This is a genomic window from Acinetobacter halotolerans (assembly GCF_004208515.1).
Lineage (GTDB): Bacteria > Pseudomonadota > Gammaproteobacteria > Pseudomonadales > Moraxellaceae > Acinetobacter > Acinetobacter halotolerans.
Genome location: NZ_SGIM01000001.1, coordinates 1 through 57,671, shown reverse-complemented (window position 1 = coordinate 57,671; position 57,671 = coordinate 1). Strand labels below are relative to the sequence as shown.

At 42.6% G+C, this 57,671-nt stretch carries 56 protein-coding genes (1 of these 56 running past the window's edge); 30 read left to right on the top strand and 26 right to left on the bottom strand.

Annotation, left to right across the window (positions count from 1 at the left end):
* From EXE30_RS00275 to glmS, 8 genes are all read left to right on the top strand, one after another.
* Window positions 1–549: the 3' end of a hypothetical protein gene (locus EXE30_RS00275; RefSeq protein WP_171457304.1), read on the top strand. It extends 747 nt beyond the left edge of the window; only the last 549 of its 1,296 coding nucleotides appear in the window; the start codon falls outside the window, past its left edge; the stop codon is at window positions 547–549.
* Window positions 550–849: 300 nt separating this feature from the next.
* Entirely contained in the window at window positions 850–1,971 is a 1,122-nt protein-coding gene (gene ribBA, locus EXE30_RS00270) for a bifunctional 3,4-dihydroxy-2-butanone-4-phosphate synthase/GTP cyclohydrolase II (RefSeq protein WP_130160702.1), read from the top strand.
* 11 nt (window positions 1,972–1,982) lie between these two features.
* Window positions 1,983–2,453, top strand: coding sequence for a 6,7-dimethyl-8-ribityllumazine synthase (gene ribH / locus EXE30_RS00265; protein WP_004673571.1), 471 nt, complete (start codon window positions 1,983–1,985; stop codon window positions 2,451–2,453).
* A gap of 3 nt (window positions 2,454–2,456) precedes the next feature.
* On the top strand, window positions 2,457–2,906 hold the full coding sequence (gene nusB / locus EXE30_RS00260) for a transcription antitermination factor NusB (RefSeq protein ID WP_130160701.1): 450 nt from the start codon (window positions 2,457–2,459) through the stop codon (window positions 2,904–2,906).
* 15 nt (window positions 2,907–2,921) lie between these two features.
* Window positions 2,922–3,839, top strand: coding sequence for a thiamine-phosphate kinase (gene thiL, locus EXE30_RS00255; protein ID WP_130160700.1), 918 nt, complete (start codon window positions 2,922–2,924; stop codon window positions 3,837–3,839).
* A complete protein-coding gene (locus EXE30_RS00250) occupies window positions 3,817–4,338 on the top strand; it encodes a phosphatidylglycerophosphatase A family protein (RefSeq protein ID WP_130160699.1) in 522 nt (173 codons plus the stop codon). The genes thiL and EXE30_RS00250 overlap by 23 nt, the downstream gene beginning before the upstream one ends.
* Before the next feature lie 22 nt (window positions 4,339–4,360).
* The gene (gene glmU / locus EXE30_RS00245; protein WP_130160698.1) at window positions 4,361–5,725 is read left to right on the top strand and encodes a bifunctional UDP-N-acetylglucosamine diphosphorylase/glucosamine-1-phosphate N-acetyltransferase GlmU; all 1,365 of its coding nucleotides are present in this window, start codon (window positions 4,361–4,363) and stop codon (window positions 5,723–5,725) included.
* Window positions 5,726–5,737: 12 nt separating this feature from the next.
* Complete coding sequence (glmS, locus tag EXE30_RS00240) at window positions 5,738–7,576, top strand: glutamine--fructose-6-phosphate transaminase (isomerizing) (RefSeq protein WP_130160697.1); 1,839 nt, start codon at window positions 5,738–5,740, stop codon at window positions 7,574–7,576.
* 589 nt (window positions 7,577–8,165) lie between these two features.
* Here glmS and EXE30_RS00235 read toward each other — a convergent pair.
* From EXE30_RS00235 to pncA, 3 genes are all read right to left on the bottom strand, one after another.
* Window positions 8,166–8,804: a YitT family protein gene (locus tag EXE30_RS00235; protein ID WP_130160696.1), complete on the bottom strand. Its 639-nt coding sequence runs from the start codon at window positions 8,802–8,804 to the stop codon at window positions 8,166–8,168.
* Window positions 8,805–8,996: 192 nt separating this feature from the next.
* Complete coding sequence (locus tag EXE30_RS00230) at window positions 8,997–9,461, bottom strand: Lrp/AsnC family transcriptional regulator (protein WP_130160695.1); 465 nt, start codon at window positions 9,459–9,461, stop codon at window positions 8,997–8,999.
* Between the two features lie 92 nt (window positions 9,462–9,553).
* Window positions 9,554–10,186 (bottom strand): bifunctional nicotinamidase/pyrazinamidase, encoded by a 633-nt coding sequence (pncA, locus tag EXE30_RS00225; protein ID WP_130160694.1) that lies wholly within the window; start codon window positions 10,184–10,186, stop codon window positions 9,554–9,556.
* Window positions 10,187–10,480: 294 nt separating this feature from the next.
* On the opposite strand from pncA, the gene dapA reads away from it, so the two are divergent.
* The 3 genes from dapA to purC are packed head-to-tail and all read left to right on the top strand — an operon-like array spanning window position 10,481 to window position 12,749.
* Window positions 10,481–11,374 (top strand): 4-hydroxy-tetrahydrodipicolinate synthase, encoded by an 894-nt coding sequence (gene dapA, locus EXE30_RS00220; RefSeq protein ID WP_130160693.1) that lies wholly within the window; start codon window positions 10,481–10,483, stop codon window positions 11,372–11,374.
* Between the two features lie 15 nt (window positions 11,375–11,389).
* On the top strand, window positions 11,390–11,992 hold the full coding sequence (locus EXE30_RS00215) for a lipoprotein-34 precursor (NlpB) (protein ID WP_130160975.1): 603 nt from the start codon (window positions 11,390–11,392) through the stop codon (window positions 11,990–11,992).
* A 37-nt stretch (window positions 11,993–12,029) separates the two neighbouring features.
* On the top strand, window positions 12,030–12,749 hold the full coding sequence (gene purC / locus EXE30_RS00210) for a phosphoribosylaminoimidazolesuccinocarboxamide synthase (protein WP_005194140.1): 720 nt from the start codon (window positions 12,030–12,032) through the stop codon (window positions 12,747–12,749).
* 78 nt (window positions 12,750–12,827) lie between these two features.
* Here the strand turns inward: purC and yddG are convergent, their stop codons facing one another.
* The gene (yddG, locus tag EXE30_RS00205; protein WP_130160692.1) at window positions 12,828–13,730 is read right to left on the bottom strand and encodes an aromatic amino acid DMT transporter YddG; all 903 of its coding nucleotides are present in this window, start codon (window positions 13,728–13,730) and stop codon (window positions 12,828–12,830) included.
* Between the two features lie 182 nt (window positions 13,731–13,912).
* Here yddG and EXE30_RS00200 point away from each other — a divergent pair, with 182 nt between their 5' ends.
* On the top strand, window positions 13,913–14,287 hold the full coding sequence (locus EXE30_RS00200) for a hypothetical protein (RefSeq protein WP_130160691.1): 375 nt from the start codon (window positions 13,913–13,915) through the stop codon (window positions 14,285–14,287).
* 27 nt (window positions 14,288–14,314) lie between these two features.
* On the opposite strand, the gene EXE30_RS00195 is transcribed toward EXE30_RS00200, so the two are convergent.
* The 4 genes from EXE30_RS00195 to EXE30_RS00180 form a co-directional block, all read right to left on the bottom strand.
* On the bottom strand, window positions 14,315–15,595 hold the full coding sequence (locus tag EXE30_RS00195; RefSeq protein WP_130160690.1) for a replication-associated recombination protein A: 1,281 nt from the start codon (window positions 15,593–15,595) through the stop codon (window positions 14,315–14,317).
* Window positions 15,596–15,678: 83 nt separating this feature from the next.
* Window positions 15,679–16,866, bottom strand: coding sequence for a class C beta-lactamase (gene ampC, locus EXE30_RS00190; RefSeq protein ID WP_130160689.1), 1,188 nt, complete (start codon window positions 16,864–16,866; stop codon window positions 15,679–15,681).
* 25 nt (window positions 16,867–16,891) lie between these two features.
* Entirely contained in the window at window positions 16,892–18,055 is a 1,164-nt protein-coding gene (locus EXE30_RS00185) for a PQQ-dependent sugar dehydrogenase (protein WP_130160688.1), read from the bottom strand.
* Window positions 18,056–18,169: 114 nt separating this feature from the next.
* A complete protein-coding gene (locus EXE30_RS00180; protein ID WP_130160687.1) occupies window positions 18,170–18,622 on the bottom strand; it encodes a YcgN family cysteine cluster protein in 453 nt (150 codons plus the stop codon).
* A gap of 184 nt (window positions 18,623–18,806) precedes the next feature.
* Here EXE30_RS00180 and EXE30_RS00175 point away from each other — a divergent pair, with 184 nt between their 5' ends.
* The 7 genes from EXE30_RS00175 (at window position 18,807) to ahr (ending at window position 24,132) form a co-directional block, all read left to right on the top strand.
* Window positions 18,807–18,965: a DUF1328 domain-containing protein gene (locus EXE30_RS00175; protein ID WP_004656956.1), complete on the top strand. Its 159-nt coding sequence runs from the start codon at window positions 18,807–18,809 to the stop codon at window positions 18,963–18,965.
* A 173-nt stretch (window positions 18,966–19,138) separates the two neighbouring features.
* Window positions 19,139–19,876: a dienelactone hydrolase family protein gene (locus EXE30_RS00170; protein WP_004673609.1), complete on the top strand. Its 738-nt coding sequence runs from the start codon at window positions 19,139–19,141 to the stop codon at window positions 19,874–19,876.
* 518 nt (window positions 19,877–20,394) lie between these two features.
* On the top strand, window positions 20,395–21,444 hold the full coding sequence (gene mutY, locus EXE30_RS00165; protein ID WP_130160686.1) for an A/G-specific adenine glycosylase: 1,050 nt from the start codon (window positions 20,395–20,397) through the stop codon (window positions 21,442–21,444).
* A gap of 70 nt (window positions 21,445–21,514) precedes the next feature.
* On the top strand, window positions 21,515–22,012 hold the full coding sequence (locus EXE30_RS00160; RefSeq protein ID WP_171407386.1) for a M23 family metallopeptidase: 498 nt from the start codon (window positions 21,515–21,517) through the stop codon (window positions 22,010–22,012).
* 9 nt (window positions 22,013–22,021) lie between these two features.
* Window positions 22,022–22,267 (top strand): hypothetical protein, encoded by a 246-nt coding sequence (locus EXE30_RS00155; RefSeq protein ID WP_004673616.1) that lies wholly within the window; start codon window positions 22,022–22,024, stop codon window positions 22,265–22,267.
* Between the two features lie 251 nt (window positions 22,268–22,518).
* On the top strand, window positions 22,519–23,073 hold the full coding sequence (locus EXE30_RS00150) for a DNA-3-methyladenine glycosylase I (RefSeq protein ID WP_130160684.1): 555 nt from the start codon (window positions 22,519–22,521) through the stop codon (window positions 23,071–23,073).
* A 33-nt stretch (window positions 23,074–23,106) separates the two neighbouring features.
* Window positions 23,107–24,132: an NADPH-dependent aldehyde reductase Ahr gene (gene ahr, locus EXE30_RS00145; RefSeq protein ID WP_130160683.1), complete on the top strand. Its 1,026-nt coding sequence runs from the start codon at window positions 23,107–23,109 to the stop codon at window positions 24,130–24,132.
* Here ahr and EXE30_RS00140 read toward each other — a convergent pair.
* Window positions 24,129–25,556, bottom strand: a complete 1,428-nt coding sequence (locus EXE30_RS00140) for an aminotransferase-like domain-containing protein (protein ID WP_121929099.1) — start codon at window positions 25,554–25,556, stop codon at window positions 24,129–24,131. The two genes, ahr and EXE30_RS00140, sit on opposite strands and share 4 nt — an antisense overlap.
* A 91-nt stretch (window positions 25,557–25,647) precedes the next feature.
* Here EXE30_RS00140 and EXE30_RS00135 point away from each other — a divergent pair, with 91 nt between their 5' ends.
* Complete coding sequence (locus tag EXE30_RS00135) at window positions 25,648–26,058, top strand: hypothetical protein (RefSeq protein ID WP_130160682.1); 411 nt, start codon at window positions 25,648–25,650, stop codon at window positions 26,056–26,058.
* Here the strand turns inward: EXE30_RS00135 and EXE30_RS00130 are convergent.
* On the bottom strand, window positions 26,006–26,908 hold the full coding sequence (locus EXE30_RS00130; protein ID WP_130160681.1) for a LysR substrate-binding domain-containing protein: 903 nt from the start codon (window positions 26,906–26,908) through the stop codon (window positions 26,006–26,008). The two genes, EXE30_RS00135 and EXE30_RS00130, sit on opposite strands and share 53 nt — an antisense overlap.
* A 181-nt stretch (window positions 26,909–27,089) precedes the next feature.
* Here EXE30_RS00130 and EXE30_RS00125 point away from each other — a divergent pair, with 181 nt between their 5' ends.
* The gene (locus EXE30_RS00125) at window positions 27,090–28,277 is read left to right on the top strand and encodes an MFS transporter (protein ID WP_130160680.1); all 1,188 of its coding nucleotides are present in this window, start codon (window positions 27,090–27,092) and stop codon (window positions 28,275–28,277) included.
* 41 nt (window positions 28,278–28,318) lie between these two features.
* Here EXE30_RS00125 and EXE30_RS00120 read toward each other — a convergent pair whose 3' ends face one another.
* The 6 genes from EXE30_RS00120 to EXE30_RS00095 all read right to left on the bottom strand — a co-directional run bounded on the left by EXE30_RS00120 (window position 28,319) and on the right by EXE30_RS00095 (window position 36,006).
* On the bottom strand, window positions 28,319–28,969 hold the full coding sequence (locus tag EXE30_RS00120) for an START domain-containing protein (protein WP_130160679.1): 651 nt from the start codon (window positions 28,967–28,969) through the stop codon (window positions 28,319–28,321).
* A 98-nt stretch (window positions 28,970–29,067) separates the two neighbouring features.
* The gene (gene dapB / locus EXE30_RS00115) at window positions 29,068–29,889 is read right to left on the bottom strand and encodes a 4-hydroxy-tetrahydrodipicolinate reductase (protein WP_004673634.1); all 822 of its coding nucleotides are present in this window, start codon (window positions 29,887–29,889) and stop codon (window positions 29,068–29,070) included.
* A gap of 115 nt (window positions 29,890–30,004) precedes the next feature.
* The gene (gene dnaJ, locus EXE30_RS00110; protein ID WP_130160678.1) at window positions 30,005–31,120 is read right to left on the bottom strand and encodes a molecular chaperone DnaJ; all 1,116 of its coding nucleotides are present in this window, start codon (window positions 31,118–31,120) and stop codon (window positions 30,005–30,007) included.
* Window positions 31,121–31,264: 144 nt separating this feature from the next.
* A complete protein-coding gene (locus tag EXE30_RS00105; RefSeq protein WP_121929104.1) occupies window positions 31,265–31,642 on the bottom strand; it encodes a hypothetical protein in 378 nt (125 codons plus the stop codon).
* 132 nt (window positions 31,643–31,774) lie between these two features.
* On the bottom strand, window positions 31,775–34,903 hold the full coding sequence (locus EXE30_RS00100; RefSeq protein WP_130160677.1) for an efflux RND transporter permease subunit: 3,129 nt from the start codon (window positions 34,901–34,903) through the stop codon (window positions 31,775–31,777).
* A gap of 2 nt (window positions 34,904–34,905) precedes the next feature.
* Window positions 34,906–36,006 carry an efflux RND transporter periplasmic adaptor subunit gene (locus tag EXE30_RS00095; RefSeq protein ID WP_130160676.1) on the bottom strand — a complete coding sequence of 367 codons (1,101 nt, stop codon included), beginning with the start codon at window positions 36,004–36,006 and terminating at the stop codon, window positions 34,906–34,908.
* 163 nt (window positions 36,007–36,169) lie between these two features.
* Between EXE30_RS00095 and EXE30_RS00090 the strand changes: the two genes are divergently transcribed.
* From EXE30_RS00090 to EXE30_RS00075, 4 genes are all read left to right on the top strand, one after another.
* On the top strand, window positions 36,170–36,793 hold the full coding sequence (locus EXE30_RS00090; protein WP_130160675.1) for a TetR/AcrR family transcriptional regulator: 624 nt from the start codon (window positions 36,170–36,172) through the stop codon (window positions 36,791–36,793).
* 165 nt (window positions 36,794–36,958) lie between these two features.
* Entirely contained in the window at window positions 36,959–39,640 is a 2,682-nt protein-coding gene (gene ppc / locus EXE30_RS00085; RefSeq protein ID WP_130160674.1) for a phosphoenolpyruvate carboxylase, read from the top strand.
* Window positions 39,641–39,950: 310 nt separating this feature from the next.
* On the top strand, window positions 39,951–41,246 hold the full coding sequence (locus tag EXE30_RS00080; RefSeq protein WP_121929109.1) for a solute carrier family 23 protein: 1,296 nt from the start codon (window positions 39,951–39,953) through the stop codon (window positions 41,244–41,246).
* A 114-nt stretch (window positions 41,247–41,360) separates the two neighbouring features.
* A complete protein-coding gene (locus EXE30_RS00075; protein ID WP_130160673.1) occupies window positions 41,361–42,317 on the top strand; it encodes a LysR family transcriptional regulator in 957 nt (318 codons plus the stop codon).
* On the opposite strand, the gene EXE30_RS00070 is transcribed toward EXE30_RS00075, so the two are convergent.
* The 3 genes from EXE30_RS00070 to ilvD all read right to left on the bottom strand — a co-directional run bounded on the left by EXE30_RS00070 (window position 42,267) and on the right by ilvD (window position 46,448).
* On the bottom strand, window positions 42,267–42,998 hold the full coding sequence (locus EXE30_RS00070; protein WP_121929111.1) for a sulfite exporter TauE/SafE family protein: 732 nt from the start codon (window positions 42,996–42,998) through the stop codon (window positions 42,267–42,269). The genes EXE30_RS00075 and EXE30_RS00070 overlap by 51 nt on opposite strands.
* Window positions 42,999–43,151: 153 nt before the next feature.
* Window positions 43,152–44,441, bottom strand: a complete 1,290-nt coding sequence (locus tag EXE30_RS00065; protein ID WP_130160672.1) for a hypothetical protein — start codon at window positions 44,439–44,441, stop codon at window positions 43,152–43,154.
* A gap of 177 nt (window positions 44,442–44,618) precedes the next feature.
* Window positions 44,619–46,448 carry a dihydroxy-acid dehydratase gene (gene ilvD / locus EXE30_RS00060; RefSeq protein ID WP_004637289.1) on the bottom strand — a complete coding sequence of 610 codons (1,830 nt, stop codon included), beginning with the start codon at window positions 46,446–46,448 and terminating at the stop codon, window positions 44,619–44,621.
* 211 nt (window positions 46,449–46,659) lie between these two features.
* Between ilvD and fmt the strand changes: the two genes are divergently transcribed.
* Entirely contained in the window at window positions 46,660–47,622 is a 963-nt protein-coding gene (gene fmt, locus EXE30_RS00055; protein WP_130160671.1) for a methionyl-tRNA formyltransferase, read from the top strand.
* On the top strand, window positions 47,619–48,926 hold the full coding sequence (rsmB, locus tag EXE30_RS00050) for a 16S rRNA (cytosine(967)-C(5))-methyltransferase RsmB (RefSeq protein WP_130160670.1): 1,308 nt from the start codon (window positions 47,619–47,621) through the stop codon (window positions 48,924–48,926). The genes fmt and rsmB overlap by 4 nt, the downstream gene beginning before the upstream one ends.
* A gap of 55 nt (window positions 48,927–48,981) precedes the next feature.
* On the opposite strand, the gene EXE30_RS00045 is transcribed toward rsmB, so the two are convergent.
* The 4 genes from EXE30_RS00045 to EXE30_RS00030 form a co-directional block, all read right to left on the bottom strand.
* Window positions 48,982–49,101 carry a methionine/alanine import family NSS transporter small subunit gene (locus EXE30_RS00045; RefSeq protein WP_004637292.1) on the bottom strand — a complete coding sequence of 40 codons (120 nt, stop codon included), beginning with the start codon at window positions 49,099–49,101 and terminating at the stop codon, window positions 48,982–48,984.
* A 9-nt stretch (window positions 49,102–49,110) separates the two neighbouring features.
* Window positions 49,111–50,589, bottom strand: a complete 1,479-nt coding sequence (locus tag EXE30_RS00040) for a sodium-dependent transporter (protein WP_130160669.1) — start codon at window positions 50,587–50,589, stop codon at window positions 49,111–49,113.
* Between the two features lie 368 nt (window positions 50,590–50,957).
* Entirely contained in the window at window positions 50,958–51,530 is a 573-nt protein-coding gene (locus EXE30_RS00035; RefSeq protein WP_130160668.1) for a DUF1287 domain-containing protein, read from the bottom strand.
* A gap of 49 nt (window positions 51,531–51,579) precedes the next feature.
* Window positions 51,580–53,031 carry an aldehyde dehydrogenase family protein gene (locus EXE30_RS00030; protein WP_130160667.1) on the bottom strand — a complete coding sequence of 484 codons (1,452 nt, stop codon included), beginning with the start codon at window positions 53,029–53,031 and terminating at the stop codon, window positions 51,580–51,582.
* A gap of 130 nt (window positions 53,032–53,161) precedes the next feature.
* Here EXE30_RS00030 and EXE30_RS00025 point away from each other — a divergent pair, with 130 nt between their 5' ends.
* Window positions 53,162–53,884: a TIGR04219 family outer membrane beta-barrel protein gene (locus EXE30_RS00025; protein WP_130160666.1), complete on the top strand. Its 723-nt coding sequence runs from the start codon at window positions 53,162–53,164 to the stop codon at window positions 53,882–53,884.
* 52 nt (window positions 53,885–53,936) lie between these two features.
* Here EXE30_RS00025 and EXE30_RS00020 read toward each other — a convergent pair whose 3' ends face one another.
* The 3 genes from EXE30_RS00020 to EXE30_RS00010 all read right to left on the bottom strand — a co-directional run bounded on the left by EXE30_RS00020 (window position 53,937) and on the right by EXE30_RS00010 (window position 57,097).
* Window positions 53,937–55,712: an SLC13 family permease gene (locus EXE30_RS00020; RefSeq protein ID WP_130160665.1), complete on the bottom strand. Its 1,776-nt coding sequence runs from the start codon at window positions 55,710–55,712 to the stop codon at window positions 53,937–53,939.
* Window positions 55,713–56,167: 455 nt separating this feature from the next.
* Window positions 56,168–56,644 (bottom strand): VOC family protein, encoded by a 477-nt coding sequence (locus EXE30_RS00015; protein ID WP_165382345.1) that lies wholly within the window; start codon window positions 56,642–56,644, stop codon window positions 56,168–56,170.
* 81 nt (window positions 56,645–56,725) lie between these two features.
* Window positions 56,726–57,097, bottom strand: a complete 372-nt coding sequence (locus EXE30_RS00010; protein WP_130160663.1) for a hypothetical protein — start codon at window positions 57,095–57,097, stop codon at window positions 56,726–56,728.
* 128 nt (window positions 57,098–57,225) lie between these two features.
* Here EXE30_RS00010 and EXE30_RS16145 point away from each other — a divergent pair, with 128 nt between their 5' ends.
* Window positions 57,226–57,417, top strand: a complete 192-nt coding sequence (locus EXE30_RS16145; RefSeq protein ID WP_407641616.1) for a phage integrase N-terminal SAM-like domain-containing protein — start codon at window positions 57,226–57,228, stop codon at window positions 57,415–57,417.
* Window positions 57,418–57,454: 37 nt separating this feature from the next.
* On the top strand, window positions 57,455–57,643 hold the full coding sequence (locus EXE30_RS16140; RefSeq protein WP_407641615.1) for a tyrosine-type recombinase/integrase: 189 nt from the start codon (window positions 57,455–57,457) through the stop codon (window positions 57,641–57,643).
* The last annotated feature ends 28 nt before the right edge of the window (window positions 57,644–57,671 follow it).

The following is a 57,671-nucleotide window of genomic DNA, read 5'->3' as shown; positions in this document are numbered from 1 at the left end:
GTTTCAGTTCCTTATTTTAAGTTATGCCAACTTTTCTTAGATAAAAGTATCTATCTCTGTGCCAAGCATTATCAAATTGATGCTGCTCACATTAGTGTTGTGCAAGAGTTTAATGCTGAAGGTGCGACGTTATCGACCACCGCAGAACAACCACATGCACTTGAATGTTTGATGATGGTCGGTGCTGTTTTCCAATTATTGGCTGAAGTGCTGTACAAACGCTACCGTGAAGATAAACGCTTTGCCCTACAAACTCGCGGTGCAGTTGCTAGTGCAGTTGATGCAATGCAACTGGATGCCATCGAGGCAGCTAAACGTTTAACACAACATTTACACGCCAAAGAAGCCGCTTTACATCTCAATCATGAGCAGTTGAAAACCGTTCAACATAGCTATGAACTGGTCGCAATGCCGAACCCAAGCAATATCATGACGCGTCATGCTTTTATGATTAATGGCATGAATGAACAATGTGCGACTGTGGCGCAGATGCTACGTACTGAGATTTTGATGGGTAAAAAAGCCAAAGCATCAATTGATGAATCATAGGTTCGAAAAGCTCATAAAATGGTATCGAATCGTTTTTTCACTTTAATTTTATTTTTCATGCCCAACCTATGAACCCCTAGAGCGCAAGAGTTTCTTGCGCTCGGACAAGCGTTGCTTTTGCTCACTCCAGTTTTTTAAATTCTGTGATTATTGGCACTTGATAAATGCTCTTTGTCGAAGCCATCGATAAAATACCAACAGCGCCTAAGAAGCACAGGCGAAAATTTTTAAAATGCGTTAAACTATGCCAGATTTATCGAATACTAGTGCCCTATAAAGGCAGCAAAAAGGTGAAAACGAATGCCGCTAAGTTGTGTTGAAGAGCTTGTCGCAGATATTCGTGCAGGCAAAATGGTCATCCTGATGGATGATGAAGATCGTGAAAATGAAGGTGATTTAGTCATCGCTGCAACGCATGTTCGTCCTGAAGATATTAACTTCATGATCACTCATGCACGTGGTTTGGTCTGCCTGACCCTGAGTCGCGAACGTTGTAAACAACTCAACCTCCCTTTAATGGTTGATCAAAACGGCGCACAGCATGCAACCAACTTCACCCTTTCAATTGAAGCGGCGGAAGGCATTAGCACTGGGATTTCAGCGGCTGAACGTGCCCATACCATTCATGCTGCAGTTGCTGCACATGCCAAACCAAGCGATATTGTGCAGCCGGGTCATATTTTCCCATTAATGGCTCAACCGGGTGGTGTACTTCATCGTGCAGGACACACCGAAGCTGGTTGTGATCTCGCTCGACTTGCTGGCTTAGAACCTGCCTCTGTCATTTGTGAAATCATTAATGAAGATGGCACTATGGCACGTCGTGCGGATCTGGAAATTTTTGCTGAAAAACATGGTTTAAAAATTGGAACCATTGCAGATCTGATTCACTACCGTATGACCAATGAACAAACCGTAGAGCGTTTGTCGCAAGAAAGCATACAAACAGAATATGGTACATTTGAACTGTATAAATACCGTGAACTTGGCAATCCAGATATTCATTTAGCTTTAGTGAAAGGTGAGCCGAAACAAGGTGTGACTACTGTCCGCGTACATGGCTTTAGTCCAATTCGTGACTTATTAAAACTGAATAAAGCAGATGGCTCTCCTGCTTGGAATCTAGATCTTGCGCTGAAAACCATTGCAGCCAGTGAACGTGGCGTTTTAGTTTGGATCGGTCAAGATCATTTACAAGATTTAGGCCACGCTTTCGATCAGTTAAATCAGCCGAAGCCACTTAAATCCAATGCTGCCCTTTCACATCAATATCAAACCATTGGTGTAGGCGCACAAATTCTACGTGATTTAGGCGTTGAGAAAATGAAGTTGCTGAGTTCCCCACTTCGTTTTAATGCCTTATCCGGATTTAATTTAGAGGTCGTGGAATACATCACTGCCGATCAAATCACAGTAAAATAATCGAGGTTGCTATGGCAATTCGCCGAATTGAAGGTTTATTACATCTCGCAAGCGAAGGTCGCTATGCGATCTTAGTGGGTCGTTTCAACAGTTTTGTGGTTGAACATTTACTTGAAGGTGCTATCGACACTTTAAAACGCCATGGCGTTTCAGAAGAAGCGATCACCGTGATTCATGCACCAGGTGCGTGGGAACTCCCTATTGTGGCGAAAAAACTCGCTGCATCAAAAAACTTTGATGCCATTATTGCATTAGGTGCGGTGATCCGTGGTAGTACGCCACACTTTGACTTTGTTGCAGGTGAATGTGCAAAAGGCTTAGGCGTTGTTGCACTTGAAAGCACAATGCCTGTCATCAATGGTGTCTTGACAACAGACAGTATTGAACAAGCAATTGAACGCTCTGGTACGAAAGCAGGTAATAAAGGTAGCGAAGCTGCACTTACTGCGATCGAAATGGTTAACTTATTAAAGGCAATTTAAAGCATGTCGCAAACACTTCAGGCCGCTTATGCAGCGAAACGCAAAGCACGTCGTTTTGCTGTACAAGGGATTTATGAATGGCAAATGAGTCATAATCCTGTTCATGAAATTGAAGCACGTACTCGTGTCGAAAATGCCATGCACAAAGTTGACCTTAACTATTACCATGAATTGCTCACGCAAGTGGTTGCTCAACATGACGCTTTAGATGAGTTACTTATTCCAGTCCTTGACCGTGAGTTAAGCGCACTAGATGGTGTCGAACTTGCGACATTACGACTTGGTGCCTATGAACTACGCGATCATCTCGAAGTTCCATATCGCGTGGTGCTTGACGAAGCAATTGAGTTAGCAAAACACTTTGGTGGTGCTGATAGTCATAAATACATCAATGGTGTATTAGACCGTTTATCATCAAAACTACGTGAAGCTGAAAAACAGCAAGCTAAATAATAGGCTTGATGTGCTATGGCTGAGTTTTCTATTATTGATCAATATTTTAAACGTCCATCAAAACCTGATGTCAGTTTAGGAATTGGCGATGACTCAGCCATTGTCACCCCACCTCCCTCACAACAATTGGTGATCTGTACAGACACGCTTGTTGCGGGTCGTCACTTCCCTTTAGACACCTCTGCCCATGCGATTGGCTGGAAAAGTGTAGCGGTCAACTTATCTGACTTGGCCGCAATGGGTGCAAAACCGCATAGTATTTTACTTGCTTTAAGTCTCCCGACAGTAGACCACGATTGGTTAGCTGAATTTAGTCGGGGGCTATTCGACTGCTGCGACCGATTTGGGGTTGCATTGATTGGTGGTGATACTACTCAGAGTACGCAACTCACCATTAGTGTGACTGCGCTCGGCTGGATTGAACACGGTCAAGCAATAACTCGATCTGGTGCTCAAGTCGGCGATTACATTTGTGTCAGCGGTCAGATCGGTGATGCTGCATACGGACTACAACATTTAGGTCATCCTTTACAACAACGCCTCGACTATCCAACGCCACGTTGTCATTTAGGACAACAGCTCAAAGGCTTGGCATCCAGTATGATTGATATTTCGGATGGACTTGCACAAGACCTCAGCCATATTCTAAAAGCATCCAAACTCGGTGCAAAATTATTACTCGATCAGCTACCGATAGATGAGTCACTAAAAAGTATAGATTTGCGGCAGGCTTGGCATTATGCGCTGGCTGGCGGCGATGATTACGAATTATGCTTTACAATATCACCGCAAAACTATGAGAAACTGCTGCGACAACACTTAGATGTTCCGCTTACAATAATCGGCGAAATTGCCCAGCAAACTGGATTGCTATTTGAGTATATGGGCGAGATTTGCCCATTGGATGTTCATGGATACCAACACTTTGCATAAACCACCCATTCGCTTCAATCAAATGACTTGGTATAACCGCTGCATCGTTTTCTGTGGTGTTGGCTTTGGTTCTGGTCTCAGTCCTAAAGCACCAGGTACTTTTGGCTCAGCTTTCGCCTTACTTTTCGCCCCACTTTGGCTATATCTCGGATTATCTGCCAGTATGGTGGTGGTTCTATTGATGTCACTGATCGGCATTTATATATGTGGACATACCGCCAAAGTCCTCAATGTACATGATGATGGGCGTATTGTATGGGATGAATTTGCTGGACAATCCATCACCTTACTTCCTCTATTGTATTTACAACAACTAAATTGGCTATGGGTCCTCATCGGATTCATCTTGTTCCGCATCTTCGACATTTGGAAACCCTTCCCAATCAATTGGGCGGACCAAAAAGTGTCTGGTGGTCTAGGCATTATGCTGGATGACATCATTGCAGGAATTTGGGCAGCACTTTGTATTTTTATTCTTCACTTTTATTTTCTAACTTAAGCTATTGATATTAGAGTTAATCATGTCAACAACAGTTATTATTCTTGCCGCAGGGAAAGGAACGCGAATGCGTTCACAACGACCAAAAGTATTACAACCACTCGCGGGTCGCCCACTACTTGGTCACGTGATTCAAACAGCAAAAAAGCTACAGGCTCAAAATATTATTACCATTTATGGGCATGGCGGAGAACTGGTCAAACAAAGCTTTGCTGAAGAACAGATTGAATGGGTTGAACAAGCTGAACAACTTGGAACAGGTCATGCTGTTCAAGTAACTTTACCTGTTTTACCTCACGATGGTGTTTCTTTAATACTCTACGGTGATGTGCCTTTGGTTCGTCAAAGCACGCTTGAACAACTACTTGATGCCTCTAGTCAATCAGGTATTGGTATGATCACGCTCAATGTTGAAAACCCAACTGGTTATGGTCGTATCGTTCGTGAAGCTGGAAAAATTCAAGCAATCGTTGAACATAAAGACGCAAATGAAGAACAGCGTCAAATTCAAGAAATCAACACGGGCATTTACTGTGTCAGTAATGCCAAATTGCATCAATGGTTACCAAAACTGTCTAATGACAACTCTCAAGGTGAATATTACTTGACCGATATTGTCGCGATGGCAGTTGCGGATGGTTTAGAAATTGCATCGATTCAACCTGAATTGGCATTTGAAGTCGAAGGTGTCAATGATCGTTTACAGCTCGCAACTTTAGAGCGCCAATTTCAACAACAACAAGCCAAAGAGTTGATGCAACAAGGTGTGCATTTGATCGACCCAAGTCGTTTCGATTTGCGTGGTCGCTTGCTCTGTGGTCAAGATGTACTGATTGATGTCAATGTTATCATTGAAGGTGACTGCGAACTTGGCGATAACGTTCAGCTCGGCGCAGGATGTATTTTAAAAAATACGCGTATTGCTGCGGGCACCAAAGTTCAAGCTTATAGTGTGTTTGAAAATGCAGTTGTCGGTGAAAATGCGCAGATCGGGCCTTTTGCTCGTCTACGCCCAGGTGCAAAATTAGCCAATGATGTGCATATTGGCAACTTCGTTGAGGTTAAAAACTCGAATATTGGCCAAGGTTCTAAAGCCAATCACTTCACCTATTTAGGTGATGCCGATATCGGTGCTGATTGCAATATTGGGGCGGGTACCATTACTTGTAATTATGATGGCGCAAATAAGCACAGAACCATTATTGAAGATCAGGTCTTTATTGGCACCAATAACTCGTTGGTTGCACCCATTAAAATTGGTCAAGGTGCCACCACTGGCGCTGGTTCAACCCTAACTCGAGATGTGGCTGGGCATAGTTTGGCAGTCGAACGTTCTAAACAGTTTGAAAAAGCAAATTATCAACGTCCCCAGAAATTGGAAAAATAAGAGGATAAAATTATGTGTGGTATTGTTGGTGGCGTTGCTGAACGTTGTGTAACCGATATTCTTATTGAAGGTCTTAAACGTCTCGAATATCGTGGTTACGATTCGGCAGGTTTAGCATTATTGAATAATCAAAAAATCTTACGTGAACGTCGCGTCGGTAAAGTCGCTAATTTAGATGAAGCGGTCGCTGAACAAAAATTAACGGGTAATATCGGGATTGCCCATACCCGTTGGGCCACACATGGTAAACCCACTGAAAATAATGCCCATCCTCACATTTCAGGTAATGTTGCGGTGGTTCACAACGGTATTATTGAAAACTACCAAGAACTCAAAGATGAACTTCAAGCGCAAGGTTATGTGTTTAGCTCTCAAACCGATACCGAAGTGGTTGCACATCTGGTCAATGATGCCCTGAAACAAACGGACAGCTTATTAGAGGCGGTACAAAAGGTAGCACCTCAGCTTAAAGGCGCGTATGCGTTGGGTATTATTCACACCGCACATCCAGATGAACTCATCACCGTACGTGAAGGTTCACCGCTCGTCATCGGCGTGGGAATCGGCGAGAATTTTATTAGTTCAGACCAATTGGCATTATTGCCTGTCACCAATCGCTTCGTTTATTTAGAAGAAGGTGATATTGCCCGCTTAACACGCAGCAGTATTGAAGTTTTTGTCAATGGTGAAGCAGTTGAGCGTCCAGTCAAAGAATTGGATGCAACGGTAAGCAATGCATCAAAAGGTGAATATAAACACTTCATGCTGAAAGAGATTTATGAACAGCCTGAGGCGATTCAGCAAACTATTTCTCAAGCACTGAATGGCAATAGCTTACGTGACGACTTCCTCAGCCATGCCAACGCTGATTTTAGTAAGATTCAACAAGTACAAATCATTGCCTGCGGTACCAGTTATCATTCTGGGATGATCGCAAAATACTGGTTTGAACAGTTGATTGGGGTATCTTGCCAAATTGAAATTGCCAGCGAATTCCGCTATCGCACTCCTGTCGTTGTCGCAAATACCTTGTATGTCTGCATTTCTCAATCAGGTGAAACAGCAGATACTTTAGCGGCATTACGTGAAACTCAAAAACGTGCGAAAGCGCAAAATATTAACATTAGCACCATGACGATTTGTAACGTTGCGACCTCATCAATGGTGCGTGAGACAGATCATCATTTGTTGACACTGGCAGGTCCTGAAATTGGGGTTGCATCAACCAAAGCCTTCACTACACAGCTGGCTGCTTTGATGTTACTCATTCTCAAAGTGGGCGAAGTCAAGCAACAGCTTTCTGCGTCACAATGTACAGAAATCATAGAAGCATTGTGGCACTGTCCGAAAGTCATTTTAGATACCTTGCAATGTGATACCGAAATTCTACGTTTATCAACGCTATTTGTTGAGAAAAACCACTGCTTATTCTTAGGCCGTGGTACGCATTTCCCAATCGCGCTTGAAGGTGCGTTGAAACTGAAAGAAATTTCATATATCCATGCTGAAGGTTATGCCGCGGGTGAACTCAAGCATGGTCCACTGGCCTTAGTGGACAATGAAATGCCAATCGTGATTTTAGCGCCAAAGGATGAAATGCTCGATAAATTAAAATCGAATATGGAAGAAGTACAAGCGCGTGGCGGTGAATTGTTTGTATTTGCAGATGAAAATAGCGGTATTAAAGCTAAAGAACGTCAACATGTCGTGCATATTCCAACGATTAATGAATGGTTAGCACCAATTGTTTACAGTATTCCAGTGCAATTGTTGTCTTACCATGTTGCGGTATTACGTGGAACGGATGTCGATCAGCCACGTAACCTCGCCAAGAGCGTTACTGTAGAGTAAATTCATTCAGATATTTCAATTATTTGTATGAGAGTATAAATTACTCTCATACAACAATTAAATTCTGATGATATGAATAATACAAACAAAATATTTACTTATTTAAGCTGGTTAATATTATTCTTTCCTGCTTTTGCAACTTTTTTTTATGATCCTTCACTCTCATATCTAATCTTGTTTTCATGTACCTATCTCTACATAAAAAAAGTTAAAAATAAATCGAATATCATCATTTCCTTTATATGGTTCTTATATGTTTTTTTTATGATATTTCCACCTTATCACATGTTCATAAGGCATATTCTTCATGGAATACCTGTAACTTATCCAATAGAAAATACAATCATGATCATGACTTCCGATATTTTTGATTCCCTTATAAAAAACATTATTTTAGCTATGCTTTTTGGTCTCTCGTTATTTTTTTTATGTCATGACAAAAAGGCTTCATAAAGAATCTCTTTATGAAGCCTTTTTACTGCTAGGCATATCATTACTTCGGTAATTTTATGTATTGAATAAAATCTAGATTCTCATTATAAACATCTCTTTAGTTCTTCAACACTAGAGTCAATATGAGAAAGTGTATTCAAGCCACATAACGACTGGTTTTATGATTCAGTAAAATAATCGAATTTAGAATCACCGCACCAAAAATTGAAATCAGAATTAATGTCCAATCCACAAAAAATAACGACACCAGCAAGATCGCCACATCGATCCCCATCTGCGCCTTTCCTGCTGGAATATCAAAACGTTCTTGTAAATAAAGCACCAATAGATTGATTCCACCCAAACTTGAGCGATGGCGAAACAAAATTAGAAAACTCACGCCCATCAGTACATTGGCAAACACAGTCGCATAAATTGGGTGTACAGTGGCAAGCTGAACAAAATGAGGAATGGTTTCAGTAAAACCAGCCAATAATGCCACTGCAATAAAGGTTTTGAGCACCAAGGCAAACCCCATTTTTTTATAAGCTAAATAATAAAATGGAATATTGATTAGAAAGAATAAAATGCCGAACTGAATGTCGGTAATGTAATGAATCAACAAAGATAAACCCGCTGTTCCCCCAGTCATAATCCCTGCTTGTTTCAATAAAACCATGGCAAAAGACAGGATAAATGTTCCTATCAGCATCGCCAATGCATCTTCAATCTTTGTATGCTGCTCGATCACAGGCGTGACTGGACTTACCAAAGATACATTTTGATCGGTATTCATAACGGTACAACTCAACAGGAGAACAACAAAGGGAGAGAAAGCTTTCAAGGAAAGCCATGGCATATTTGATCATTTTTATTATATTTTCGCAATTTATTCTTATATTTTTACCATAAATGCAATTTATATTCAAAATAATGCATTTTGAATGTTATGCACTATTCCAATGCAAAAAGATTAGGTTGCTGTTTTTTATTGAGTTGCGATACCGTTCTCTTTGAGTTTTTCTAAAACAATTGACGTGTTTAAATTACTGACACCAAAATCACTCGAGGATAAAATCCCAATCAACTTGACCATTTCATCTAAGTTTTTAACCGCAACCTTGAGTGCAAAATCATAACTTCCCGTCAATTTATAAATATCTTTTACCGCAGGTTCACGCAATAGAAATTCAACAAAACGGTCATGAGTTGCATCATTATAATTTTGCAACTTCACTTCAATAATCCCCATGATCGGGGTTGGATCAGCACACAAGGCAACCTGAGCATAATAGCCTGTGATTATTTTTGTCTGCTCAAGATGAATTCGACGACGTGAACATTGAGAAGTCGACAACCCAACTAATTCAGCTAACTCTTGATTGGCTAAACGGCCATTTAATTGTAAATGATGAATAATTTTTTGGTCAAAATCATCAAGTTGTGCAGTCATGAAGCTCTCAATTAAGGGGTTACATTGCTAAATAAACAATGAAAATACATGGTGATGAGCATTTTAACGTGTTTAGATCAAGCCGCTCAAGCTTATGACAGGACTGTGGAAGATTGAATCCTCTGAATACCTTTTGCGCGCATCTCTTGCCAAGCCTGTTGCAATGAACCATTTAAATCTATTGCTTTACAGGCATCTTCAACCACATAGGTTTTAAAACCGAAATGCACCGCATCTAAAGCCGTCCACGCCACACAAAAATCCGTAGCAATACCCACAATATAAACAGTGTCTATTTGGTGTTCTTTTAGATATCCATTGAGTCCTGTTGGCGTCTTACGGTCTGCTTCCATAAAGGCTGAATAACTATCAATGTCCTGATGAAATCCCTTACGAATAATGAGCTGCGCCGTTGGAATATTAAGCTCGGGATGAAACGCCGCATCCTGCGAGCCTTGTACACAATGTTTTGGCCACAACACTTGCGTTCCATAAGCCAACTCGATCGTCTCGAAAGGCATTTTATTAGGGTGATTTTCTGCAAACGAAATATGCTGTTCTGGATGCCAGTCTTGGGTTAGCACCACATGTTCAAAGCTTAGGGCGAGTTGATTAATCAATGGAATAATCTGATCTGCATCGGCAACTGCTAAGCTCCCACCGGGCGTAAATCCATTTTGTACATCCACAACGATAAGTGCAGTACGTTTCACTTGTTTTTGCATTTGATCATCCCACATTCCAGTCCAATCCCCTCTTTGTACCATACGCTGCTCTCAATCATCTGACTACAGCTCTGATTATTTTATAAGATGAAAATCATTCAAGCCAAAGATGAGTTAAAGTTTCTTACAGTTTAACGAAAGCATATTGTTCTTATGTCTCCGATCAGTCATAATTTGCATAATTGTCATTCAACGTGGCTTAATTGTTGAACGACCAATCAAAATACTGCATCCATCCAATATTTCGTTTTAATTACTTCAATCTCGGATGGAAAAATAGGATATTTTTTTAAAATGACTCAGCTAGCACAAAATATACAAGGCTCAATTGTCGCAATCGTTACCCCAATGTTTGAACATGGCGGTGTAGATTGGAAGAGCCTTGAGAAGCTTGTTGAGTGGCACATCCAACAAGGCACACATAGTATTGTTGCTGTTGGAACAACAGGCGAAGCATCTACCTTAAGCATGGAAGAACACACGCAAGTCATCAAAGAAGTGGTTCGTGTCGCCAATAAACGTATTCCAATTATCGCTGGCACAGGTGCAAATTCGACCCGTGAAGCGATTGAACTCACCAAAGCCGCAAAAGAACTCGGTGCCGATGCTGCGCTGTTGGTGACGCCATATTATAATAAACCGACTCAAGAAGGCTTATATCAACACTATAAAGCAATTGCTGAAGCTGCTGATATCCCACAGATTCTTTACAATGTTCCAGGCCGTACTGGGGTGGATTTGCAAAACGAGACCGTGATTCGTCTTGCAGATGTAAAAAACATTGTGGGCATTAAAGATGCCACTGGCGATATCCCTCGTGGACAAGCGCTGATTGAAGGTTTAAATGGTAAAATCGCAGTCTATTCAGGTGATGATGAAACCGCTTGGGAGCTGATTTTACTGGGTGCTAAAGGCAATATTTCTGTTACTGCGAATGTTGCACCTAAACAAATGAGCGACGTTTGTGAAGCAGCATTGGCTGGAGATAGAGCGAAAGCACAGAGTTTGAATCAACAAATTGCAAATCTACACAATATTTTGTTTTGCGAATCAAACCCAATTCCTGTGAAATGGGCATTGCATGAGATGGGATATATGAGTACAGGTATTCGCCTGCCACTCACCCCACTTGCAGAACAATATCGTGAACCTCTCCGCACAGATCTAAAAGCTGCGGGAATTATTTAATACGAGCAATTTATGATGCAATTACGTGTTGGTGTTGTCCTAGTCATTTCAGCGTTAAGTTTAGCTGGTTGTGGCCGTTTCGCCCTCAATAATCATTCTTTGGATTATAAGAAGGCAGAAGCACTTGAACCACTTAAATTCCCTGAGGACGCAACGGTCAGACCATTTACACCTTTGTATCCTGCTCCGACAGTTGATCCACTGGCGATTGAACATGCGCCAACGTTTGAAAACAAAAGTGGTAAGCGTTACGCACTTCCTCGCCCTGAAGCAGTACAAACACAAGCGAGTAATGTAGAAGATACGGTTGCCACACTCGGTCGTCCTCAGTTAGTCATGGATGGAAATAGAAACCCATTACTGAAGGTGGAAGGTCCAACGGCTGCAGCTTGGCAATATACCTTTGCAACCTTGAATAGCTTGAACTACAAGGTGATTTCTCAATCAAACAATGGTTATGAAGCCACGATTCAAGTCGATAATCAAAGCTATTTATTGAAGCTTTCCGCTGTGGGTTCAAGCAATACCGTTGCCTTATTCAAACTTGACACAACCTTTGCAGAACAAGCCATTGCAACAGAAGTGTTAACCCAGATTTACCAAAATTGGCCAGCCTAGTCGTTTATTAGGCATATTTTTTCAAAAAGGTTCCCCCATGTTAAAACAAACCTTGCTCTATACTGGTAAAGCAAAATCTGTATATGAAACAGACAATGCCGACCACCTGATTTTAGTCTTTCGCGATGATGCTTCTGCGTTCAATGGCGAAAAAATCGAGCAACTAGATCGTAAAGGCAAGGTCAACAACCGTTTTAACGCCTTCATCATGGAAAAATTGGCTGAAGCGGGTATCGAGACACATTTTGAGAAGTTACTTTCACCAACAGAAGTACTGGTGAAAAAACTTGAGATGATCCCTGTTGAGTGCGTGATTCGTAACTACGCTGCTGGTTCATTGTGCCGTCGTTTAGGCGTTGAAGAAGGCAAAGTGTTAACACCACCAACTTTTGAATTGTTCTTTAAAGATGATGCACTTGGCGATCCAATGGTCAACGAATCTCAAGCGATTGCGTTAGGTTGGGCAACTGCTGACCAACTTGAAAAAATGAAAGAACTCACTTACCAAGTCAATGATGTGCTTAAAGCATTATTTGATGCGGGTAATATGATTCTGGTGGATTTCAAACTTGAGTTTGGTGTATTCCATGACCGTATCGTACTTGGCGATGAATTCTCTCCAGATGGTTGCCGTTTGTGGGATAAAGACACCAAGAAAAAATTAGATAAAGACCGTTTCCGCCAAGGTTTAGGTGGTGTGGTTGAAGCATATGAAGAAGTTGCGACGCGTTTAGGTATTAATTTAGACGATCTTTAAGCCACTCTGAAATGTCAAAAAAACCAGCTTCGGCTGGTTTTTTTATGGTTATGAGAACATATCAGGATTAGGTTTTATTTATACATCTTCAGCATGCGAATGTTGTGCCCTTGTCGACATCCAACATAAGATCGAGCCCAAACATACCATAAAAGCGCCATACCAAAAAGATAAGCTCAATGGGGTATTTAATAAAATAGCAGCAAAAAATGCAGAAAATACTGGAATAAAATAAGAAGCCCCAGCCAACAACGTGACATTGCCATGCAAAATGCCAATATTCCATGCCGCATAACCAAAGCCCATAGCTGCGGCTGCAATCAGCAAAATAATTGAAGCTTGCCATTCAAACTGAAATGCACCTCCCCCCATGAGTAGATATTTAATCCAGAGCACAATCGCAACCAGAATAAAAAATAGGGTGATGCCATTACTGCCATTGGCAATTCTTGCAGTCAGTGTGCAATAGGCTGCCCACAAAAGCGTTCCAATAAATGCTAACCCATAACTAAGTGGATTGTTTTGAATGTTCTGCCACATACCAATTAAATCAAAGCCTTGCTCACCGCCTAAAACCCAACAAATCCCCAATAATGAGATAATAAAGCCTGGAATAATCAAAAAATTGGCTTTTTGTTGATTAAACAAAATGGCGGCCACCATGGTAAACGTGGGCCATAGATAATTTACCATTCCAACTTCAATTGCTTCTCGATTATTGTTGCTATAACCAATCGAAAGCGATAGGCAAATTTCGTAGGCCACAAATAAAATACTACCCCAAATTAAATATGTTCTAGGGAAGGTTCTGAGGCTGCTCCAACCAACCGAGAAAAATAGAAAGATTGAAGCGAGCGTATAGATCAGTGCTGCACCACCCACTGCGCCAAAATGACTACTAACATCCTTGATCAAAGCAACGATCAAGCTCCATAAGAAGATCGCAAGCAATCCAATGAGTGTGGCTTTTTTGGAGTTCATATCAATACATAAATAAATAAAGCAGCAAGTTCAAATCTGTTTTTATTGATTCGAGCAGCTACCAATTAAGATAAGCACACTGCTATGACTAAACTTTTAATTCATTAACATTCAGTCTACCCCCACAGCGAAGAGTTATTTGTTAAACTGAAATGTAACGAAAGAATGTCACCGACAACGCAATGAAAAAAATATATTTCTTTTTTACTTTGGCGCTTATATGCATTTCTACTTCATCCTTTGCAAAAAAAATGGAAGACGATGAGTTCCATCGCTATCTAAAGCAAAATAACGAACTCGGTCAGCAATATCATAACGATTTAGGCGTTGCGATAGTTACAGGAGACCGTCAAGCTATTCCAAATAAAATCTGCGCAATCTATAAAATCAGCTTAGAACAAGCTAAAATTGCAAAAGAAAATAAACACTTAAAGAATAGCCATCAAGCTGAGACATTAGCAACTGAAAATATAAATAATCTTGAAGCTATACTCACACCCCACCAAAAACCCATTACGAAGTACTGCCAAGTAACCAAGCTTGCAAATACAGATTAATTAAATGGTGTTCAAAAAGTTCAAATTTCACTGCTGCTGTTGTTCTTGCTGCCAACGACGTTGTTGTAAACGCTCAGCCTCAACCTCACGTTTATTTCGCGCTGATTCATACAACTTTGTACCCTTCAACTCAGGCGGCAAGTATTCCTGCAACACAAAATGTTCTGGATAATTATGCGGATAATGATAATCCACACCATAGCCCTGTTGTTTCATCAACTTGGTTGGTGCATTACGCAAATGCAAAGGTACTGGTAGATTTGCAGTCTTTTCAGCCAACTCTAAAGCACGATTAATGGCTAAATAGGTGCTATTACTTTTCGGGCTGGTGGCTAAATAAACAGCTGTCTGTCCCAAAATAATACGTGCCTCTGGCATACCCACCGCTTGTACTGAACGGAAGCATTCACCTGCCAGTAATAATGCATTCGGATTGGAGTTACCAATATCTTCTGAAGCCGCAATCAACATACGACGCGCGATAAAAACAGGATCTTCGCCGCCTTTGAGCATACGTGCCATCCAATACAAGGTTGCATCGGGATCACTACCACGAATCGATTTGATAAATGCCGAAACCACATCGTAATGTTGCTCACCCGATTTGTCATAACGCGCAATATTTTGCTGCGCCACTTTGACCACAATTGCATTGGTGACAATATTTTCAATATCAGCTTCAAATGTGCTGGCGACTAAATCAATTAAGTTCAATGCCTTACGGGCATCACCCGCAGCAAATTGAATAAGTGCATCATATTCTTCAATTTGAATAAAACGTTCTTTTAAGAATTGATCACTTTGAATGGCTTTGTTCAGCAGTGTTTGAATCGCATCCACGTCCAGACTATTGAGGGTATACACCTGACAGCGTGATAAAAGTGCACTGTTGACCTCAAAAGAGGGATTTTCAGTAGTTGCACCAATTAAAGTGATTTTGCCTTTCTCAACTGCATTGAGTAAGGCATCTTGTTGCGATTTATTGAAACGATGAATCTCATCAATAAAGACCACAGGTGTCAAGTTGAGTAGATCACCACTTTCCGCAATCACTTCACGTAGCTCTTTCACGCCTGTATTGAGCGCAGATAAGCTAATAAAAGGACGATCTACTGCTTGCGCCAGTAATAATGCGATCGTGGTTTTCCCCACACCAGGTGGTCCCCAGAAGATAATCGAAGGTAGATGCCCTTGATCAATCATTTGACGTAACGGTGCATTTTCACCGAGCAAATGATCTTGTCCAATAATTTCGGACAAGTCACGAGGACGTAAACGTTCAGGTAGAGGAATATGCGTATCGGACATTATCAATGGCTTTATGGTCTTTTACAGTAGTCTATTGTGTCTGACTCAAATCTACAATTTGAATCTGCAACCAACTGATCATTCTATCGAACTTGTTGCAGTTGGATGAGCTGTTCGATGCTTCGATAGCTCGCTTTAATACGTTCATCATTTGGAAAATTGGTATTGGCGAGCATCACAATCCCAATTTTTTCTTTCGGAATAAAAGCGGCATAAGCACCAAAACCATTGGTCGCACCTGTTTTATTAAAGAACGTTGCTGGTGAAGCAAGCTTCGGCTGTTTGATCGGCGTGGCAGGATGGCTTTCCAATGCCATTTTGCTGGAATTCCCGTCCAATAAAGTCTCTAATTTGACAGGATAAGCATACTGTTCCCAACCTAAACCTTGAGTCATAGCACCAACTTTAAAATAACCAAAATGGGTATTTTCAATCGCTTTACGTAGTGGCTGTTTCAGCTGTTGAACATTGATCTGTGCATCCAAAAATTTCAACATGTCAGCACTACTACTTTTCACGCCATAGGCTTCAGCATCTAACATGCCCGCAGACACACGTATAGCCTTATCGGCCTTATATCCCCATGCATACTGCGGCATGTGTTGTTCTGGCACATTGATAAAACTTTGTGTCATTCCCAATTGAGGAAAAAGCGTTTGTTCAACCAATTCTGCATACGGTTTTTTCATTGCCAATGCTGTGACATAACCCATCAGACCAATACTTGGATTGGAATATTGTCTTGTCGTTCCTGCTTGGCTTTTCGGCTGCCATGACTGGAAATACTTCAGCATATCCTGCTGTTGCACAACCGCATCAGGAAACTGGAGTGGAAAATCACCCGCACTGTAGGTTCCAAGGTTGAGTATGGTAGCGCGGTTGACGGCGGTATTTTTTAATTCAGGAAAATACTTAGCAGGATGGTCAGAGAAAGATAACCGCCCCTGTGCCTGTGCATAGCCCGCCAAAGTAGCATTAAAGGTTTTACTGACGGAACCCAATTCAAATAAAGTATCGCTGCTGACCGGTTGCTTACTTTGCTTCGAGGCCAAACCATAATTGATGAAATAATGTTGACCATTCAAGGTCACTGCGACTGCCATGCCAGGAATATTATACTGCTCTAAAAGCGGCTTAAACTGTTGATCCAACACCTGTTTGACCTGTTGCTCAGTCAGTCCTTGTGCCCAGAGCATCGAACTGCAGGACAGAAGCCCAGCAACCCACAATAGTCTTTTTGACGTCATCACGAGGGATTTTGATTTCATCATTCATCATTTCACTTTAAGTTAAAATTTAATTGGCATTGAGTTTGAGTAATTTGGCTTGAGGACCATCCTCAATCACCCAAATCGAGCCATCTTGAGCTTGTTGCAAGCCTCGAATACGTTGTTTCATATCCAGTCGCTGAACTTCTTTTACAGGTCGAGTATTTAAATCCACCACCACAATGGCTTTAGAGGATAAGCCACCGATTAAGGCCTTTTGCTGCCATAAAGGAAATTCTTTGCCTGTATAAATGATCATGCTTGAAGGTGAAATAACCGGCGTCCAATCAATTTCAGGCGCTTTAAATTCTGGACGAGTCTGATGATCTGGAATCTTCAAACCTGAATAGTGATCACCATTCGAGACGATTGGATAACCATAATTTTCACCTTTGACAATTAAGTTCAGCTCATCGCCACCTTTAGGTCCCATTTCGACCACCCAGAGCTGTTGTTTTGCATCAAATGCCATACCAAGCGGATTACGATGCCCAAGGGACCATATTTCCGCAGTCACCCCACCTTGCTGGCTAAATGGGTTATTTGCGGCGGCTGTACCATCATCATTTAGACGCAAAATCTTGCCTAAATTACTTTTCATATCTTGTGCTGGATCAAATTTTTGTCGCTCTCCAGAACTGACCCAAAGCTTACCATCGGCACCAAACAGCATACGATGAGCATAATGTCCCTGTCCTGAGACTTTAGGCACTTGTTGCCATATTGTTTTTAGATCTGTAAGTTTTGGTTGTGCTGGATTTGACAAATCAAGTTTGGCACGTGAAATCACAGCACCGTAGCCACCTTGACCTTTGGTCGCATAACTCAAATAGATCCAATGGTTTTGTTGAAAATTTGGATGTAAAACAACATCACCTAAACCACCCTGACCACCATAACTCACCGTTGGAACACCTTGTACATTCACGCTCTGTTTGTTTTGAGGATCGAATACTTTTAATTGGCCTTTTCGTTCAGTTATCAACAAACGTTGATCAGGTAATGTGGTCATGGCCCATGGCTCATTCAATTGGGCAATGGTCTCTACACGATAAGCTTGTTGAGTTGCTTTTTTTGCGCTTTGCTGGGCAGCGCTCTGTTCTGGCGTTTTAGAATTGGTATTATTTGAACCACAGGCGAATAAAAATAAAAAACTTCCACATAAAAGTGGCGTTGCTAACAACTTCATCATCCCATATCTCCCTCTTATTATCTTTTCTAAGCGTACGGAGATTGGCATGGAAAACTACTATAAAAGTGTTGTATTTATTATACGAAATCATCTCGCGTTAGATTTAAAAGCAGTTTAACGCACCCAACGAACAATATAATCTTCGATCTGTTCTTCATCGACGTCATTTTCAGAAATACATCGTCCTGCTGCTGATTTTTTTGCCTGAATCACACTTTGACGCGAACCTGTATTGAGATAGTGCCACGAAGGAAGGTTTTTCCCTTCACTTAAACGTCGATAAGCGCAACTAGGCGGCAACCATGTAATCGTCTGCAATTGCTCAAGTGTAAGTTGGATACAATCAGGAACATGTTGTTGACGCTGCGCATAATCAGAACAACTGGCTGTTTTACAATCCAATAACTTGCACGCCACTTTAGTATAAGCGACCTCAGCAGTTTCTTCGTCTTCAAGCTTAATCAAACAACATAAGCCACAACCATCGCACAATGCTTCCCACTCAGCATGCGTCAGCTGATCAAGTGTGTATTGCTTCCAAAAATTTGGGCGGAGTTCGATGGACATACCAATGCTTTCAGTTTAAGCGAGCTTTTGATTATAGCATTCATCCGTCATTAACTTGGTTTTCAAATAATTATCCAATTAACATTTCTTAATCTATTCAACATTTCAACCACAGAAACACCACATTTAGCTCAAAAAACACACGCTATAGTGGAAACATAACGATAAATTAGGAGGAAACATTATGTTCCGTTGGGCCATTATTTTTGCAGTAATCGCACTCATTGCCAGTTTATTAGGTTTTGGTGGTGTCGCTGGCTTATCAAAAGATTTTGCTGTTATTTTACTTGTCGTTGCTGTTATTTTGGCAATCGTTGGTTTCTTATCTAGAGGTAAAGTCTAGATATTAAGTAGCAATGAATAATAAAAAGAAGAATCTCAGTATTCTTCTTTTTTTATACTTCATTTTTCGGTTCAGTACGCAAGATCTCAAAATTTGTACTTTTGTGAGGTCTTCAATTTTCCGATTTTATGCTTTAATCGAAACATTCTAAAAATACAGATTAGGATTTTAAAATGAGCTTTCCGATTACCACACGTGAAATTGAATACACCGCAGCCGATGGTCAACGTTTAATTGGTTATTTTGCCACACCAAATACCGATACGCCTGTGGCTGGTGTCATTGTGGCACCTGAATGGTGGGGCCGTAATGAATATACCGAGCAACGTGCCCGTGAGCTTGCTGAGCATGGTTACGCGGCTTTAGCGATCGATATGTATGGTGATAAAAAAGTCACAACTGCTGTTCCTCAAGCATCTGAATGGATGAATCAGACTTTTGAACATGCCGATACCATTGTCAGTCGTGCGCAAGCGGGTTTAGCGACGTTAGCAGCTCAACCTGAGGTTAATGCTGAGAAACTGGCGGCTATTGGTTTCTGTTATGGCGGTAAGGTTGTGCTTGATTTAGCGCGTTCGGGTGCAGATGTAAAAGCAGTCGCAACCTTCCATGCGGTACTAAGTCCTAAAGCACCAGCACAGAAAGATCAAGTTAAAGCTGAGATCTTAGTGCTCCATGGTGAACTCGATAGTATGGTGACTTTAGATGACGTAGCAAGTTTCCGTCAGGAAATGCACGATGCTCACGTAGATCATGAGGTGATCATCTTTGAAGATGCTAAACATGGTTTCAGTAATCCACTTGCTGATGAACGTGCCAAAGCCAACAATGTTGACTTGGGCTATAACGCTGAAGCAGAGCGTCAAGGCCTTGAGGCGATGTATGAGTTGCTGGATAAACATTTAAAATAATCGGTAAATAATTGGCTAGATGATTTTTCAAAACTTAAATCCTAGTTAACATCATCTTGATATCTAAATCCTCGATAACAGTTGCTCGTGCAAAGGCGGCATGAATGCCGCCTGTTGGACTGCCTTGCGCTGCTTGCGAAGCGTTGCTTCTCATTTGGACAAAACCAAAGTAACTCTCCGAAGACACATCCCCAAATGAGATCAGAACCTAGCATGATTTCGCAATGCGAGCATTACCCCATTTTATACTCAAAATTGAAATGATTACGTGTAGGTGGTGCCTTACTTTTGACGGGTCAAAAGGAACAAAACCCCTCTATTGAGCTGATGGTACTTCCCTGATACCACAGCTCAATGGGCGGCATCCATGCCGCTTTGCTCAAGCAGACATTAACTATAATTCAAATAAAATATTTTACTGTATCGATATCACATCATGTATTTTTGAAAGATAGATAACACCCTATCAATCCCTGATTTCCGCTATACTATCCTTCTGCTTTTTAATGTTCTGATTCATGCATGATTTCTCATTTTCCGATGCACTGCTGACTTGGTACGATCAACACGGTCGCCATGATTTACCTTGGCAAGTTGCGGATGATCCCTATAAAGTGTGGGTATCAGAAATCATGCTGCAACAGACTCAAGTCAAAACCGTTCTGCAATATTTCGATCGCTTTATTGAGCGCTTCCCGACCGTTGAAACCCTTGGTCAAGCCAGTTGGGATGACGTTGCACCCTATTGGGCTGGTTTGGGCTACTATGCCCGTGCGCGTAACCTACACAAAGCCGCAGCGATCGTCAGTCAACAAGGTAAATTCCCTGAAACCTTAGAACAATGGATCGAACTCCCTGGTATTGGACCATCTACCGCAGGTGCGCTGATGTCACTTGGTCTACGCCAATATGGCGTGATTATGGATGGCAATGTAAAACGCGTTTTAGCGCGCTTCTTTGCAATCGAAGATGATTTATCCAAGCCAGTGCATGAGCGTGCTTTATGGAACATTGCAGAGCAACTATGTCCCCACGAGCGTAATCATGACTATACCCAAGCGATTATGGATTTGGGTGCAACCGTTTGTACACCGAAGAAACCATTGTGTTTATATTGCCCAATGCAACAACATTGCCAAGCCTATCAACAAGGCTTAGAACAACAGCTTCCTTTTAAAAAAGCCAAAAAGCCTGTCCCTGTAAAAACGGCTGATGTGCTGCTGATCCAATCAGGTGATGAATGGTTATGGCAACAACGTGAATCCCACGGTTTATGGGGTGGCTTATATTGCTTACCCATTATTGAGCAAGCAACCGAATTACAACAGATTGAGCGACACTTCAAACTTCAAGCTCAAGTATCATCTGTACAGATAAACCATAGTTTCACTCACTTTACTTGGCTATTACATGAAAAACTGTTCCACGTGGAACATGATCAAAAGGAACAACTCAGTATCGAACTCGGTGGTATCTGGTTAAACCCCGCAGCTGCGATTGCCAAAGGCGTTCCCACAGCCATGAAAAAATTGATTACTGCGAAACCAAAGGCAGAAGACATTAAGTAAATGATGATCTGTCCAATGACAAGGAGTTGATGTGCATCATCCAATCCGCTATACGGTTCTTGGTGTATTCATGGTGTTTCTTTCAGCGTGTAGCACCGCCCCCAAAAAACCGACACCATTGCCCGATGCGCAACTGAACAAACTTCAAACAATGCGTTTAGACAGTCGCTTGCCCATCCCTGTCAAAGGTGTAAGTCGTAGTGAATTACGAGATACTTGGGGTGCTGCGCGTAGTCAAGGTCGTCGCCATGAGGGTATTGATATCATGGCAGAGCGTGGTACGAAAGTGTATAGTGCAACCGATGGGCTGGTCGCTGATTTACGCAACAATAATTTAGGTGGCAAAGTCATTTGGATCCGTGGACCAGCAGGCTCATGGCATTATTACGCACATTTAAATGGGCATAAACGTGGTCTCAATGTTGGCGATTATGTCCGTAAAGGCGACTTTATTGGTTATGTCGGCAACACGGGAAATGCACGCCACACTGCCCCACATTTGCACTATGGCATTTATTTAAATGGCAAAGGACGTGGTGCAGTCAATCCATACCCTTATTTACGTTAGGAACACGCAATGTCAGAAGTATTAATCGAACGGCTGGTTGAATTTGCAGAGTCTGGAAATCAGCAAAAAATCATCATCAATGGAACCAGTTATCAAGGCTGGATCATGGAAATCACTGAAGATGCATTATTGATTAGTACAGGCTTTGCAGATAAAACAGGCAAAGACTTTTGGCTTAAATTTGCGGATTTAGACAGCGCTGAATTGTATTATTGGGATACACATGCTGATGAATGGCTGGTATTTAAAATTTAATTAAATCGATTAAAATCGAGCAGTGAATAACGATTATAGAGATGGCATGGATGCTACATCTCACCCTGAAAAACTTGCGAAGCTTTGACTACTTTTTAGATTATACCTGAACAAAACTAAAATATATTTCAACTAAAGTGCATGATCATGTGGGCGGATGATAGAATCCAATAATGACGCAACAAGACATCACAAAGATTCTTAAAAAAACCCATCAAAAACGAATTTCATAAAAAATAAGGAGTGGTTTCATGTCCCCTCAACGCTGTGGTTGGTGCTCTAACGATCCACTCTATATCGCTTACCATGATGAAGAATGGGGCAAAGCTGAGCATGATGAAGCCCGCTTATTTGAGATGCTATGTCTCGAAGGACAACAAGCCGGCTTATCATGGATTACCGTACTGAAAAAACGTGAAAACTATCGCTCACATTTCTTCCAATTTTCGATTATAGAAATCGCTGCACTGACAGATGATCAACTTGAAGACAAACTCAGCGATGCTGGTTTAATTCGTCATTTGGGCAAACTCAAAGCCATCCGAGACAATGCCATTGCTTGGCTCAAACTCAAAGATGAAGTGGATGATGTCACGACTTGGCTATGGAATTTTGTTGACCATCAAACGCAAGAGAATGATGTCGTGAATTATCGCGAAGCCCCTGCGCAAACTGAGATCAGTCAAACACTTTCCAAAACACTGAAAAAACGTGGTTTTAAGTTTGTTGGACCAACCACCTGCTATGCCTTTATGCAAGCTGTAGGTATGGTCAATGACCACGAAAATGACTGCTATTTTAAATAGTTTCTTTCAAATTTTCCTTCAATAGGAGTTGCTATGAGCAATAACCTCATTCGTGCTTATGCTGCAATGCAAGCAGGAGAACAACTGGTTCCTTACCAATTTGATGCAGGTGAATTACAAGCGCATCAAGTCGAAGTCAAAGTGGAATACTGTGGTCTGTGCCATTCTGACCTGTCTGTGATTAATAATGATTGGCGCTCAACAAGCTATCCTGCTGTTGCGGGGCATGAAATTATTGGCAGCATTGTTGCACTTGGCTCAGAAGCTAAAGGACTCAAAATCGGTCAACGTGTAGGTATTGGCTGGACCGCTGAAAGTTGCCAAGCCTGTGATCCATGTATTGGCGGCAATCAAGTTCTCTGTACAGGCGAAAACGTGGCGACCATCGTGGGACATGCTGGTGGATTTGCCGAGAAAGTCCGTGCAGGTTGGCAATGGGTGATCCCTCTTCCTGACGATTTAGATCCTGAGAGTGCAGGACCATTGCTTTGCGGTGGGATTACGGTTTTTGATCCTTTACTTAAGCATAAGATTCAGGCGACGCATCATGTTGGGGTGATTGGTATCGGTGGCTTAGGTCATATCGCAATTAAATTACTCAAAGCGTGGGGCTGTGAAATTACTGCATTCAGTTCCAATCCTGAGAAAACCGAAGAACTCAAAGCCATGGGCGCAGACCATGTGGTGAATAGCCGTGATGCACAAGCGATCAAGGCCCAACGTGGTAAATTTGATTTATTGCTCAGCACAGTAAATGTGACGCTGAATTGGCAAGCTTATTTGAGCACCCTTGCACCCAATGGCTGCTTACATTTCCTCGGTCTAACTTTGGAACCTGTACCTGTATCGGTCGGTTCGCTGATTGATGGTGCAAAATCTGTCACTGGCTCGCCAACAGGTTCTCCTTTGGCACTGCGTCAACTACTACAGTTCGCAGCACGTAAACAGATTGCACCGCAAATTGAGTTATTCCCAATGTCTCAACTCAATGACGCCATTGAGCGACTTCATTCAGGCCAAGCACGTTACCGCGTCGTGCTCAAAGCTGACTTTGACTAACTCAAAGCTGGTTCCAAACTCTGTCTGACCCAATCCGCCAACTGTTGAATCGCTTGGCGGATTTCTTCTGTAAAGGCATGTCCTGCATTTAAGCGTAGATAATGTTGATAACGCTGATCTTCACCAAACACCTCTCCAGGTACAATATTAATGCCCTTGCTTTGCGCCAAATAGTACAGCTCCAAGCCTGTAATCGTGGTTGGCAACTGCATCCACAAAGCATAACCACCGAGGGATTGGCTTAATGCAATCGGGATACCCTGAAAGGTCTCTAGAATACAGGCACGATATTGTTCCACCTGCTGCATCAGCTTAGGTCTCAACTGATCTAAATGCTCGCGATAAGCACGACTATAAATAAAATCTGCCAACCCAAGCTGTAAAGGCGTATTCACCCCAATATTATTCGCCAAAAATTGAGGGCGTAGATGCTCAAGTTGTTGCCCCAAGCAAAACCAGCCGACACGGTAGGCACTGGATAAAGACTTCGATACCGAACCACACAAAATCACGTAACCTTTTCGATCCCAGTGCCGAATCGGTAATGGACGTTCTTTTTGATAGCTACATTCTGCATAAATATCATCTTCCAAAATAAAACATTGATACTGCTCAGCCAGCTCAGCAATCCGCTGTTTCTGTTGATTGCTTAAACAATAACCCAATGGATTTTGAAAATTGGCGGTCAACAAACATAGTTTGGCACTACCCTGCTGCATAAAGAATTCTAAGCGCTCTAAGTCAATACCTCGATGATCCGCAGGAATTTCAATAATTTTGCGTTTCAACCCTGCAAGCAACTGCAGCTGACCATTAAAAGTCGGCGTTGGAATCATAATGCTATCGCCTTCTTTGCTCATCTGTTGAATCAGCAAAGAAATCGCAGGCAAACAACCATTGCTAATAAAAATATCGTCGGCTGCGATATACACCCCATCCTCACGCCAGTGGTCAGAGAGTGCCTGACGTAATTGCTCATGCCCCTGTTTATTGCAATACAAAAAATCTTCAGGCTGACAATGCTTCAATGCTCGTTGCAAAGAACGGCGCAAACCATCGACAGGAATCAAATGTGGAGAAAGTTGAATCGCACCTAATGGGGTTAAATGACTTTGAATTGAGGCAGTCTGAATTTGATTCTGCAAATCCAAATTGGAAACTTGCCGAGCCATGGACTCAAATTGAGGGCTATCTGGAATGGGACTTTGATATTGTCTTGAACTCACAAAATAGCCAGATTTTGCCTTCACATAAATCAACCCTCTTGCTTCCAACAGTTCATAGCATTGCTGTGCCGTACTTAAACTCACTTTTTGTTGACGTGCAAATTCCCTTAAAGAACTCAACTTATGTTGTGGCTGTAATTCATGCTGATAAATTTTATGTGCAAGCTGTTCTGCAAGGCGTTGATATTGAAAAGTCATTTTCTGTACTGCTTTTTTAAAAATTTCTGTATCTGTATTGGTTTATACAACACCATTAAGCTATAAAAATCAACTACAGGAGGATAAGGCAATGAAAAATAAACTCTTATTTATAGTATGTAGCGTCCTATTCACGGGCTGCCAATTTACCGATCAGAATGCTTATCAACAGCAACAGGTCTGTAAAAGACTTGCAGAGGGGTATTTAACCACGCAAAACCAGCAGAGCTATGAGTTTTGGAAACTCGAACAAGCCCCGACCCATGAGCAACAAAGTACACTCAAATTGACCTATAAAAAACCCAATGAAAATGGGCTGATTTTGTCGGGTGTATATTTGCCTACCGTTGAACTTGAATGTACTTTAAAAAATCAGCAGATCATGGTTTCAGTCATTCAAGCCAAAGGTGCATTAGTTCCTGTCTTGAATGTACAGCTTCAGAATGAGGCTATTGGCAAACCGAAAAGCCCTGACTTAATTGCTCAGTCAAAAACTCAATAAATAAACGGACACGCTTCGGCAAATGTTCTTGTTGATAATAAACCGCATGGATGCTTTGGTATGAATGCTCAATTTGATCCTCAAATAGCGCTTCTAAACGACCTTCTTTTAGATCTTTCCATATCTCATATTCTGATAGCCGTGCGATTCCCTGCCCACGCAAGCATAATTGTCGCACGGTCTCCCCGCTAGATGCCTTCATTTGAGCTCGCGCCAAGAAATACGCATTATCCACTTTAATCGGCCATGTATTGATATAAGCAGGACGAGTAAAGCCGATGAGATCATGATCGGATAGTTGTTTTGGCTGATCTGGTCTGCCTTTACGTTTTAGATACTCAGGGCTGGCAACAATATAGACTCGGCTTTTACACACCAGTTTGGCATGTAGACTTGAATCATGGAGTTCTCCAAAACGGAATGCCACATCGGCTTTATGTTCAAGTAGATCAATGACCAAATCATTGCTGTTTAGTTCTATATCAATATTGGGATAACGCTGTCTAAAACCCTGCACTAAGGGTGCAATCACATGCAAGATAAAAGGCATCGCCGAATCAATCCGTATCAAACCAGAGGTCGCCTGATCTGATTTTTGCAAGGCTTCTTCCGCGGCATTTAAGTCATTGAGAATTTTACGGGCATGATTAAGGAACTGTTGTCCTTCTTGGGTAAGTTTTAATTTACGTGTGGTTCGCTCGACTAAAGTCACTTCTAGTTTTGTTTCTAAACGGCTTAACGAACGACTCAGCCCAGATGAGGTCTGCCCTAATTTTTCTGCGGCGGCAATAAAAGAACCCGTGTCCACAATACTAATAAAAGCAACCAATTCCTCTATTGTTGATTTCATTGCAACGCTCAATTATTGATAATTAATCAACTATATTTTGCAAATTCCTCTATTTTTTAGCAACAATAATCGTCGCAGAATTGCACCTATAAACTAAATACGCTCAGTTGAGCAAAATAAGATGAGGTGAACACGATGCCAATTTCTCCATTTAATTTTGCATTTGAATGGGAACAATAGTATGAGCCGTCATATTAATCTTCCTTTACTGGCACTGGCGATTGGTGCATTCGCAATCGGTACGACAGAGTTCTCTCCAATGGGGCTATTGCCCAATATTGCCAACGATCTTGGCGTGTCCATCCCCAGTGCAGGCATGCTGATCACAGGTTATGCATTGGGCGTGATGCTGGGTGCTCCCATTATGACCTTGTGGTTCGGTGGCTTTGCCCGACGTAATGCCCTTATTCTGTTGATGGCAATTTTTACCATCGGTAATCTGATCGCAGCGTTTGCTCCGAACTATATGAGTCTTATGGGCGCACGCCTGATCACCAGTCTGAATCACGGTGCATTCTTCGGTATTGGTTCCGTGGTTGCCGCGAGTGTCGTTCCAACACATAAACAGGCCAGTGCGGTTGCAACCATGTTCATGGGACTGACCATTGCCAATATTGGAGGTGTACCACTTGCGACGTGGGTGGGGCAAAATATCGGTTGGCGAATGTCTTTCCTTGCGATTTCTGTACTCGGCGTTATCACCATGTTATCGCTCTGGAAAGCCCTGCCTGTTGGCTCTGTTGGACAAAAACCCAATATAAAAATGGAACTCAGCGTGCTGACCCGTCTGCCTGTCGTGTTGGCATTGCTCACAACCGTGTTTGGGGCTTCAGCGATGTTTACCCTATATACCTATATCGCGCCAAGCTTGGTTGAGTTCACTCAAGCATCTCCACTCTTTATTACCATGATGCTGGTCTTAATCGGGATTGGTTTCTCAGTGGGTAATCATTTCGGTGGTAAATTTGCTGATTTATCGATTGATAAGACCTTAATTGGCTTCTTGCTGTTATTGATCGTACTGATGCTCATTTTCCCGATCCTCGCACAAACTCAGCTGGGTGCTGCGATTGGTTTGGTGGTTTGGGGTGCAGCAGCCTTTGCGATTGTTCCCCCCTTACAAATGCGGGTAATGTCCGTTGCCCATGAAGCATCAGGACTCGCATCTTCAGTTAATATTGGCGCATTTAATCTGGGCAATGCCATTGGTGCGGCCGCAGGGGGGATGGTACTCAGTCTCGGTTTAAACTATGCCGCGGTTTCCATGATTGGTGCAGTATTAGCAAGCATTGGTTTAATCTTGGTGTTTATTCAAATCAAACTCTCACGAAAACACAACGCTCAGTATCAACAATGCCCTCAAGTTTAAATTAAAAAAATGCCTGATTTATGTTTTAAATCAGGCATTTTTTATTTCAGCAAATCAGGTAATTTCGGTTGTTTATATAATGGATGATGCACTTCTTTTTTCATTTTCATCAGCATTTGATAAGGCTGTTGCTGTACAAACATATTGACAAAACTCAACGGAATCGCCCCTGCTGGATCAGCATAACCACTAGTGGAAACTTTGACTCTATTTTCCGCGACTTTCTGAAAAGTCCAATCACCCTCATAGCGGCTCAAGCGGATAATGTCAGGCTGTTCAGGATAATCATACTTAATCGCTTGATTCTTAATACTAATGCTACCATCCGCATTTTTACTCATTTTGCCTTTAATCACCACATCACGGTCTTTGAGCGGAAAGGGGAAATCCAGCACCATATACAGAATAAATTCACCTTTTTTCTCGTCACGAGACAACAGTTGTGCTTTACCGACATAAGGTACCCATTTCGGGGCGCGCTCCACATCCAACACCACCGCCACCGCACGCTCTAGCGGTACATCAAACGTGGTTTCAGCTTTATACTGAAACACAGGATTATTTTCTGTTTGATAGGTCCAAACCTTAATATCATTGCGATGTAGGCTAAGTTTTGCAGTGTCTGTTTTCGCACTTACAACTACGCTGGTGACACTCAGTAGCGCAGCAAGAACAATATGTTTTTTATTCATGTCATGCTCAATTGTTTTAATGATGGTGAGAACTTGCTGAACTTTGGTCTGGATGCAAAGCTCAACAAGCTCTTTTTATAGTGCAAAAAAGTAAGATTTTATACTTGAATATCGTTAAAACCTAAAACATCTTTCATATCATATTTACGTGCTTCACGTCCCACCACCCATGCAGCAGCACGCACAGCACCAGAGGCAAAGTTCATACGATTGGTGGCTTTATGCGTCACTTCAACACGCTCACCTTCACCAATAAACATGACCGTATGCTCACCCACGATATCCCCACCACGAATGGTTTCAAAGCCAATGGTTTGACGATCACGTGGACCGGTATAACCTTCACGACCATAGACCGCAACTTCTTTTAAGTTACGCCCTAAGGTATCTGCAATTGCCTCACCCATCATAAATGCAGTACCAGAAGGTGCATCGACTTTATGACGATGATGCGCTTCAATAATCTCGATATCGACCGTATCACCAAACACTTGAGCTGCTAATTCCAATAGTTTAATTGAAACGTTGACCCCAACAGAGTAGTTGGCAGCATAAACAACAGGAGTTTGTGTCGCTGATTCGTCTAAAAATGCCTTCTGTTCATCCGACATGCCTGTAGTGCCAATCACCATCGCAACGCCTGCTTCACGACATAATTTGAGATGCTGTTCGGTGGCCACAGGTGCGGTAAAGTCGATCACTACGTCACAGTCTTTTAAAACTTCACTCAAACTTCCCACCACCTTGACACCGATGCTGCCCACACCTGCAAGCTCACCTGCATCCGCACCGACCAAGCTGCTTTCAGGACGCTCAACTGCGGCTGCAAGTTGATAGCCTGCTTGTTGCACAGCTTGAATCAGAATACGCCCCATGCGTCCGCCTGCACCCAAGATTCCTATGCGTGGAGAAGTTGACATAATTTTTCCCAGTCTTTTATTTAAACAATGTCGCTACTATAGCAAAACTCTATCGTTCCGCTAAAAAATTCCCACAAAAAAACCTGCCGAAGCAGGTTTTTTCTGTTGATGTCGATTAATCAAATAGACGATCAAAGAATGATTTTTTCTTTGGAGAAGAAGTACTGTCTTCACCATCAAAAGAAATCTGTAATTCTTTTAACAACTCACGCTGACGGCTGGTTAAGTTCACAGGCGTTTCAATCACAATACGGCACAGTAAATCACCTTGCATACTGCTGCGCACTGGACGGACACCTTTGCCGCGTAAACGGAACATTTTACCCGTTTGCGTACCTTCAGGAATTTTTAGGCTGACACGACCATCAAGGGTTGGGATCTCAAGCTCTTTACCCAAAGCAGCATCCGCGATACTGACAGGAACATCCATATACAGATCAGCGCCATCACGTTGGAAGATTTCGTGTTCACGCACTACAACTTCAACGTACAAATCACCTGACTGACCATCACGAATGGCTTCACCTTTACCAGTTAAGCGTACGCGATCACCATTGTCCACTCCTGCAGGAATGGTCACTTCAAGGGTTTGCTGACGATCAGCAACACCTGAGCCATGACATGCATGACACGGATTCTTAATGATTTTACCTTGACCACGACAAGTGCTACAGGTTTGTTGAACAGAGAAGAAACCCTGCTGCATACGCACTTGACCCGCACCGTTACAGGTACGGCACGTTTCTACATCATTTGGGTTTTTAGATCCTTTACCATCACAAACATCACATGGCGCTGGCGCAGTAAAGGTAATGGTCTTTTTAATGCCCTTAACCGCTTCTTCAAGGGTGAGTTCCATGACATAGCGAAGGTCTGAACCACGACGTTGATGCTGTTGTTGACGACCGCCGCCACCAAAAGCACCACCAAAAATATCGCCAAACTGGCTAAAAATATCCTCTGCGCTAAATCCGCCGAAACCACCACCGCCGCCGCCGAAACCACCTTCGAAAGCGCTATGTCCAGCACGATCATACATGCTGCGCTTTTCACTATCGGAAAGCACTTCATAAGCTTCAGAGGCTTCTTTAAATTTGTCTTCAGCTTCAGCGTTGTCTGGATTACGGTCTGGGTGATACTTCATCGCCAACTTACGATAGGCTTTTTTGATCTCATCATCACCTGCGGTTTTCGAAACGCCTAAAACCTCATAATAATCACGTTTAGCCATGGTTGGCGGTGCTCCTCACGGAATTGATTCAATTTCTACAAACAAATAGGCTCTGCTGACATTTTATTTATAAAAGCCAACAGAGCCTTAATAGGGGCTATACGATATCTTTACAAGGTCTAATACAATAAAAAAAATACAAAATTAGAAAACAGCTTTATTTTTAAAGTACTTAGCAATACCTTTAAGCCATGCATTCAATAAAAATAACCATGCAATTGCGCTAAACACCACCCCAGTTACCGTCATCGCGGTGACCCACAGTGTGCTATCCCAGGCAAAAAAGAACAATGGGATGAACCATAGCGCTGCAAATAAGGCCATGAGAATAAATAACAGCACATTACGCATGATCCAAAGTGCGTGCGCATGTATCCACACCTCAGCATTATCCACAACTGCAACCTTTCGCGCTAACACATAGGCAAAAGCGGCAAACACGATTGTAAATAATGCAAGAAACATGAACACGTAAGAAATCGCCACGTAACGGCGATGCTGCTCAATATTACCTTGCCCCATGCGCTATCTCACCTCATTCATCACATTTTGCCAAAACAGCCATGCAATGGAATTCCATTATTTTTTTGGTCTTAAATATAGGTGCTACTATATTGAAATTTTCAATATTTCGCACCTCTATTCGCAAAATAATTATGTTAGATGTGGTTCTTTCTTGACCTTAAACCACGCTGCGTACAGCGCAGGTAAGAAAAATAAGGTTAAGAAAGTCGCAACAATCAATCCGCCCATAATTGCAACCGCCATTGGACCAAAGAAAATACTCCGAGATAATGGAATCATCGCCAGTACTGCAGCCATTGCAGTGAGGACAATTGGGCGGAAACGACGCATGGTGGCACCAATGATGGCATCCCATGCAACATGCCCTGCTCGTATGTCTTGCTCAATTTGATCAATCAAAATCAGCGAATTTCGCATGATCATTCCAGATAAAGCAATCGTTCCCAACATCGCAACGAAACCAAACGGTTTATTCAACAACAATAGGAAAGCCACTACCCCGATCAAACCCAACGGTGCGGTGAGTAACACCATGGTTGCCCGAGACATACTGCGTAACTGAATCATCAAGAGCGTCATGACCACTGCCAAGAATAATGGCATTCCCGCATTAACGGAGCTTTGACCGCGTGCTGACTCTTCTATCGTTCCTCCAACCTCGAGTAGATAGCCACTTGGCAACTCTTCACGTATCGCCTGCATCTGATCAGCCAAGTGATCAACCACAGTTGCAGGTTGTAACTGGGTCCGAATATCAGCCCGTACCGTAATGGTTGGCAGGCGGTTACGATGCCAAATTAAACCTTCTTCAAAACGTGATTCAATTTGCGCGATTTGTGCCAATGGCACAGTCGTACCATTGCTGGTTGGAACCGACAAACTGGCCAAAGAAGCCACTTCTGCACGTTCGGTTTGGTCACCACGCAAACGGATCTCAATCAACTCGCGTTTTTCACGATATTGATTCATGACAGTACCCGTTATCGAAGCATTCAAGAAGTTAGCTAAATCAACACTAGAAACGCCCAATTGCCGCGCACGATCTTGGTCGATTTCAATTGCAATGATTTTGCTTGGCTCGCCCCAATCCAAATGTACATTGGTGGTATTTGGATCCTCACTAATGACTTTAGAAACCTGCTGTGCCCATTGACGTACCGTGCCCAGATCCTCACCCGAGATACGGTATTGCAATGGATAGCCCACAGGTGGACCATTTTCCAGTAAAGAAACACGAGTCCGTACCTGTGGCAATAAGGCTTTAATTTGTGTCTCTAAAGAACGGCGAATCTCATCCCGATCCTCTAAAGAGGAAGCCAATACCACAAATTGAGCAAAGCTGGCTTGCGGTAATTGTTGGTCTAAAGGTAAATAAAAACGTGGTGAACCTGTACCGACATAGGCCACATAATTATCGATCCCATCTTGTTTAGATAAAAATTGCTCCACCTTTTGCACAGCTTGTTCTGTTGCCGTCAGTGAGGCGCCTTCTTCCAATTTTAAATCCACCAAAATTTCAGCACGGTTTGACGGCGGAAAGAACTGTTGGGGTACCAGTTTGAACATCATCACCGACAGCACAAAGATCCCAACGGTAATGGCGATCACAGTCTTACGATAGGTAATACAGATTTCAACCACATGGCGGAAAGATTGATAAAACTTGGTCTGATATGGATCATGATGTCCCGCATGTGCTTGTACCACTGGTGCAGGTTGTTTACGCAATCTCGCCCATAGACGTAGATACCATGCCGCTTTTGGCTGTTGTTTGCTAAAATCGGGCAGTAATTTTTCACCCAAGTAGGGCACAAATAAAACCGCTGCAATCCATGACACCACCAAGGCAATGGTCACCACTTGGAAAATGGAACGCGTGTATTCGCCCGTACCTGATTGCGCGGTCGCAATCGGCAAGAAACCGGCTGCGGTAATCAGTGTTCCAGTCAGCATTGGAAAGGCCGTGCTCTGCCATGCAAAGCCTGCGGCTTTGAGTCGACTGTAGCCCTGCTCCATTTTAATCGCCATCATTTCAACCGCGATAATGGCATCATCCACCAACAGCCCCAATGCAAGAATTAATGCACCAAGCGAAATCTTATGTAATCCAACATCAAATAAAGACATTCCTGCAAAAGTCATCGCAAGAACTAAAGGAATCGACAGTGCAACCACTAAACCCGTACGGAAACCCAAGGAAAAGAAACTGACCAATAAAACGATAATCACCGCTTCAGCCAACACTTTTAAAAACTCTTGAATACTGCGTTGCACTGCCACGGGTTGGTCTGACACTTTTTGCAGTTTCATGCCCAAAGGTAGACTTTTTTGTAGCTGGGTAAATTCGGTTTCTAGGTTTTTACCTAGCGCGATAATATCGCCGCCTTTACGCATCGAGACCGCAATCCCAATGCCATTTTCACCCATAAAACGCATTCGCGGCTGAGCAGGTTCGCTGAAACCGCGGTAGACATCTGCTACATCGCCCAATTGAATGGTTTTATCACCCACTAAGAGTGGCATTTTTTTCAAATCTTCGACGCTGTGTAAATGTCCACTGACTCGAAGTTGGATACGATCTGTGCCTGTTTCAAAAAAACCCGCACTGGCCATGTCATTTTGTTTTTGAATCGCTTCCTGAATCGCAGTGACAGGAACACCGAGTTGTACGGCTTTGGTATTGGACAGTTCAATCCAAATGCGTTGATCTTGCAAGCCGACCAAATTGACCTTGCTCACATCCTTGACCCGTTGCAATTGCAGTTGCAAACGGTCGGCATATTCTTTCATGACGGCATAATCAAAATCTTTGCCTGTCAGCACATAGATATTGCCGAAGGTATCACCGAACTCATCATTGAAAAAAGGACCTTGCACACCACTGGGAAGTTCCGAACGAATGTCATTGACCTTCTTGCGCACGTTATACCAAACATCAGGAATTTGACTCGATGGTAGGCTGTCCTTCGCCACAAAAGTCACCAAGGACTCTCCGGGACGTGAGTAAGCCATGATGCGGTCATATTGACCCGTGGTCATCAACTCTTTTTCTATACGGTCTGTGACTAAGGTTGAGACTTCTTTGGCGGTTGCTCCTGGCCAAAAGGTTTGTACCACCATCACTTTAAAAGTAAACGGTGGGTCTTCACTTTGCGACAGTTTGGAATAAGACATCACACCGATAATGCCCAATAGCAGCATAAAGTACAGCACAATCCCTTTATTTTTTAAGGCCCATTCCGAAAGGTTAAATTTCATGATTAACCTCCCGCTTTGATGATAACTTCACGATTTTCACGATCAATCGGATGAATTTTTTGCTGGTCACGTAACAAATGTACGCCCCCGACCACCACCCAATCGGTTGCTTTTAAACCAGACAAAATCGGTACACTGTCACGACCATAGGTGCCTAAGGTCACAGGAACTTTGCGTAAGGTTTGATTGGCATTGACCACCCATAGATAAGCTTGCTGATCTGTCGCGGTAACACTCGACAACGGCACACTCAAAACATTGCTGTCCTGACTGACAAAAAATACGCGGGCGCTTTGTCCAAGCTGAATACTGGACTGACCTTCAAGCAGTGAAACTTTGACAGTAAATGTCCGTGATTGAGCTGCTGCGGGTGAAACTTCACGAACTTTTGCAGCAAAACGAGCTTCTGGCTGAGACCATAAAGTTACCCAAACCGCTTGACCGACTTTGATGTCACTCACTGCTTGTTCAGGCACACCAAAAACCACCTCACGCTCGCCATCAATCGCCAACTGATAGGCCGCTTGTCCTGCGGCGACCACTTGTCCCGTTTCAATTTGACGCTCGGTAATGACGCCATTTTTATTAGAGATGAGCTGGTTATATCCAGTTTGATTGGCAGAAACTTGGTAGTTCGAGCGAGCTTGTTGTAAGTTCGCTTGCGCTGATTCATGTTGATTTTTTACAGCATCAAATTGTGAGCGACTGACGGCATTGACAGGTAACAGTTGTTGATAACGTTGATATTCTTCAGCGGCAATTTTGGCTGCTGCCTGTGCACTTTCCAATTGTGCCTTAGCTGCGTTCATTTGTAATTGCGCATCTTTTACATCGAGTTTTGCTAAGACTTGCCCAACCTTGACTCGATCCCCCACATCGACATAACGCTCCGTTACCTGTCCCCCAACACGGAACGCCAATGCGGTTTGTTGTTTTGCCTGCACATCACCTGCATAGCTTTTTTGATCGGTGTGATTACGACTTGGTTGCGTCACCATGACATAAGGAATTTCCTCCGTCTTGGGAACTTCTTTTTGGCAGGCTGATAAAGTGACACTGCTGAGGACAAGCAACCCCACAATTACATGATTTAGCAGATTCATCTCTGTTTCGCTCTTATTCAAATTGATTTTTTAAGGCACAATAAAGTCTATTGACAGCAACCATCATAAATTGTTTAATTTTTAATTAATATACCCATGAGTACACTAATTAAAAATTAAATCTAGCAATTTGATTTTGAATTAAATTAAAAGAGAACCTAACGTGCAAATCAGCAGCGGCCGTCCCAAAGATTTAGAGAAAAGAGCCAAAATCTTACAGGCTGCGAAATCTATTTTTTTAAAATCGGGCTATCACGCAGCCAATATGAATCAAATTGCCAAAGAAGCGGGTGTGACCAAACTCACGGTATATAACCACTTCCAAGATAAAGCCAACTTGTTTATTTGTGCAATTGAAGAAACCTGCGAAGAATCGATTTGTGCCAAAGAATTTGTACTGACCGCTGAAACCAACTTTGAACAAGCGCTGTATTTAATGTGTCACCGTGCTTTAAGTATTATTTATTTACCAGAAGCACTGAAACTCGATCGGGTTCTATTTGAGCTTGCCGCTGAGCAGAGTCCATTAACGCAACAATTTTTTGATGCCTCACATACGCGCATGTGCAATGTCTGGTGTGATTTTTTTCAACAAGCCATCGCACTTAAATTCATTCAAGCAGATGAACCGCTTGCGCAAACAGAATTAATCTTGTCACTGATGTTAGGCACACGTCACCATCGAGTTTTATTGGGCTTAGAAGCAGTACCCACAATCACTGAAATCGATCAGAGCATTCAACAAGCAATCGCACTTTTTCTGCTTAAATATCAAGCTAAAATTTAGATAATTTTCACATTTCTTTGCATTCTGCACTTGGATTGTCTCTCAATCACGCTATAGTCGAATAGTAAGCAGCGCTGTTGTTATGCCACTGTTACTTGCGACATGCGCCATATACCGCACAAGATTTTTTAGACAATAACAAGCGATCGTTGAGGGAGAAATACAATGGTTCAGCAGATCACTGCTCCATTACGTGAAGATGTCCGATTATTAGGCAATTTGCTGGGTGAGACCTTAAAGCAACATGCTGGGCAAGAATTGTTTAATCAAATTGAGCAAATTCGTACCCTCGCCAAAGATGCACGTGATGGCCAAATCGAAGCAGAAAAACAGCTTGAGCAACTGTTCCTCAACTTAAAAGACGAAGAAATTTTGCCCCTGACTCGCGCATTTTCTTATTTTCTCAACTTTGCCAATATTGCTGAACAATATCACGTGGTACGTAGCCGCCGTCAGGCTGAGTTTGATGAACACGCCTCCAGCCCCAACCCACTCTCACATTTATTTGAAAAATTTAATGCCCAAAAGATCAGTCCACAACAACTGTTCAAACAAATTTGTGATTTAAAAATTGAATTGGTCCTCACCGCCCATCCGACCGAGATCAGCCGTCGAACCTTGATTCAAAAATATGATGATATTACCGATTGTTTGTCCCAACTGGATCAACAGAAGCTGACGCCGAGAGAACGCCAACACTGCGTTGCCACACTGAAACAACTGGTTAGTTCAGCATGGCAAACTGACGAGATTCGCCAGCACCGCCCAACCCCTGTAGATGAAGCAAAATGGGGCTTTGCCACCATTGAACAAAGCTTGTGGAATGCCGTACCAAAATTTGTTCGAGAACTGAATGAATTGACACAACAGCATTGTGAACAAGCATTACCGATGACCATTGCGCCGATCCGTTTTGCCTCATGGATGGGGGGCGACCGTGATGGCAATCCGAACGTCACCCATCAAGTCACCCAAGAAGTGCTGTGGTTATCGCGTTGGCAGGCGGCTGATTTATATCTGCGTGATATTGAAAATCTGCGTTGGGAACTGTCGATTCAAAGCTGTTCAGCAGAATTGAGCCAAGCTTTAGGTTATGAACATCCTGAACCGTATCGTGAGTATTTACGCAGTACCCGCGAACGTTTAAAAGCAACCCGTTATTGGTTAACACAGCGCCTACAGGGTCTAGAGGCAGACGATAGCAACATCATCAAAACCACAGAGGAGCTACTCGCACCTTTGCTGCTGTGTTATCGCTCACTGATGGACAGCAACCTAGCCGAAATCGCTAACGGGCAATTGCTTGACTTCATCTATCGGGTCAACTGTTTTGGGATTGAACTGCTCAAACTGGATATTCGTCAAGAATCAGGACGACATCGCCAAGCCATTTCAGCCATTACTGAATATTTAGGCTTAGGTAATTTTGAATCTTGGACCGAACAAGCACGGCAGAATTTTTTAATTCAGGAATTACAAAGCAAACGACCATTATTGCCTAAATTTTTAGATGAACCTGAGGGCAGCCTGATTCAACACCCCGATGTGCTCGAAGTCTTTGCCACCATGCGTACTTTGGCAGAACAGCCAAGTGAAAGTTTAGGTGCATATATCATTTCAATGGCAGAATATCCAAGCGATGTGCTGGCGGTTTTACTTTTGCAAAAAGAAGCAGGCATTCAACAAGCCTTACGGGTGGTGCCATTATTTGAAACGCTCAAGGACTTGGACGGCGCAGCCAAAACCATGAATACTTTATTCACTATGGATTGGTACAAACAGCACATCCAAGGCAAACATGAAGTGATGATTGGCTATTCGGATTCTGCCAAAGATGCAGGATTTATGTCAGCCAATTGGGCGCAGTATCGTGCGCAAGAAGAACTGACCGCGATTGCCAAAAAACATGGCGTACAACTGACCTTATTCCATGGACGTGGCGGCTCGATCAGTCGTGGTGGTGCGCCAACCCAACAAGCTTTATTTTCTCAGCCACCAGGGTCAATCTCAGGGGCGATTCGAGTCACTGAACAAGGTGAAATGATTCGATTTAAATTCGGATTGGAAGGAATCGCTCTACAAAACTTAGAGATTTATACCGCTGCGACACTTGAGGCAACCTTGCTGCCACCACCTGAACCAAAGCAGGAATGGCGTGCTTTGATGAATCAAATGACAGATTTATCAGTACAGGTCTATCGCCAAACCGTGCGTGAAAATCCAAATTTTGTCCGTTATCTACGTACCGTCACCCCAGAACTAGAGTTGCAAATGTTGCCATTGGGTTCACGTCCAGCGAAACGTAAAGTCACTGGTGGGATTGAATCGTTACGTGCGATTCCGTGGGTATTTGCATGGACACAGATTCGCTTGATGCTACCTGCATGGCTTGGAACAGGTACCGCGATTAATCAAGTGCACGAACAACATAAAAAGACACTGGATGATATGTTGGAGCAATGGCCTTATTTCCAAACCTTAATTGATATGTTGGAAATGGTGTTGTCGAAATCCGATGCTGATATTGCACTGTACTATGAATCACACCTCACCCAAGATCAGGACTTAAAAGTATTGGGGGTCGAATTACGTCAACGACTACAAAATGCAGTTGATACCTTACTCAGCCTGAAAGGTGAATCAAAACTGTTGAGTAATAATGAGGTGCTGGATCAATCCATGCAGGTGCGTAAACCATATCTACTGCCGCTGCATCTATTACAAGCCGAATTGATGAAGCGTCGTCGTGCATATTTGACTGAACATCAAACCGAACACAGCCCTGTCGATCATGCCTTAATGGTCAGTATCGCAGGAATCGCTGCGGGCTTGCGCAACACGGGCTAACAGGCCATTTCTCATAGAGCCATCCACAAAAATTGTGACTGTTGATGGCTCGATTGGCAAAATATGCCATTTTTTATAAAATTTTTGAAAAAAATTCAAATATTCTTTTGAAAATAAAACGCTTAACTTTTCAAACAATTTAGCCAAAATAAACAATAAATCCGATAAGTTATTTTGAAGTATATTTTACCAAAAGGTAAAAATATTAATAGATAAAGTGTTAGCCCCAAGATTCTTAAAACAATATAGGTGAAAGCACGATTTAAGACAGAGTATCATACGCGCTGATATCTCCTTATGAGTCTAATTTATGTCAAGTTGGTTCCCAAAGTGGCAGCCGTATCAGGGCAAGATTGATCATCGTCCTGTCGCGACCAATGAATATTTACCGCCCTTACAAAGTGCGGTGTTAGGGGTTCAGCACGCATTTGCCATGTTTGGTGCGACGGTACTAGCACCGTTGTTGATGGGCTTTAGTCCTAACCTTGCCATTTTAATGTCAGGGATTTGTACCATCCTGTTCTTCCTGATGACAGGTGGTCGCGTTCCCAGTTATTTGGGGTCTAGCTTTGCTTTTATAGGCGTAGTTGCGGCCGCAACCGGACATATCACTGGCTCAGGTGCAAATCCCAATTTATCGGTCGCTTTGGGCGGTATTATCGCCTGTGGGGTACTGTATACCTTGATTGGTTTAGCCGTCATGTTGACCGGGACGCGCTGGATCGAAAAATTGATGCCGCCTGTGGTGACAGGGGCTGTGGTGATGATTATTGGTTTAAATCTTGCGCCGATTACCATTAAAAGTGTGGCAGGTCAGCCTTTTGAGATGTGGATGGCATTGATCACCGTACTGTGTATGGGTCTGATCGCCGTTTTCACCAAAGGTTTATTACAGCGTTTATTACTTTTGGTTGGTTTATTGATGGCATATGCCATTTATGCCATAGCAACCAATGGTTTAGGTCTCGGCAAAGCCATTGATTTCTCCCAAATTGCCGCTGCACCTTGGTTTGGTATTCCAAGCTTCTCAAATCCGACCTTTGACCTCAACGCCATGTTGATTATTGCCCCTGTTGCCCTGATTTTAGTGGCAGAAAATCTCGGGCATATCAAAGCCGTTGGTGCGATGACAGGTGAAAACCTGACGCCTTATTTGGGCAAAGCATTTGTGGCTGATGGTGTTGCCACGACCTTATCAGGCAGTGTTGGTGCACCAGGCATGACCACATACGGTGAAAATATTGGTGTGATGGCCGTCACGCGTGTGTATTCAACCATCGTGTTTGTGATCGCGGGGGTATTTGCGATTTTCTTGGGACTTTCACCTAAGTTTGGTGCGGTGATCAGTACCATTCCAACTGCAGTGCTCACCGGTGCTTCGATTGTGGTATTTGGTTTGATTACCATTGCAGGAGCGAAGATCTGGATCGAAAATAAGGTCGATTTTTCGAATAATAAAAACCTGATCGTTGCATCAGTGACTATCATTCTCGGGGCAGGTAACTTTGAACTACTGTTTGGAAATTTCAACTTGGGTGGTATTGGTACCGCAACCTTTGCTGCGATTTTATTGAATTTGCTCTTTAGTTTAAAAGATAAAAACTAATCCCGAATCAAGGCAGCGCACGCGCTGCCTTTTTTATGCTGATCTTGATCCACCATCTCCTTTTTTTCCGTATTTTTAGTATGATGACTGTTTACACTTCAATGTGTTCAGCTCATGCGTTTTGATTTTTTTGATTTACAACTGCTTCTTCATATTGTGGCAACAGGTAGCCTGACCCAAGGTGCAGATCGTGCTGCCATTTCTTTACAAGCAGCCAGTGAACGGATAAAAAAACTAGAGCAATACTTTGAAACGCCGTTATTTATTCGACACAATGCAGGTGTCGAACTGACCACGGCTGGTCATGCTTTGGTGGAACATGCCAAAAAACTCAACGCACAAAAAAATAAACTTGAACAAGACATGCAACGCTTTCGTCAGAAAAGCGCCGAGTCATTGATTCTGTGGTGTAACTCCTCTGCACAGAGTGAATACCTTCCAGCCTTATTACCCCAATACTTGATGCATTATCCGCATATCAATATTGACTTACACGAAGCGGAAAGCTCAGAAATTGTAGATGCACTCACCAAAGGAATCGCTCGATTAGGCTTGGTTTCAAGCTTTTTTGACACTCGTCATTTACATACTCAGGATTTTGCTAGCGATCCCTTGGTACTAATCTGCCCAGATTCGCATGTGCTGACCCAGCAGGCGCAACTCAACTTAGTCGATGCCTTGGCATATGATTTTATTGGTCTCATGCCACATCATTCACTACAACAATCTATTGAAACTCAAGCCAAACTATTAGGCTTCAACATCCACTATCGCTTACGTTTACCGAATTTTTCCGCGATTGCGGAAGTGGTCGCAAAAGGGGTCGGTGTTGCGATTATGCCTGCACGTGCGGCTCAACGTTTACAAGGTATTTATCATTTTCAAGCAATTCAACTCTTGGGCGCATGGGCAAATCGCAAACTCCTCCTCGCCAGCCAAGACTTCGATCAACTCCCGCAAAGCTACCAAGACTTTGCAAAATTTCTATTGGCGCGCAAACCACAAGATGAGCAAAGCGTTTTAGTGCAAGACCATATAACTCCCCAGCGCCAGCAAACCGATAAAAAATAACTGACGGAATTTTTGCTCGTTCAATTGGTAACGCACTTTTTTTCCGAACCACATGCCGATCAAAGCTGCGACCAATGCCACTGAAGACCATCGATAGTCTAAAGCCCCACCTGTAGTCGGGTGATAATGCAAAAAGATCGCCAAACAAATTGTGGAAACGGTAAAGGTCAGCCCTAAAGCCTGTACCAGCTCATCACGTTTTAAATGTAAAGACTGCAAATACGGCACGATGGGAATAATAATAACCCCTGTCGCGACGGTGACTGCACCGCCGATATAACCAATGAACGGAGAGAGCCAACGCTCATGCCCTGCCAGATCAGGTAGCTTTTTGGCACATAAACCATAGAGTCCATAAATTGCCAACATACTGCCCAATAAAATCTCACTGCTCTGTCCTTGACTCTGGTTCAAGGTGGGCAAAAAGCTCCAAATAGAGCCGAGGATGATGCCCAATAACAAAGACCAGAAACGACAGATAAATGACCAGACCTGACCTTCAGCAAAAAGCTGCCAAACATTGGTCACCATAGAGGGTACGATTAAAAGTGAGGCCGCCTGAAATGGACTCATTGCGATGGTGAGTAATCCCATCGACACCGCAGGCAAACCTAAACCGATCATGCCTTTTATCATGCCAGCGAATGCAAATACTGCCGTTACAATAATCAAAAAGGTCATGATCTATCTCCGCATTCATATACAGCTATGCTACGGAAATAATTGAAATCGCGTATTCTTGTTTTTAGGAGCATGGCTCAATTATACGTTGAGGCCAAATACTTAAGCGTAGCTCCTCCACGCTTAATTTTTCTCTGTTGGACGCTAAGCCTTCTAGCCTTCTAAACTGTCATTCTTATACTTTTCTTCCAACACATTACTGATAATACTTTCAATCATCCAGACACGGTATAAGCTATTAAACACGTAACTTTGCCCATCAATACGTAACTCTAAAACGGGAAAATCAGGTTGATGCTTCTGCTGACATAATTCATCATTTTGTTGTAATAAAGCCTCAATATCTTGTTCGGTAATGCGCTCAATTTCTAAACGCTTCTGCATCCGCTGGAAATGTGCTTTAAAAGAGAGGTCTTTACCACGTGTCCACACGCCTTCCAAAATCTGATGAATGCAATCGACCTGTTGTTCTTCTGCCACACTATAGAACAGCTTTGCCATTTCATAGCTGGCTTCTTTGGTTGGACGGCAAAACGGGGTGAATGCCACTTCAGTCCGTTTTGAAACACGGGTTGCCAGCCCCCAATCAAACCAATCTCGACCTTGATAGCTCAACGGGTAGACTTTGAGCTGAATATTATAATAATCAGCAAGTTCTGCTTTGATATAATCCAACAACAACCAACTCATCGGGTCTTCAAGCGCAATATAGAGATCTAACTCTGGATGTAAGGCTTGCACTTCTGCCAATGCTTCACCATCGTTGATCAAATGCTCACGCCACTCGATGTGATTAATCAGAAAAATAGGCGTTCCCGTCAATAATTTTTGTTGTTTTAAACGGCGCGTTAAACGCAATAAATCATCAACGGCTTGATACTTGCGTTCACTAAACTCGAAATAACTAGCTGAAACAGGCACATCCTGAAACATTCGTTCAGGAAAATCTTGTGGGGTTTGGTGTTGTTTCGCCATCGCATATAAGGTGCGTAATTTTCCATATTGCTGTTGCCATAACATATGGAAAACATCTTCCAGCAAATGTAAAAAATTTTGTTCTCGTAAAGGCGTATTTCTTAGAATGGTTTCAGCTTGTTGTAATGCTTCTGGACTTGGAATTTCTGGGGTTTCATCAAAGCCAAAACGGTGTTGTTTGGCTAAAATCTTGGCATCATTGAGACAGTATCTTTGCCAATCTTGTGCTGACATACCATTGGGAGGTTCAGCATCTTGTTTTGAAATAATGACTTTTAACGGTTTAAGCTCATCGCTCAAAATCTCATTAAGCTGAGCCAACTGTTGCACTGCAAGATAGCTATACACATCATCTAAACGTAGATAAATACTTAAACCCTGTTCCGTGGGTAATACCGCCTGACGAGAAGGTTTCTGATAAAACCAGCTCGATCGGATGGGATCAAACCAACGACGTAACAAAGACATGTCGATTGCCTCTAATGATCATAAATTTCTTAGTTGCTCAGTCTTCTTTCACTTGTCTTGTTCAAATGGAGAAGAAGTGTCTACAGTATCTTATAAAATCAGGATAAAGTCCCCCTGAGATGCGATTATAACATCGAAAATCAGAGGGATGAGCCGTGATCATCACGGCTAAAGGGATTACAAGACGCGTACTGCGCCTTTTGCTGCGCTGGTTGAATGCATCGCGTAAATCTTGAGTGCCTTAGACACTTTACGTTTACGTTCTTCTACTGGATGCCAACCTTTGGCTTCTTGAACCGTACGGCGATGTGCCATCGTTGCATCATCCACATCTAAATGGATGGTACGATTCGGGATATCAATTTCAATGGTATCACCATCTTCTACCAAACCAATTGCTCCGCCTTCCGCAGCTTCTGGAGAAACGTGACCAATCGATAAACCCGAAGAACCACCCGAGAAACGACCATCGGTAATCAAAGCACAGTCTTTACCTAAGCCTTTAGATTTCAAATAGCTGGTTGGATACAGCATTTCTTGCATACCCGGTCCACCACGTGGACCTTCGTAGCGAATCACCACGATATCGCCAGCCACAATTTTATGCTCTAAAATCGCTTCTACTGCAGAATCTTGGCTCTCAAAAACGCGCGCAGTGCCAGTAAATTTAAGGATCGAATCATCCACACCTGCTGTTTTCACGATACATCCATCCAACGCGATGTTGCCGTAAAGCACAGCCAAACCGCCATCTTTAGAGAAGGCATGCTCAGCATTACGAATCACGCCATTTTCACGATCACCGTCCAAAGTTGAATAATAACGGTTTTGTGAGAACGCCACTTGGGTTGGTATACCACCCGGAGATGAGCGATAGAACTCATATACATCGGCATCTTCAGTACGGATAATATCCCACTTGTCTAATGCATCTTTCAGTGTTGGTTCATGTACGGTTGGACATGATGTCTTTAACAAATTGGCACGATCAAGCTCACCTAAGATCGCCATGATGCCCCCTGCACGGTGGACATCTTCCATGTGTACGTCTGATTTTGCAGGCGCAACTTTAGATAACACAGGCACTAGACGAGAAAGACGGTCGATATCATCCATGGTGAAATCGACTTCTGCTTCATGAGCAGCAGCCAACAAGTGTAATACCGTATTGGTTGAACCACCCATGGCAATATCTAGGGTCATGGCATTTTCAAATGCATCTTTGGTTGCAATCGAACGCGGTAAAATGCTGTCATCATTTTGTTCATAGTAGCGTTTTGCCAATTCGACTACCAAGCGCCCTGCTCTCAAGAACAATTTTTCACGATTTGCATGGGTAGCGACGATTGAACCATTGCCCGGTAAAGATAAACCTAAAGCTTCAGTTAAACAGTTCATCGAGTTCGCTGTAAACATGCCTGAACACGAACCGCAAGTTGGACAAGCGGAACGCTCAAACGCGGCAACTTCTTCATCGGTATAACTTTCATCTGCCGCAACCACCATCGCATCAACGAGGTCAATTGCTTTCTCATTGCCACGGAATTTGACTTTACCCGCTTCCATCGGACCGCCAGACACAAATATCACTGGGATATTCAAGCGCATCGCAGCCATCAGCATTCCCGGCGTGATCTTGTCACAGTTCGAGATACATACCATTGCATCAGCACAATGGGCATTGACCATATATTCCACAGAATCGGCAATCAAATCACGTGATGGTAGCGAATACAGCATGCCATCATGACCCATCGCAATGCCGTCATCGACTGCAATGGTGTTAAATTCTTTTGCAACACCACCAGAAGCTTCGATTTCTCGTGCAACCAGTTGCCCTAAATCTTTAAGATGCACATGACCTGGAACAAATTGGGTAAATGAGTTGACCACCGCAATAATAGGTTTGCCAAAATCTTCATCTTTCATGCCCGTCGCACGCCATAAACCACGCGCGCCAGCCATATTTCTTCCATGTGTTGATGTTTTCGAACGATAATCAGGCATTTTGTATTCCCAACAAGTTTGTGCTCGAGATGAATAGGACATTCTCTCTGGCGAAATGATACTGAGCTCAGTCCATCATACTACAAGTTATCGTTTAACAGATGACCACTGAAGCTATCTTTTTTTGCTCAAAGGCAATTCACAGCTTCTGATTAGGGGCTAGTGGCTTTTTCGCTTATAATTTGCATTAAGTTTTTTTCGGAATGCATTTGTGAAAATCATTTTTGCTGGTACGCCTGAATTTGCTGCAACGGCATTGGCGGCATTATTAAAATCATCACACCAGATTATTGCAGTTTATACCCAACCTGACCGCAAAGCAGGTCGTGGGCAGAAATTAACACCTTCCCCAGTCAAGCAACTTGCACTTGAACACGGTTTACCTGTTTATCAACCTTTGCATTTTAAAGCCTCGACCGAAGAAGGCTTAGCGGCTCGACAAGAGCTTGCTGCACTTGGCGCAGATGTAATGGTGGTTGCCGCTTATGGCTTGATCTTGCCTCAAGCGGTTTTGGATACACCTACATACGGTTGTCTCAATATTCATGGTTCATTGCTACCGCGCTGGCGTGGTGCTGCCCCGATTCAACGCGCTATTGCCACAGGTGATGCAGAAACTGGCATTACCATCATGCAGATGGCAGCAGGTTTAGATACTGGCGATATGATGTATAAAACCTATTGTCCGATCACAGCAGAAGATACCTCTGCGAGTTTGCACGATAAACTGGCGACTCAAGGTGCAGACGCGATTTGTACCGTGCTCGAATCAGAGCAAAGCCTACAAGACTTTATTGCCAAACGTGAAGTACAAGACGAAGCGCTCACCGTATATGCACATAAACTGGTCAAAGCAGAAGCGCGTATTGATTGGTCTCAAAATGCCGTTCAAATTGATCGCAATATTCGTGCCTTCAATCCTTGGCCTGTGGCATTTATCCAACTGGATGAAAATAATGCGCTACGTGTTTGGGGTTCAACCCTTTCTCAACACAGCAAAGCAGACGCGCAAGTCGGTGAAATTGTTGCGATGGACAAACACGGTGTCCATGTCGCATGTGGGGAAAACAGCGCAGTGTGTTTAACTAGTCTGCAATGGCCTGGCGGTAAAGCACTCAATCCAATACAAATGATACAAACCCAAAAATTGCATCTTGGACAAATTCTCCCATGAACCAATCGAATCAATCATCTGCAAAACATTTGAATCTGCGTGCACAAGTGATCAAAACACTGTTGGCTGTTCAAAATGGGCAATCTTTGGCTTCCGTGTTGAATCAACATATCAATATCGTTTCTGAACGTGACCGTGGTTTATATCACGAACTTACTTTAGGTTGTTTACGCCAGTGGTATTCTTTAAAAGCAATTACCTTACCCTTGCTGACAAAACCATTAGACAATGAAGCATTAGAAAGTTGTTTATATCTTGGTTTGTATCAAATTTTATGTACTCGTATTCCTGTACATGCTGCGATTTCCGAAACTGTAAATGCTGCTAAGCAACTCGGTTTCGAGCCAATGAGTGGTTTGGTCAATGCGATTCTGCGCCGTGTTTCACGTGAAACAGATGAATTCCAAACAGCGTTGAATAATACCCATGGTTTACCAAGTTGGTTATTCAAACGACTTAAAAAAGATTGGCCTGATCAATTTGATGAAATCTGTCAAAATTTAAAACAAGTTGCACCACTGACCCTGCGCGTCAATGAACGCCAAGTCAGTCGTGACGAATATTTAGAAATTTTGGATGAAGAACAAATTGATGCTCGTCCTTGCCTGCTTTCAAATGTTGGTATTGTTTTGGAACAAACGGGCAACATTACCCATCTACCGGGTTTCGAAGAAGGTGGTTTTTCTGTTCAGGATGAACATGCACAATTATGCGCGACTCTTTTACCGAATTTAGATGGTAAAGTCGTTGTCGATGCCTGCGCTGCACCCGGTGGTAAAACAGCACATATTCTTGAACGCTATAATCCTAAAAAACTGATTGCGCTTGACCATGATGCAAAACGTTTATTACGTTTGTCTGAAAATATAGAACGTCTTGCCTTAGATCAAACCGAGGTTGAGATTGTTACAGCAGATGCAACCACTTGGCAGGCACCAGAAGCGGTCGATTGTATCGTATTGGATGCGCCTTGTTCAGCAACGGGTGTAATTCGTCGTCACCCAGATATCCGCTTGTTAAGACAATCAACCGACATCGCGCAAACGGTCGCATTGCAACAGCAAATTTTGCAACAGATGTGGCAACAACTCAAAGTGGGCGGCACACTGTTATACATTACTTGCTCGATTTTAAAAGCTGAAAATGAACAGCAAATGGTGACATTCTTTGCAGAACATGCCGATGCTAAAGAAGTTAAAATTGAGGCAGATTGGGGCATTGAACAAATACATGGTCGACAACTGCTGCCAACCGAACAAACAGGTGATGGTTTCTATTATTGCCGAATCATAAAAACGGCTTAACGACCAATAAAAATGCCATACAAATCGTATGGCATTTTTATTTACTGCAGAGGTATTACTTCAATTCATCATCTTTTTGTTCAGGGTGGCGCATCAAATGCAAAATCGAAAGTGACAATCCTCCCCACAATAATGCAATCGAGATAATCATCATGATTAAAGCTGAAGTATTCATCGTCATCTCCTAGCGATTCTTTAAGCTGCTCATAAACAATGCACCGATCGCACAGAATAGAATACAGCCCCAACCAAACCAAAGCTGTAAGCTCATTGCATAATCGCCATAGCCTTTTTGCAACAATGCACTTAATGCAAGCCCAAGGGTAGAAATCAAAACAACTGGGGTAATGATGGTTAAGGTGAATTCCCAAACCCCACCCAATTGGATGGTAGATACACGGTTGACATGCTGCTCTAGATCTTTCATCAGTGAACGCTTGAACCATGACACCATAATGATCGAAACCAAAGCACCTGAGACAATGCCTAGATTATTAATAAAGTGATCAATAATATCGACCAGTTTAATCGCGTTGGCACTTGAGAATAAGAAAATAGAAACCGCACCAGTACCACCACCAATAATGGTCACGGCTTTAGCACGACTCCAATTCAACTTGTCCTGCATCGCTGAGATCGGTACTTGCAAAATACTGACCATCGATGAAACACCAGCCACAAAGAGCGAGCTAAAGAATAAGATCCCGAACAACTCTGCGCCTGCACCTAAGCTTGAAATAATCTTAGGGAATGCAATAAATGCCAAGCCAATACCGCCGCTCACCACGTCTTGTACGCTGGTGCCCGCTGCATGTGCCATGAAACCAAGGGCTGCGAAAACACCAATACCTGCCAAGATCTCAAACGAAGAGTTAGCAAAACCAATCACCAAACCTGAACCCGTCAAATTGGTTTTCGGTTTTAAGTAAGAGGCATAGGTCACCATGATCCCGAATCCAATCGAAAGCGAGAAGAAGATATGACCATAAGCCGCTAACCAGACTTTATAGTTCTTCATGGCTTCCCAGTTTGGAGTAAAGAAAGCATTCAAACCTTCTACTGCACCAGGTAAACGTAAAGCCTGAATCACCAAAATACCAAACAGTACCAATAAGATTGGCATGAAAATACGGTTCGCAAGCTCAACCCCTTTGCGAACACCACCATACAAAATAAATAAGACTAACGCCCAAACCCCAATTAATGGCCAAAATAAATGGCCAATAAAGGTCAGATCAAAAGTGGCAGCTTGAGAGGTTGCTAAGAACTTATTAAAGAAGAAATTTTCTGGGTCTGTACCCCAGCTTTGACCGAAGGAGAAATAAATATAACTTCCTGCCCAAGTCAGTACACTGGCGTAATAAAGTGCAATCACAATACATACACATGCTTGCCACCATCCCAAAGACTCAGCCCGTTTGGTGAGTTGCTGATATGCTTTCGGCGGTGCACCACTGCTGCGATGCCCAACTGCATAATCTAAAAATAAGAGGGGTAATCCTGCCGTCAATAAAGCTACTAAATAAGGGATTAAAAACGCACCGCCACCGTTTTCATATGCAACATAAGGGAAGCGCCAAATATTGCCTAATCCAACCGCCGAACCAATTGCGGCGATGATAAAACCTGATCGTGCCGACCAGTGCTCACGAGTTTCTGTCATAAAAATAACCTATTCCTAAGGCAACTTTCGATGCTGCTGTTCTCTGGTTGTTATACTGCTAGCAAGAAAAGTACCAATGCAAATCCTATTATTGGTTGAATCAGAAAAAACCTTTTGAGTTTTCATTTCTTATATTCAAACCAGCAAAAATTAGAAAACTCTTCCTTAAAAAATTTTGACTATTTTTTGCCTGTTGATGATTGAACAATACCCTTTTTTATTTATTTTTACTGTAATTTATACAAAAAAAAATAACCGTTCATCGCCAATTCAGACACGATTGATTATTTTTCAACTCAATTTTCCGACCTTGTTTAAATTTATCATTTGATTTAAAAACATGATCAGCATAATTACTTTTTATGCATTTAATTTTTGATTCGATAATGTCCCGTGATTTTATACTTAAACAAAATATCTGATTCTTCAGTTCCTCGACCAATATTATGCAAAATCAGCGGGGTTTTCTGAAAAAAACTGTTCTTATCCGAGACGATGCCAATATGCACCAGCCCTTGCCCTAAATCCCACGTCAGAATATCCCCAGCACGATAGTTTTGATCACGCACCTGATAACCTTTTCGCTGGAAATAGGTGGCAATATTTGGAACTCGGCGATGATCAATATTTTTATCAGGCGCTTTAAGTCCCCATTTGTTTGGATACAGCTTAAAGTGCTGCCGCATATCCTCATGCATCCGTTGCTGTAAATCGATGCCTTGACGACGTAATGCTCGAATCACCACATCAGTACAGACACCTTTCACCATCGGTACATCACCCATCGGATAATCCAAACGGGTATAAGCAGGATCATAAAATCGGGTGACACCTATTTGTTTTCGTGCATCGCTCACCAACTGCTGCGAAGAAAATGCCCATGCTGACAGCGTCCACAACATGCACAAGCACAATAGGACTAGCTTATAAAATTTAGGCATGGACTTTCCTTTCGCCAACATGAGATGAATACACGACACGCCAAGCTGATTAGGCTTGAGTTTCCTTAATGACCAATAAACGCTCTTCCTGCATATCACGAATCGCAGAATGAATCCCTTCTCGACCTAAGCCAGAATCCTTCACGCCGCCATACGGCATATTGTCGACACGGAAAGTGGGCACATCATTAATAATCACCCCACCCACATGCAAATGGTCCCATGCATACAGCATTTTATTGAGATTTTGCGTATAGACACCAGCCTGTAAACCAAAACGGCTTTGATTTATGGTAGCAATGCCCTGCTCAAACTCTTTATATTTCTCTAGTATGGCGACAGGACCAAAGGCTTCATCCTTATAAATTTCCAGCTTGGCATCGACATTTTCCAACAAAGTTGGTTCGAATAAAACGCCTTGTAGATTGCCACCGAGCAATATTTTCGCACCTTTCTTCTCAGCTTTATCAATCCATTTTTTCAAACGAACTGCTTCCGCAGCTTTAATCATAGGACCAACCAATGTCGTGCTTAATGCAGGGTCGTCAGCTTTGATTTTTTTCAGCTTTGCCAACAATCTCTTTTTCACGTCAGCATAAAGATCGGCATGAATTAAAATACGTTGCACACTGATACATATCTGCCCAGCATGGCCATATGCAGCACCAATCAAACGATCAATCAGCGCATCGTCAACTACCGCATCTGCGTCAATCATCACCGCTGCATTTCCACCCAGCTCTAAAGTCACCTTTTTACGGCCTGCACGCGCTTTCATATCCCAACCCACTTGGTCAGAACCCGTAAAGCTAAGTAATTTAAAGCGGTCATCTGTGACTAAAATATCAGCGGCTTGACGCTCACAAGGCAATACCGACCACGAACCTTTCGGCAAATCCGTTTCTGCTAACACCTCAGCAATTTTTAATGCACTAATCGGGGTTAGACTCGCTGGTTTTAAAACAAAAGGACAACCTGCCGCAATGGCAGGCGCGATCTTATGTGCCACCAAATTTAAAGGGAAATTGAAGGGACTAATCAATGAAACAGCACCAATCGGCACCTGTTTCACCATACCGCGATAACGTGCTGCGGCTGGCGTGACGGCCAAAGGTAATACTCGACCATCGTCAAGTTGCGTCACGGCATCCGCAGCCAATTGAAAAGTATTAATTAAACGTTCAACTTCGGCACTCGCCGCGCCACGAGGTTTACCACCTTCTGCGATTAAAATTTCGGTCAGCTCATCCCTTAACTCATTAAAGCGTTTTACACAGTGCAATAAGATTTGCTGTTTTTGGAAGGGTTTTAATGCTGCCATTTCGGCTTCTGCTTTGACCGATGCGGCAATCGCCTTTTCTAGAACCTTGGCATCAGCCAACGCCACTCGCGCAAATGTCGTGCCTTGATATTTATTCTGTACCTCTAACCATTGACCTGTTGTGATTGCCTTGCCTGCCACATACAGGGGGTAATCCACAACACTTTGTGTATCTGACATTTTTTATTCTCTTTGCAAAAATTTAAAATTAGACTACTGCATATTTGAATTGTTCACTATATGATGCGCCCAATCGGTGATGAATTTACAACAATTCATTACTGTTTCTCGTATTTATTGGGACAATACAATGAAAATATTAAAAATATCAATGCTTGCTTTAGGGACAAGCCTATGTGGTTTAGCACAGGCAGACGTAATTGGTGTCAAAGGCGATCTCAGCTATTGGAACTACAATGGTAAAGCCAATATGGCTGCGCAAACATCTGCACCAGATCAAGACTTAGACCGCAAAGGTTCAGCACAACTGTCATTGGCTTTTGAACATCCAATTCCGTTACTGCCAAATGCCAAAATTCGCCATGTGAATCTAAAGACGCAAACAGAAAATGAGGTTTTCGGGCAACCTATATATGACCTAGACATCGCTCATACCGATTTTATTTTATATTATGAGATCTTAGACAATATCGTCGATGCGGATGTCGGATTTGGTGCAACCACTTTAAATGGTGATGTCACAACACTTCTAGCAGACCCAACGAGTAGTCTTTATAAAATGGGGAAAGTCGATATCAATAAAACGGTTCCAGTAATTTATGGGTCAGCAGGTGTCAAACTGCCATTCACAGGTTTAAGTGCCAAAACTGAGTTGTTATATAGCAACTTCAATGACACCAAAATTACCGATGCCCAAGCAGAGTTACAATACAACTTTATTGATAACTTACTGGTGGATGTCGGTTTAAAAGCAGGCTATCGTATCTTAAATATCAAGCTAGATGACTACGAAAAAAATGATCTCAAATTTGATTTCAAAGGACCTTATTTGGGTATCGATATCCACTTCTAAACAGGCGATTTATGCCGTAAAAAAAGCCCTGAAATCTTCAGGGCTTTATCTTTTATAACTGAATGGGAAAGAGCAAAATCAATAACGTGACCGTGACACAACCAATAAAAATATTCATGGGTAAGCCGATTTTAATAAAATCACTAAAGCGATAATTTCCTGGTCCTAATACCATTAAATTGGTCTGATAACCCAGCGGTGTCGCAAAACTTGCGGAAGCCGCCATCATAATGGCAAAGACAAAAGGAATCGGATTTAAATTCGCTTGAGCTGTAATCTCCAATACAATCGGCAAGGTCAGCAATGCTGCCGCATTATTGGTAATCACTTCTGTCAATAATGAAACAAAGAAATAAGTCAAAATCAGCAATAAGATCGCTTCACCCGCACTAAAATGCACGATGAATTGCGCCAACATTTCCGCTACACCTGTCTTTTCCAAAGCTGCACCCAAAGCAAAAGAAGCCGCAATGGTTAGGATGACCGTTAAATCTAAGCTCTTTTCAGCCTGTTTCACGGTCAAACAACGGAAAATCAACATGGCACCTGCAGCCAACAATGCGGCATTGAGCATGCTGATCACATTAAAGCCAGCAGCAATCACCGCAGCGAGTAAAATGCCCCATGACAATAATGCTTTATCATGTTGCAGTGGTTCATGATCTAGCTCATTGACCAATAGAAAATCTTTATTATATTTTTGTCGAGTGACGAAAGCAGGACGTGCTTCCAATAATAAGGTGTCGCCTGCCTGCAATTTAATATTGCCCAAGCCACCCTTTAAACGTTCGCCATTGCGTGCCACAGCCAATACGACTGCACCATAACGATTGCGGAATTTGGCATCACGAATCGCGCTGCCAATCGCTTCACAATGCGGTGACACAACGGCCTCAACCAAACGACGGCCTGCATGTGTTTCCTCTAAAGAAGACTTCTCATCAATACTATCTGGAGCCATCAAGCCATTAATTTTTAGAAGTTCGGTAATGGCTTCGGTATCACCTGCAAAAACCAGACGATCATCTCCAAATAAAATTTCATCAGAAGAAACGGCCGATAAAACGGTTTGCTGACGTTCAATTTCAACCAGATAAACACGTTTTAAGCTTCTTAGCCCTGCCGCTGCAACCGATTGACCGACCAATGGGCCATTCGGACTCACCACCACTTCTAAGGTAAATTCGCGTAGATTGGAAAAGACATTCTGCTCTTGATGATTGGGCAATAATTTTGGTGCGAGCCAATACATCGCAAACATACCAATGATCGCAACAGGTAAACCAATAATCGTAATATCAAATAAGCCAAAACCAGCTTCGCCCGTTAATGCTTGATACTGCCCATTGACCACCAAATTGGTACTGGTACCAATTAAGGTAATCGTCCCACCTAAAATAGCGGTATAACTCAAGGGAATCATTAATTTAGACGGTGCAATCCCAATCTTCTTCGACCAGCTATTCAATGCTGGAATCATGGTTGCAACCACAGGGGTATTATTTAAAAAGGCACTAAGTGGTGCAATTGGTAAGAAAATTCTAAGTAGCGCCATGCGTTCCGTTTTGGGTGTGCCCAGTAACTTATTCACAAACAGGTCAATACCACCAGAATTAGAAATACCTGCAGCCACCACAAACATTGCTGCAACAGTAATCAGGCCTGAGTTACTAAAGCCAGCCAAAGCCTCTTGAGCCGTCAATATGCCCAACACACTTAATATAGTCAAAATCGCTAACATCACGATATGTGGCGCAATTCTTGAAAAAATCAGCGTGAGCAGCCCTGTTAACGTTAAGGCTAATGACAACCATCCTTCCCAACCCATGAGACAGTCTTTCCACAAGTATATAATTTTCCGAATTTTATATAGTAAAACTTGATATACAAATGCGATTTAAAGCTAACCTTAGCTAAAATAATGATAAGAACCTGCCTTTATATCCATATATATGGTAAAAATCACACGATCTAAGCGTTGAGGTCAATGTAAGCCTGAACGTACAGTGATCGGGGTCATTGACGAATATACAGTGCCCCGTATTCATTTTAATATACAAGTCATACAGAGACAGGAAGTCTCCTTCAGAATAACAAGACCCACAGGAAGTGGTTGTTTATAGGAAGTAAGCAACAATAAACTAAATACAAAAAAAGCCCCATCAGGATGATGGGGCTTTTTTTATTGGGTAGAAAAATACCCAATAAAGTATCGCGTTTAATCCAAAAGTCTTTGTGATGCTTCGATGTCAAATTGTACGCAGACATGTAACGCTCTGGTTCTCAACGCTTACGTTCCAGAGGATTCTCTCGGGAGGTATGCTGCCCGAGCTGTTGGGCAAGCCCGATGAGAATTTGTTCGGGACCCCGGATGTAGCAGAGCCGGTAGATGTCTTCGTAATCGACAACTTCATCAACCACTGTTGCACCGAGCTTGCTGAGCCGAGCAAGGGTATCGTCGATGTCCTCTACGGTGAACATGACGCGCAGGTATCCCAACGAGTTCACGGGCGCTGTACGATGATCGGACTCGATGGCGGGGGTATCGAAGCGCGAGAGCTCGAGGCGGCTGTGGCCGTCGGGGGTGCACATCATGGCGATCTCGACGCACTGACCGCGCACTCCAGTGACGCGGCCAGCCCATTCCCCTTCGATGAGCATGCGGCCTTCGAGGGTAAGGCCGAGTTCGGTGAAGAACTCAATGGCGGCATCGATATCTTCCACCACGATACCGACATTGTCCATACGCTTAACTGTCATGATGTATCCTTGGCGTCCGTCTAACGTTTGAGCGAAGCGAACGGTTTGAACCAATTGTTATACGTTTCACATGAACTCTCCTTAGCGTGTATTAAAAGTCCAAACCTTGCCGAGTTGCTCTGCACACTGAATCAAAAAAAGAAAGTCGTTGAAGTAATTCATTTGTGGATCTCTTGCACCTAATATTTCAAGGCGGCACATAGATTTTGCGATTTCTTCATGGTCTGAAATCGCAAACCTAGAAAGCTCTTTAGATTCAAGTGCGACCTGTGGTTGACAATTTCTATTGATTGAAAACTGAATTCCTTCGAATGCAACTACAATGGTCTGGCCGTTTACTTTTAGTTCAGGTTTCTCGCCAGTGGAATTCGCATAAAACGCTTGAACTTCTTGAGCATATCTTTCTATCGAAGTGTTATTGGTTTGGCTAAAAATGATGAATGCTTCGTACATAAACGGCCTAGTTATAACTACAGTTATACGGCATATTTGCCGCATAACCAAAATGAATTTACAACATAACTATTTTATTCTCGTTATATTCAAAATACCAAAAAGAGTAAAAACATACTTGCCAAGTTATGATAATTCAAAATAATACCCATACACAACCATCAAAAATATTAGAGAAAGTCGCCTATACAGCACGATACAAACATTTAAGCCTATCAACAAAACGAGCCTATATCCAATGGATTAAACGCTATATCCTTTATCATAACAAACAACACCCGAGCATCAGATCTAAACTGCAATGGTGTTTATCTTCCTGATGCTTTAGAGAAAAAATATCCAACTTATGCAACACAATTGTCATGGTTTTGGTTATTTCTTGCAGCAAAAGAATCAACTGATCCCCCCTTACGCCACAGCTTCGCTACGCATTTACTACAAAATGGGCAAGACACCCCCACCATACAATCCCTACTTGATCATAGCAGCATACAAATCACTATGATTTACACTCTGTATCAAGACCAACCAACTCGGCACAATTAGCCTATTAGATTTAAATATTTAACGAACA

Bases quoted from the DNA above. Each gene is read 5' to 3' on its own strand.
- ribBA (WP_130160702.1), top strand. From the start codon at position 850: ATGCCGCTAAGTTGTGTTGAAGAGCTTGTCGCAGATATTCGTGCAGGC.
- ribH (WP_004673571.1), top strand. From the start codon at position 1,983: ATGGCAATTCGCCGAATTGAAGGTTTATTACATCTCGCAAGCGAAGGT.
- nusB (WP_130160701.1), top strand. From the start codon at position 2,457: ATGTCGCAAACACTTCAGGCCGCTTATGCAGCGAAACGCAAAGCACGT.
- thiL (WP_130160700.1), top strand. From the start codon at position 2,922: ATGGCTGAGTTTTCTATTATTGATCAATATTTTAAACGTCCATCAAAA.
- EXE30_RS00250 (WP_130160699.1), top strand. From the start codon at position 3,817: ATGGATACCAACACTTTGCATAAACCACCCATTCGCTTCAATCAAATG.
- glmU (WP_130160698.1), top strand. From the start codon at position 4,361: ATGTCAACAACAGTTATTATTCTTGCCGCAGGGAAAGGAACGCGAATG.
- glmS (WP_130160697.1), top strand. From the start codon at position 5,738: ATGTGTGGTATTGTTGGTGGCGTTGCTGAACGTTGTGTAACCGATATT.
- EXE30_RS00235 (WP_130160696.1), bottom strand. From the start codon at position 8,804: ATGAATACCGATCAAAATGTATCTTTGGTAAGTCCAGTCACGCCTGTG.
- EXE30_RS00230 (WP_130160695.1), bottom strand. From the start codon at position 9,461: ATGACTGCACAACTTGATGATTTTGACCAAAAAATTATTCATCATTTA.
- pncA (WP_130160694.1), bottom strand. From the start codon at position 10,186: ATGCAAAAACAAGTGAAACGTACTGCACTTATCGTTGTGGATGTACAA.
- dapA (WP_130160693.1), top strand. From the start codon at position 10,481: ATGACTCAGCTAGCACAAAATATACAAGGCTCAATTGTCGCAATCGTT.
- EXE30_RS00215 (WP_130160975.1), top strand. From the start codon at position 11,390: ATGCAATTACGTGTTGGTGTTGTCCTAGTCATTTCAGCGTTAAGTTTA.
- purC (WP_005194140.1), top strand. From the start codon at position 12,030: ATGTTAAAACAAACCTTGCTCTATACTGGTAAAGCAAAATCTGTATAT.
- yddG (WP_130160692.1), bottom strand. From the start codon at position 13,730: ATGAACTCCAAAAAAGCCACACTCATTGGATTGCTTGCGATCTTCTTA.
- EXE30_RS00200 (WP_130160691.1), top strand. From the start codon at position 13,913: ATGAAAAAAATATATTTCTTTTTTACTTTGGCGCTTATATGCATTTCT.
- EXE30_RS00195 (WP_130160690.1), bottom strand. From the start codon at position 15,595: ATGTCCGATACGCATATTCCTCTACCTGAACGTTTACGTCCTCGTGAC.
- ampC (WP_130160689.1), bottom strand. From the start codon at position 16,866: ATGATGAAATCAAAATCCCTCGTGATGACGTCAAAAAGACTATTGTGG.
- EXE30_RS00185 (WP_130160688.1), bottom strand. From the start codon at position 18,055: ATGATGAAGTTGTTAGCAACGCCACTTTTATGTGGAAGTTTTTTATTT.
- EXE30_RS00180 (WP_130160687.1), bottom strand. From the start codon at position 18,622: ATGTCCATCGAACTCCGCCCAAATTTTTGGAAGCAATACACACTTGAT.
- EXE30_RS00175 (WP_004656956.1), top strand. From the start codon at position 18,807: ATGTTCCGTTGGGCCATTATTTTTGCAGTAATCGCACTCATTGCCAGT.
- EXE30_RS00170 (WP_004673609.1), top strand. From the start codon at position 19,139: ATGAGCTTTCCGATTACCACACGTGAAATTGAATACACCGCAGCCGAT.
- mutY (WP_130160686.1), top strand. From the start codon at position 20,395: ATGCATGATTTCTCATTTTCCGATGCACTGCTGACTTGGTACGATCAA.
- EXE30_RS00160 (WP_171407386.1), top strand. From the start codon at position 21,515: ATGGTGTTTCTTTCAGCGTGTAGCACCGCCCCCAAAAAACCGACACCA.
- EXE30_RS00155 (WP_004673616.1), top strand. From the start codon at position 22,022: ATGTCAGAAGTATTAATCGAACGGCTGGTTGAATTTGCAGAGTCTGGA.
- EXE30_RS00150 (WP_130160684.1), top strand. From the start codon at position 22,519: ATGTCCCCTCAACGCTGTGGTTGGTGCTCTAACGATCCACTCTATATC.
- ahr (WP_130160683.1), top strand. From the start codon at position 23,107: ATGAGCAATAACCTCATTCGTGCTTATGCTGCAATGCAAGCAGGAGAA.
- EXE30_RS00140 (WP_121929099.1), bottom strand. From the start codon at position 25,556: ATGACTTTTCAATATCAACGCCTTGCAGAACAGCTTGCACATAAAATT.
- EXE30_RS00135 (WP_130160682.1), top strand. From the start codon at position 25,648: ATGAAAAATAAACTCTTATTTATAGTATGTAGCGTCCTATTCACGGGC.
- EXE30_RS00130 (WP_130160681.1), bottom strand. From the start codon at position 26,908: ATGAAATCAACAATAGAGGAATTGGTTGCTTTTATTAGTATTGTGGAC.
- EXE30_RS00125 (WP_130160680.1), top strand. From the start codon at position 27,090: ATGAGCCGTCATATTAATCTTCCTTTACTGGCACTGGCGATTGGTGCA.
- EXE30_RS00120 (WP_130160679.1), bottom strand. From the start codon at position 28,969: ATGAATAAAAAACATATTGTTCTTGCTGCGCTACTGAGTGTCACCAGC.
- dapB (WP_004673634.1), bottom strand. From the start codon at position 29,889: ATGTCAACTTCTCCACGCATAGGAATCTTGGGTGCAGGCGGACGCATG.
- dnaJ (WP_130160678.1), bottom strand. From the start codon at position 31,120: ATGGCTAAACGTGATTATTATGAGGTTTTAGGCGTTTCGAAAACCGCA.
- EXE30_RS00105 (WP_121929104.1), bottom strand. From the start codon at position 31,642: ATGGGGCAAGGTAATATTGAGCAGCATCGCCGTTACGTGGCGATTTCT.
- EXE30_RS00100 (WP_130160677.1), bottom strand. From the start codon at position 34,903: ATGAAATTTAACCTTTCGGAATGGGCCTTAAAAAATAAAGGGATTGTG.
- EXE30_RS00095 (WP_130160676.1), bottom strand. From the start codon at position 36,006: ATGAATCTGCTAAATCATGTAATTGTGGGGTTGCTTGTCCTCAGCAGT.
- ppc (WP_130160674.1), top strand. From the start codon at position 36,959: ATGGTTCAGCAGATCACTGCTCCATTACGTGAAGATGTCCGATTATTA.
- EXE30_RS00080 (WP_121929109.1), top strand. From the start codon at position 39,951: ATGTCAAGTTGGTTCCCAAAGTGGCAGCCGTATCAGGGCAAGATTGAT.
- EXE30_RS00075 (WP_130160673.1), top strand. From the start codon at position 41,361: ATGCGTTTTGATTTTTTTGATTTACAACTGCTTCTTCATATTGTGGCA.
- EXE30_RS00070 (WP_121929111.1), bottom strand. From the start codon at position 42,998: ATGACCTTTTTGATTATTGTAACGGCAGTATTTGCATTCGCTGGCATG.
- EXE30_RS00065 (WP_130160672.1), bottom strand. From the start codon at position 44,441: ATGTCTTTGTTACGTCGTTGGTTTGATCCCATCCGATCGAGCTGGTTT.
- ilvD (WP_004637289.1), bottom strand. From the start codon at position 46,448: ATGCCTGATTATCGTTCGAAAACATCAACACATGGAAGAAATATGGCT.
- rsmB (WP_130160670.1), top strand. From the start codon at position 47,619: ATGAACCAATCGAATCAATCATCTGCAAAACATTTGAATCTGCGTGCA.
- EXE30_RS00045 (WP_004637292.1), bottom strand. From the start codon at position 49,101: ATGAATACTTCAGCTTTAATCATGATGATTATCTCGATTGCATTATTG.
- EXE30_RS00040 (WP_130160669.1), bottom strand. From the start codon at position 50,589: ATGACAGAAACTCGTGAGCACTGGTCGGCACGATCAGGTTTTATCATC.
- EXE30_RS00035 (WP_130160668.1), bottom strand. From the start codon at position 51,530: ATGCCTAAATTTTATAAGCTAGTCCTATTGTGCTTGTGCATGTTGTGG.
- EXE30_RS00030 (WP_130160667.1), bottom strand. From the start codon at position 53,031: ATGTCAGATACACAAAGTGTTGTGGATTACCCCCTGTATGTGGCAGGC.
- EXE30_RS00025 (WP_130160666.1), top strand. From the start codon at position 53,162: ATGAAAATATTAAAAATATCAATGCTTGCTTTAGGGACAAGCCTATGT.
- EXE30_RS00020 (WP_130160665.1), bottom strand. From the start codon at position 55,712: ATGGGTTGGGAAGGATGGTTGTCATTAGCCTTAACGTTAACAGGGCTG.
- EXE30_RS00015 (WP_165382345.1), bottom strand. From the start codon at position 56,644: ATGACAGTTAAGCGTATGGACAATGTCGGTATCGTGGTGGAAGATATC.
- EXE30_RS00010 (WP_130160663.1), bottom strand. From the start codon at position 57,097: ATGTACGAAGCATTCATCATTTTTAGCCAAACCAATAACACTTCGATA.
- EXE30_RS16145 (WP_407641616.1), top strand. From the start codon at position 57,226: ATGATAATTCAAAATAATACCCATACACAACCATCAAAAATATTAGAG.